The organism is Shigella sp. FC1567, from assembly GCF_001743015.1.
Classification (GTDB): domain Bacteria; phylum Pseudomonadota; class Gammaproteobacteria; order Enterobacterales; family Enterobacteriaceae; genus Escherichia; species Escherichia coli.
Window position 1 is genome coordinate 1 of sequence record NZ_MIIV01000524.1, and the last position, 46185, is coordinate 46185.

Below are 46185 nucleotides of genomic sequence, written 5' to 3' on the forward strand. Positions count from 1 at the left end.
GCCAGCAGGGTCAGGCCGCACCAGTGCGGATGCGGCGTGGCGTTATGCCAGAGCTGCGCTGTTTTCGTGAACACGCGGCGGACAGCCTCACTTCCCAGGCGCTGGCGGGCCTGAATAACGGCACTGGGGGCAACGAAGGGGCGATTGCCCGGCAGCATGATGTCCAGGCGATTCACAATCTGGTGAAGAGGTTCTTTACGCTCAAGCGCCATGCCAACAATACACCAGACCATCATTTCGAGGGGAAGACGGCGCTTGCGTAGCGTTACAGTACCTGATTCGGCAAGGCAACGAGAGATGAGTTCGGGGTCGAGGTAATCCCCCAGAGAAGTCAGTGGGTTACGCAGAGAATCGTAACGGGATACCAGATCAAGAGCCTGTCCAATGTGCATAAAAAAATCCGGAAACAAGTGAGCGTTTCCGGATTCTTACACAGCCACTGGATCGGTCAACTGATCCTTAACTGATCGGCATTACGGCACATGGCCGGGGTTTTGCTGATTAACGCTTGTAAATGAACTCAACGCCTTCTTCGTCGTCTTCGTCCCAGTCATCATCCCAGTCCTCATCATCCTCTTCAGCAATCTCTTCAAGCTGCTGGCGATGATAATCATCCCACATGAATTCGACTTTCTCTGGCTGTTTCGCTTCTTCAGCCTGCACGACCGGGTTTTCAATGATAAAGGTCATCACATCCCAGCAGAGATCTTTCACGCCCAGTCCACTCGCCGCAGAGATCAGATAATATTTATCTTCCCAGCCCAGCGCTTCAGCAATCGCTTTCGCTTTCTCTTCAGCTTCTGCCTTATCCAGCAGATCGATCTTATTGAACACTAACCAACGCGGTTTCGCCGCCAGATCCTGGCTGTATTTTTCCAGCTCGCTGATAATAATACGCGCGTTTTCAACCGGATCGGTGCCGTCAATCGGATCGATATCGATGAGGTGCAACAGGACGCGGCAACGTTCCAGGTGCTTCAGGAAGCGGATACCCAGACCTGCGCCTTCCGCAGCGCCTTCAATCAGTCCTGGAATATCGGCAACAACGAAGCTCTTTTCGTTGTCCATTCGTACCACACCCAGACTTGGCACCAGAGTGGTAAACGGATAATCCGCCACTTTCGGTTTAGCCGCCGATACCGCGCGAATAAAGGTCGATTTACCCGCGTTTGGCATCCCCAACATACCGACGTCAGCCAGCAGCATCAGCTCCAGCAGCAGCTCACGCTTATCACCCGGCGTACCGTTGGTTTTCTGCCGTGGTGTACGGTTAACGGACGATTTGAAACGGGTATTGCCCAGACCGTGCCAGCCGCCCTTAGCAACCAGCAGACGCTGACCGTGTTTAGTCATATCGCCCATGGTTTCACCAGTACCCTGGTCGATTACACGCGTACCTACCGGCACTTTAATCGTCACGTCTTTACCGCGCTTACCGGTACAATCGCGGCTTGCGCCGTTCTGACCGCGCTCTGCACGGAAAGATTTTTCAAAACGATAATCGATAAGCGTGTTCAGGTTTTCGTCGGCTTCCATCCATACGTCACCACCATCACCACCGTCGCCGCCATCCGGGCCGCCTTTCGGAATATACTTTTCGCGGCGGAAGCTCACGCAACCATTACCGCCATCACCTGCAACGACCAGAATCGATGCTTCATCAACAAACTTCATTTTATTCTCCGTAAATCATTCGCCTGCGCGGGGTTGCGATACCACCGTTGTATGCTTACGTAATCCGCCCCAAATACGATGACCAATGGCGGAATACATCGCGCCCGCAACCACGACAAACGCACCGAGATAACCTAAAAGGTTTAACATCGGTCTGGCGAAGAAATCGGGCCAGGCCAGTGATAAAAGATCTGAAAAAAACAGCGTAAACAGTGGGGTGAGCGTGATGATCGCGCTCACCTGCGCTGCCTGCCAGCGAGCCATCGCTTCCGCCAGGGCGCCATATCCTACCAATGTATTCAGTCCGCAAAAAATTAAACATGCGAGCTGCCAGTGGCTAAGCTGCGCTATCACTCCTGGCTTTGCCAGAGGGAAGAGCGCAATTGTACATAAAGTGTACAGCAAAAACAGGATCTGCGGTGAGGCCAGCCGACGCAATAAAACCTTTTGCGCCACGCCATAACTCACCCAAACTGTCGCCGCACCGACCCCAAAGATGACTCCCCAGGTGTAATCAGTGAGCTTTGTAAATATCTCGACCAGACTGGTGTTAAAAAACATCACCAGGCCGCTCAGGAGCATCAATGCCCCTACAACCTGAGTGCTGCGCATTTTCTCTTTCAGGATAAATACGCTGGCAACCATCATGCCAACTGGCGAGAGTTGCCCAATCACCTGCGAAGCGGTCGGACTCAGGTATTGCAAGGATGAGCTGAACAGGATGAAGTTCCCAAACAGCCCGGCGGTCGCCACTGCCAACAAAATCAACCAGCGTGGCTTACGAAACACGCGTAATGGCGGCAACCTCTTCTTCACCGCAAGAATGGCACCCAGGCCAATACTCGCCATCAAGAAACGGTAAAACACGATTGTCGGAGGTTCCATCACCTCCAGCACCTGCTTCATTGCGATTGGCAACGCCCCCCAGCAAATTGCTGTGGTGAGCGCCAAAAGAATGCCAATGCCTGCCTGCTGCTTCATACCGTATTCCCTGCAAAGCGCATTTGCGGATTAACGTCGCACCATGCTCATTTTTACCGGTTATCGAATGTAAAAAGCCCCGCAACGTGTTGCGGGGCTTTCATCCGTTACCGGGACGCGAAAAACTTATTCAGCTTCGATGCTGATAAATTTACGGTTTTTCGGGCCTTTAACTTCGAATTTCACTTTACCGTCTGCTTTAGCAAACAGAGTGTGGTCACGACCGCAACCTACGTTAGCGCCAGCGTGGAATTTGGTACCACGTTGACGAACGATGATGCTACCCGCCAGAACGGATTCGCCACCGAAACGCTTAACGCCCAGGCGTTTAGCTTCTGAATCGCGACCGTTACGTGTGGAGCCGCCAGCCTTTTTATGTGCCATTTGAAATCTCTCCTCAGGTCTTAGGCGCTGATGCCAGTAATTTTCACATCAGTGAACCACTGACGATGGCCCTGCTGCTTACGATAGTGTTTACGACGACGAAACTTAACGATTTTAACTTTCTCGCCACGACCGTGAGCAACAACTTCAGCTTTGATTACGCCGCCATCAACGAAAGGAACGCCGATTTTGACTTCTTCACCGTTTGCGATCATCAGCACTTCAGCGAACTCAACAGTTTCGCCAGTTGCGATGTCCAGCTTTTCCAGGCGAACGGTCTGACCTTCGCTTACTCGGTGTTGTTTACCACCACTTTGGAAAACCGCGTACATATAAAACTCCGCTTCCGCGCACACCTTTTCAATGATTCAGAGTGCGCTATAAATATTCACAATAGGGCGCGAATATTACGCAAAACGCACGTCTTTGACAAGTGCTACAGTCAATACACGAAGAAAAAAAACACAACTTGTACGGTAACGTTTATCTGTGCCATTTTTTCAGTACAATCACCCTATATTCCTAACCATAAACCCTAAGTTGCCTTTGTTCACAGTAAGGTAATCGGGGCGAAAAGCCCGGCTTTTGCGATGAATTTAGAAAAAATCAATGAGTTAACCGCGCAAGATATGGCGGGTGTTAATGCGGCAATCCTTGAGCAGCTTAATTCCGACGTCCAACTGATCAATCAGTTAGGCTATTACATCGTCAGCGGCGGCGGTAAACGTATTCGTCCGATGATTGCTGTACTGGCTGCACGAGCTGTTGGCTATGAGGGAAATGCGCATGTCACCATTGCTGCCCTGATCGAGTTTATCCACACGGCGACTCTGCTACACGACGACGTTGTGGATGAATCAGATATGCGCAGGGGTAAAGCTACCGCCAACGCTGCATTTGGCAATGCCGCCAGCGTGCTGGTAGGCGATTTTATTTATACCCGCGCGTTCCAGATGATGACCAGCCTCGGTTCACTCAAAGTGCTGGAAGTCATGTCAGAAGCTGTAAACGTCATCGCAGAAGGTGAAGTTCTGCAACTGATGAACGTTAACGATCCGGACATCACTGAAGAAAACTACATGCGCGTTATCTATAGCAAAACCGCGCGTCTGTTTGAGGCTGCCGCGCAGTGTTCCGGGATTCTGGCTGGCTGTACGCCGGAGGAGGAGAAAGGCCTGCAGGATTATGGGCGCTATCTCGGCACTGCTTTCCAGTTGATCGACGATTTACTCGATTACAATGCCGATGGCGAACAGTTAGGTAAAAACGTCGGCGACGATCTGAACGAAGGTAAACCGACGCTGCCGCTGCTGCATGCGATGCATCATGGCACACCAGAACAGGCACAGATGATCCGTACCGCCATCGAACAGGGTAACGGTCGCCATCTTCTGGAACCGGTTCTGGAAGCAATGAACGCTTGTGGATCTCTTGAATGGACGCGTCAGCGCGCCGAGGAAGAAGCAGACAAAGCCATCGCAGCGTTACAGGTGCTCCCGGACACCCCTTGGCGAGAAGCACTCATCGGCCTCGCGCACATCGCTGTTCAACGCGATCGTTAATCCCCTCCCTTCATCCCGCGCAGTGCGCGGGATGATTCCAGTAAATTCCATAAAAACACTAATTCAGCGCTATAACACCTGAAAAAAAAAGGGCGATGAATCTTTATATATTCTGAATATTCACACTCTTTACAGGAACTTTTTAGAGCAATAGGCCATCAGGAGTATAGTGATGCCCGACAGAAGAAGTGTTCTGAATGAAAGCGACTAACTTAAGGAGTGAGGAAAGATGGAAAGTAATTTCATTGACTGGCATCCCCCTGACATCATTGCAGGTTTGCGCAAGAAAGGAACGTCAATGGCGGCGGAATCTCGCAGAAATGGTTTGAGTTCCTCAACGCTGGCAAACGCATTATCGCGCCCATGGCCGAAAGGAGAGATGATTATTGCGAAAGCCCTGGGAACTGACCCCTGGGTTATCTGGCCATCACGCTACCATGATCCGCAGACCCATGAGTTTATCGACAGAACGCAGTTGATGCGTAGCTACACTAAACCGAAAAAATGAGTGGTCTGGCGGTAGCCCCGCGAACGGGGCTGCCAGCTCTCAGACGATTACTCGCCTTTCACACGCTTAATATTTGCACCTAAAGCGCGCAGTTTGTCTTCAATGCGTTCGTAGCCACGATCGATGTGATAAATACGATCAACCACCGTCGTCCCTTCCGCAATACAGCCAGCCAGCACCAGGCTTGCTGATGCACGCAGATCGGTTGCCATAACCTGTGCACCAGAAAGTTTTTCAACACCATGACAAATAACGGTATTGCTTTCGATTTCGGCATGCGCGCCCATACGGCTAAGCTCCGGCACATGCATAAAGCGGTTTTCAAAGACCGTTTCGGTGATGAATCCGGTCCCTTCTGCCACCAGGTTCAACAGCGTGAACTGGGCCTGCATATCGGTCGGGAATGCCGGATGCGGCGCGGTACGTACGTTAACAGCCTTCGGACGTTTGCCATGCATATCCAGGCTAATCCAGTCTTCGCCGACTTCGATGTCCGCTCCAGCGTCACGCAGTTTCGCCAGCACGGCGTCGAGAGTATCTGGCTGCGCGTTACGGCAGATAATTTTGCCGCGAGAAATCGCCGCCGCCACCAGGAAAGTACCGGTTTCGATACGATCCGGTAGCACGCGATAGACACCGCCGCCTAAACGTTCCACACCTTCGATGACGATACGATCGGTGCCCTGACCGCTAATTTTCGCACCCAGCGTAATCAGGAAGTTCGCGGTATCGACGATTTCCGGTTCACGCGCTGCGTTTTCAATAATCGTGGTACCTTCCGCCAGGGTTGCAGCACACATGATGGTCACCGTTGCGCCAACGCTGACTTTATCCATCACGATATGTGCGCCTTTCAGACGACCATCGACGGAAGCTTTAACGTAACCTTCTTCCAGTTTGATGGTCGCGCCTAATTGTTCGAGGCCAGAAATGTGTAGATCAACCGGACGCGCACCGATCGTACAACCGCCAGGCAGTGAAACTTGCCCCTGACCAAAGCGCGCTACCAGCGGCCCCAGTGCCCAGATAGAAGCACGCATGGTTTTAACCAGATCGTAAGGTGCGCAGAATACATTAACGTCGCGGGCATCAATATGCACAGAACCATTACGTTCTACTTTCGCACCCAGCTGACTTAGCAGCTTCATTGATGTATCGACGTCTTTCAGTTTCGGGACGTTCTGGATCTCTACCGGTTCTTCCGCCAGTAGAGCGGCAAAAAGGATAGGCAGAGCAGCATTTTTAGCGCCGGAAATTGTGACTTCGCCCTGGAGCTTCGTTGGCCCCTGAACACGAAATTTATCCATTTAGTTTGTTCTCAGTTAACAATTCATATCCGCTACCGGCGAATCGCCCATAGCTCAAAAGCCGTTCAGTTTGCGATCGCGCGCCCACTCCGCAGGGGTATACGCTTTGATCGACACAGCATGAATGCGGTTATCCGCAATATATTCCATCAGCGGGCCATAGACCGTCTGCTGTTTTTTAACCCGACTCATGCCGTCAAACAACTCACCCACGGCAATAACCTGAAAGTGGCTGCCATCGCCGGAAACGTGGACTTCCTGGAGGGAGAGAGCGTTCATCAACACGCTCTGAATTTCATTATTTTCCATGGGATCTTCAATCATCAGTTAATAAACCAGCGAAACATCTTAGAGCAAAGTTGCGCTGGCATAAATAAGCAAAAAGCCTCGCTGATAAATCAGACAAGGCTCGACTTGCAGGCAGGTTTGCCGGACAGGCGGTTAACGCCATATCCGGCCTGAAAAAATTTAACGAGGCAGAACATCAGCAGGCAAATTATACAATTTCGCCAGGGTATACACTTTGTCGTTTACCCCCTGAAGCGTCACATTGTTGCCCTGCTTTTTCGCCAGATCGATAAGCTGGAGCAGCAGTGCCAGTCCCCCCGTATCCACGCGGGACACACGGCTAAGATCGATGCAGGTAATCCCCTTCACCGCTTCCTCACGCATTTCCCAAAGCGGTAGCAAAACGTCCTGATCCAGCTCTCCGGATAACGCCAGCGTGTCACCCGTCTGCATCCAGCTCAGTGACTCGCTCATTATTTTTTCTCTTCCAGAGTGATTTTCTGTTGAGAAATCGATTTCAGTTGCGCAGTCAGGCCGTCGATACCTTTGGTACGCAGCAGCGTTCCCCACTCGTTTTGTTTGGTGGTGATCATACTGACGCCTTCAGCAATCATGTCGTAAGCCTGCCAGTTGCCCGTCTGGGAGTTTTTACGCCACTGGAAGTCCAGACGCACCGGCGGGCGGCCATTCGGATCAATAATGGTAACGCGAATCGGCACAATGGTTTTATCGCCCAGCGGCTGTTCTGGCGCAATCTGATAGGTTTGACCATGATACATCGCCAGCGCCTGACCGTAAGCCTGCTTCAGGTACTCACGGAAAGCGGCAAAGTAGGCTTCACGTTGAGCAGGGGTCGCACTCTTGTAATACTGGCCCAGCACCAGCGCACCGGCGTATTTCACCTGTACGTATGGCAGCAGTTCCTGATCAACAATGGTACGCAGATAATCCGGGTTGGCCCGAATTTGCGGTTGCTCATTCTTCAGGCGATCGAACGTTTTCTGCGCCGCCTCGTCCATCAGCTTATAAGGATTGGTCTGGTCTGCCGCGGTTGCCGCACTCAGCGGTGCAATCACCAGCAAAGCGACCATCATTAAACGTTTAAACATGCGTCGGTTCTCCTGAAATTATTTCGTTGTACCCACAGGTTCAGTGGTTTCATTATTACCTGGCGCAGCAGCTGGCGCATCGCCACTATTCTTATTGTCATCGCCTTTACTACCGTAAAGGAACTGACCAATGAGATCTTCCAGCACCATCGCAGACTTAGTGTCCTGAATTGTATCGCCATCCTTCAGGATAGCAGTCCCCAGTTCCGGGTCTTCAAAACCGACGTTTAATGCCAGATATTGTTCCCCCAGTAGGCCGGAAGTACGAATGCTCAGCGAACTGGTATCTGGAATGTGGTTATAACGTTGTTCAATTTCCAGCGTTACGCGTGGCAGATAGGTTTTCGGGTCCAGCGTAATATCCGCCACCCGGCCCACAACAACGCCACCAATACTGACCGGAGAGCGCGCTTTCAGGCCGCCAATGTTATCGAACGTCGCATAAAGCGTGTAGGTCGGTTCAGTACGTATGGACGTCACGTTCGCCGCCTTCAGGCAAACAAACAGAGCCGCCAGCAGTGCTGCTAATAAAAAGATACCCACCCAAATTTCATTTTTTTTCGTTTGCATGTACTCAATTCCCAAACATCAATGCGGTCAGCACAAAATCCAGCCCCAGAACAGCCAGAGACGAGTGGACAACGGTGCGAGTGGTTGCCCGGCTAATCCCGGCAGACGTCGGGATGGCGTCGTAGCCGTTAAACAACGAAATCCACGTCACCGTGATGGCGAACACCACGCTCTTAATCAGACAGTTGACCAGATCCATACGCCAGTCGACGGCATTTTGCATTGCCGACCAGAAGAACCCGCTATCAATGCCTTTCCAACTGACGCCGACCAGAGATCCGCCCCAGATCCCCACGGCGACGAAAATAACCGTCAACAGTGGTAATGAAATAACCCCAGCCCAGAAACGGGGAGAAATAACCCGACGCAGCGGATCCACCGCCATCATCTCCATACTGGAGAGTTGCTCTGTAGCGCGCATCAGGCCGATTTCTGCGGTTAGCGCCGAACCAGCACGCCCGGCAAACAACAACGCGGCAACCACCGGCCCCAGTTCACGCAGTAGCGATAACGCCACCAGCATACCCAGACTGGTTTCCGCACTATAAGTGGTCAGAACCAGATAACCTTGCAGCCCCAACACCATTCCGATGAACACGCCAGAAACCACAATAATCAGCATCGACAGGACGCCGACATTATAGAGCTGGCGCACCAGCAGCGGCGCATGTTTGCGAAATTCCGGTTTGCCGACCAGCGCATTGAATAACATTAACCCGGCCCGCCCGAACGTTCTCAGGGTTTTAATCCCTTTATGTCCGAGCGACGCCAGCGCATTTAACAGCATGAGTGGCTTAACTCCCTGGTAAAAGATCAGCGTGATAATCGCCGGCAGGATAGCGGAACGGAACAGGCCCGTCAGCTATCCCGTCCAGAAACTGACGTACGCGCGGATCAGGATTCGCCTGCAACGCCTGGGCACTGCCATGAGCGACAATTTTTTTGTCCGCCAGGATCCAGGCGTGATCCGCAATACTTAACACTTCCGGCACATCGTGAGAAACCACCACACAAGTCACGCCCAGCGCGCTGTTCAGCTCAGAAATCAGCTTCACCAGTACGCCCATGGTGATGGGATCTTGCCCAACAAAAGGTTCATCAAACATGATGAGATCCGGCTCCAGCGCAATCGCACGCGCCAGCGCTGCACGCCGCGCCATCCCACCGGAAAGTTCAGAAGGCATTAGTTTAGCCGCTCCACGCAGCCCCACGGCCTCCAGCTTCATCATCACCGTACTATGCAACAATGGCGCGGGAAGTTGGGTATGTTCGCGCAGTGGATAGGCGACGTTGTCAAATACGTTCATATCAGTGAACAACGCCCCGGACTGAAATAACATGCTCATCCGTTTGCGCACTGTATACAGGCGCGAACGAGACATCGCCGGAATATTCTCACCATCGAAAAGGATCTCACCATGATCTGGTGCGATTTGCCCGCCAATCAGACGGAGTAGCGTCGTTTTACCGATGCCCGATGGCCCCATGATCGCCGTGATCTTCCCTCGCGGCACGGTCAGGGAAATATTATCGAAGATGCAGCGATTGCCACGCGTAAAACTGACATCGCGCATATCGACTAAATTCGCCACAGACTGCTCCATAATTCACCCTTCGTCTTGCGTTGATTTTCTAAGCATGGCGCTCAATTTAACCTTGAACCCAACATATTTACAGAATATTACCCGCCGTGGTTAGCGAAAGCTGGCATTTGTTTTACTTTTTAGCCGCATAAAGTCAAAATTAAGAATCCGTTACGGCTTTCTGAAAATCTTCAGCGGACCGGCGAGTATACCTGAAGAAAGGACGTTAGATGCTTTTAGCTACGGCACTGTTAATTGTTGGTTTACTTTTGGTCGTTTACAGTGCCGACCGCCTGGTTTTTGCCGCGTCTATTCTTTGCCGAACCTTTGGCATCCCGCCGCTGATCATCGGCATGACGGTGGTCAGTATTGGTACATCGTTACCAGAAATCATCGTCTCGCTTGCCGCGTCTCTGCACGAACAACGCGATTTAGCCGTTGGTACAGCCCTCGGCTCAAACATTATCAATATTTTGCTGATCCTCGGTCTGGCTGCGCTGGTTCGTCCTTTTACCGTCCATTCCGATGTTCTGCGTCGTGAATTACCCTTAATGTTGTTGGTCAGCGTAGTGGCCGGTTCCGTACTCTATGACGGACAACTTAGTCGCAGCGATGGTATCTTTCTCCTCTTTCTGGCTGTGCTATGGCTGCTGTTCATTGTTAAACTTGCACGTCAGGCTGAACGTCAGGGGACTGACAGCCTGACCAGAGAGCAGCTTGCAGAGCTGCCGCGTGACGGCGGATTGCCCGTCGCGTTTTTATGGCTCGGCATTGCGCTTATCATCATGCCAGTGGCCACGCGGATGGTGGTTGATAACGCCACGGTGCTGGCGAATTACTTTGCCATCAGCGAGTTGACGATGGGTCTGACGGCAATTGCTATCGGAACCAGCCTGCCGGAACTGGCAACCGCAATAGCGGGGGTTCGCAAAGGTGAAAACGACATTGCTGTCGGAAATATCATTGGCGCAAACATTTTTAATATTGTCATCGTGTTGGGTTTACCCGCGCTGATAACACCAGGAGAGATTGATCCATTGGCGTACAGTCGTGACTACAGCGTGATGTTGCTGGTGAGCATTATTTTTGCGTTGCTGTGCTGGCGGCGCTCCCCGCAACCGGGCCGTGGTGTAGGGGTATTATTAACTGGCGGATTTATCGTATGGCTGGCGATGTTGTACTGGTTATCGCCAATACTCGTTGAATAACTGGAAACGCATTATGTCGCACGTAGAGTTACAACCGGGTTTTGACTTTCAGCAAGCAGGTAAAGAAGTCCTGGCGATTGAACGTGAATGCCTGGCGGAGCTTGATCAATACATCAATCAGAATTTCACGCTTGCCTGTGAAAAGATGTTCTGGTGTAAAGGGAAAGTTGTCGTCATGGGGATGGGGAAATCGGGGCACATCGGGCGCAAAATGGCCGCAACGTTTGCCAGCACCGGTACACCTTCATTTTTCGTCCATCCTGGTGAAGCCGCGCATGGTGATTTAGGCATGGTCACCCCACAGGATGTGGTGATTGCTATCTCTAACTCAGGTGAATCCAGCGAAATCACGGCCTTAATTCCAGTGCTTAAGCGTCTTCACGTACCGTTAATCTGCATCACCGGTCGCCCGGAGAGCAGCATGGCGCGCGCCGCAGATGTGCATCTGTGTGTTAAAGTAGCGAAAGAAGCCTGTCCGTTAGGGCTGGCACCGACCAGCAGCACCACCGCCACGCTGGTTATGGGCGATGCCCTCGCTGTCGCGCTGTTAAAAGCACGCGGCTTTACTGCTGAAGATTTTGCGCTCTCACACCCAGGCGGCGCACTGGGTCGTAAACTTCTGCTGCGCGTAAACGATATTATGCATACGGGCGATGAGATCCCGCATGTTAAGAAAACGGCCAGTCTGCGTGACGCATTGCTGGAAGTTACCCGCAAAAATCTTGGTATGACTGTCATTTGCGATGACAATATGATGATTGAAGGCATCTTTACCGACGGTGATTTACGCCGTGTCTTCGATATGGGAGTGGATGTTCGTCAGTTAAGTATTGCCGATGTGATGACGCCGGGGGGAATACGCGTGCGCCCTGGCATTCTGGCCGTTGAGGCACTGAACTTAATGCAGTCCCGCCATATCACCTCCGTGATGGTTGCCGATGGCGACCATTTACTCGGTGTGTTACATATGCATGATTTACTGCGTGCAGGCGTAGTGTAAAGATTCAAGGATAAACAACAATGAGCAAAGCAGGTGCGTCGCTTGCGACCTGTTACGGCCCTGTCAGCGCCGACGTTATAGCAAAAGCAGAGAACATTCGTCTGCTGATCCTCGACGTTGATGGCGTACTGTCAGATGGCCTGATTTATATGGGCAATAACGGCGAAGAGCTGAAAGCGTTCAATGTTCGTGACGGTTATGGCATTCGTTGTGCGCTCACCTCTGATATTGAAGTCGCTATCATTACCGGGCGAAAGGCTAAACTGGTAGAAGATCGTTGTGCCACATTGGGGATCACTCACTTGTATCAGGGGCAGTCAAACAAACTGATCGCCTTTAGCGAACTGCTGGAAAAACTGGCGATTGCCCCGGAAAATGTGGCTTATGTCGGCGATGATCTCATCGACTGGCCGGTAATGGAAAAAGTGGGTTTAAGCGTCGCCGTGGCCGATGCTCATCCACTGTTGATCCCGCGCGCCGATTATGTGACGCGCATTGCTGGCGGTCGTGGCGCAGTGCGAGAAGTTTGCGACTTATTACTCCTGGCGCAGGGCAAACTGGATGAAGCCAAAGGGCAATCGATATGAGTAAAGCCAGACGTTGGGTTACCATTGTGCTATCACTGGCGGTTCTGGTGATGATCGGCATTAATATGGCCGAAAAAGACGATACCGCCCAGGTGGTCGTCAACAACAATGATCCCACCTATAAAAGCGAGCATACGGACACGCTCGTCTATAACCCAGAAGGGGCACTAAGCTATCGATTGATTGCTCAACACGTTGAATATTATTCCGATCAGGCCGTTTCGTGGTTTACGCAGCCGGTACTTACCACGTTTGATAAGGATAAAATCCCGACATGGTCCGTAAAAGCAGATAAAGCCAAGCTGACCAATGACCGGATGCTCTATTTATATGGACACGTTGAAGTCAACGCACTTGTGCCGGACTCTCAACTTCGCAGAATCACGACGGATAACGCGCAGATCAATCTGGTGACGCAGGATGTTACCTCTGAAGACCTCGTCACGTTATACGGAACAACATTTAACTCCAGCGGTCTGAAAATGCGCGGCAACTTACGCAGCAAGAACGCCGAGCTGATTGAAAAGGTTAGAACATCCTATGAAATTCAAAACAAACAAACTCAGCCTTAATCTTGTGCTTGCCAGCTCACTTCTGGCCGCCAGCATTCCGGCATTTGCCGTAACCGGAGACACTGATCAGCCGATCCACATTGAATCGGACCAGCAATCTCTTGATATGCAAGGCAACGTGGTTACCTTTACCGGTAATGTCATCGTCACCCAGGGCACCATCAAAATTAATGCCGACAAAGTGGTCGTTACCCGTCCGGGCGGCGAACAAGGTAAAGAAGTGATTGACGGCTACGGTAAACCGGCAACGTTCTACCAGATGCAGGACAACGGTAAACCCGTTGAAGGTCATGCTTCCCAGATGCACTACGAACTGGCAAAAGATTTTGTCGTTCTGACGGGTAATGCTTATCTGCAGCAGGTCGATAGCAACATTAAGGGCGATAAGATCACTTACCTGGTGAAAGAGCAGAAAATGCAGGCTTTCAGCGACAAAGGCAAGCGCGTAACAACCGTTCTGGTGCCGTCGCAGCTGCAGGACAAAAACAACAAAGGCCAGACCCCGGCACAGAAGAAGGGTAATTAATTCGTTATGGCAACATTAACTGCAAAGAACCTTGCAAAAGCCTATAAAGGCCGTCGCGTGGTAGAAGACGTCAGCCTGACCGTCAACTCCGGGGAAATTGTCGGTCTGCTGGGGCCAAACGGTGCCGGTAAGACCACCACTTTCTATATGGTTGTTGGCATTGTGCCGCGCGATGCGGGCAACATCATTATTGATGATGACGATATCAGTCTGCTGCCTCTGCATGCACGCGCGCGCCGCGGTATCGGCTATCTGCCACAGGAAGCCTCCATTTTCCGTCGCCTCAGCGTTTACGATAACCTGATGGCGGTACTGCAAATTCGTGACGACTTGTCTGCTGAACAACGTGAAGACCGCGCGAACGAGCTGATGGAAGAGTTTCACATTGAGCACCTGCGTGACAGCATGGGGCAGTCACTCTCCGGGGGTGAACGTCGCCGTGTAGAAATTGCCCGCGCACTGGCTGCGAATCCGAAATTTATTCTACTCGACGAACCGTTTGCCGGGGTTGACCCGATCTCGGTTATCGACATTAAACGCATCATTGAACACCTGCGCGACAGCGGCCTGGGCGTACTGATCACTGACCACAACGTGCGTGAAACACTGGCGGTTTGTGAACGCGCTTATATCGTCAGTCAGGGGCATTTGATTGCCCACGGCACGCCTACAGAAATCTTACAAGACGAACACGTTAAGCGTGTATACCTTGGGGAAGACTTCAGACTCTGATAGGGTAGAAGTTTGCGACGTTTTAGCAGGAGAGTACGATTCTGAACATGAAGCAAGGTTTGCAACTCAGGCTTAGCCAACAACTGGCGATGACGCCACAGCTTCAACAGGCGATTCGTCTGTTGCAGTTGTCGACGCTGGAACTTCAGCAGGAGCTACAGCAGGCGCTGGAGAGTAATCCGCTGCTTGAGCAAATCGACACTCATGAAGAAATCGACACCAGCGAAACGCAAGACAGTGAAACGCTGGACACCGCCGACGCGCTCGAACAAAAAGAGATGCCGGAAGAGCTGCCGCTCGATGCCAGTTGGGACACCATTTACACCGCTGGTACACCATCCGGCACCAGCGGTGACTACATTGACGATGAGCTGCCGGTCTATCAGGGCGAAACGACGCAGACCTTGCAGGATTACCTGATGTGGCAGGTCGAGCTGACACCGTTTTCCGACACTGACCGCGCTATTGCTACCTCTATCGTCGATGCCGTTGATGACACCGGTTATCTGACTGTCCCGCTGGAAGATATTCTCGAAAGTATGGGCGATGAAGAGATCGACATCGACGAGGTTGAAGCCGTCCTTAAGCGGATCCAACGGTTTGATCCGGTCGGTGTAGCGGCAAAAGATCTGCGTGACTGCCTGCTAATCCAACTCTCCCAATTCGATAAAACCACGCCGTGGCTGGAAGAGGCCAGACTGATCATTAGCGATCATCTCGATCTGTTAGCCAATCACGACTTCCGCACTTTAATGCGCGTCACGCGTCTGAAAGAAGATGTGCTGAAAGAAGCCGTCAATCTGATCCAGTCGCTCGATCCGCGCCCCGGGCAGTCGATCCAGACTGGCGAACCTGAGTATGTCATTCCAGATGTGCTGGTGCGTAAGCATAACGGTCACTGGACGGTAGAACTCAACAGTGACAGCATTCCGCGTCTGCAAATCAACCAGCACTACGCCTCGATGTGCAATAACGCGCGCAACGATGGTGACAGCCAGTTTATCCGCAGCAATCTGCAGGATGCCAAATGGTTGATCAAGAGTCTGGAAAGCCGTAACGATACGCTACTGCGCGTGAGTCGCTGTATCGTTGAACAGCAGCAAGCCTTCTTTGAGCAAGGTGAAGAATATATGAAACCGATGGTACTGGCCGATATCGCCCAGGCTGTCGAAATGCATGAATCGACGATATCTCGCGTGACCACGCAAAAATACCTGCATAGTCCACGAGGCATTTTTGAACTGAAGTATTTCTTTTCCAGTCACGTCAATACCGAGGGCGGCGGCGAAGCTTCCTCCACGGCGATTCGTGCGCTGGTGAAGAAATTAATCGCGGCGGAAAACCCAGCGAAACCGTTGAGCGACAGCAAGTTAACCTCTTTGCTGTCGGAACAAGGTATCATGGTGGCACGCCGCACTGTTGCGAAGTACCGAGAGTCTTTATCCATTCCGCCGTCAAACCAGCGTAAACAGCTCGTTTGACCCAACCGATAAGGAAGACACTATGCAGCTCAACATTACCGGAAATAACGTCGAGATCACCGAGGCACTGCGCGAATTTGTTAGAGCCAAATTTGCCAAACTTGAGCAATATTTTGACCGAATCAACCAGGTCTATGTTGTTCTGAAAGTGGAGAAAGTCACCCACACCTCAGATGCAACACTGCATGTAAACGGTGGTGAAATTCATGCCAGCGCGGAAGGTCAGGACATGTACGCTGCCATTGATGGCTTAATTGATAAGCTGGCACGCCAGTTGACCAAACATAAAGATAAACTGAAACAACACTAATTGTCCGGGCAATTAGCATGTGCATGGCGGCCTGTTGTGCGGCACAACGGGCCATTTGTACGGTTAATGCTCCGAGCCTGTTCCACTGTTTGAGTGGGCAGGTTCTTAGGTGAAATTATGACAAATAATGATACAACTCTACAGCTTAGCAGTGTTCTTAACAGGGAATGTACGCGAAGCCGCGTTCACTGTCAGAGCAAAAAACGCGCCCTGGAAATCATCAGCGAGCTGGCGGCGAAACAACTTAGCCTGCCGCCTCAGGTGGTTTTTGAAGCTATCCTGACGCGGGAAAAAATGGGCAGTACCGGTATCGGCAATGGTATTGCCATTCCGCATGGCAAACTGGAAGAAGATACTCTGCGCGCCGTTGGCGTTTTCGTTCAGCTCGAAACGCCTATAGCTTTCGATGCCATCGACAACCAACCGGTGGACTTACTTTTTGCCCTGCTGGTGCCGGCAGACCAAACTAAAACGCACCTGCATACTCTGTCGCTGGTGGCGAAACGTCTGGCGGACAAAACCATCTGCCGCCGTTTACGCGCAGCCCAGAGCGATGAAGAGCTGTATCAAATCATTACGGATACCGAAGGTACTCCGGATGAAGCGTAGTTATTCGGTAATGTCTCTTTTAGACGTTGTGAGGAGAAACAGTACATGGTACTGATGATCGTCAGCGGACGTTCAGGTTCAGGTAAATCTGTCGCCCTGCGTGCGCTGGAAGATATGGGTTTTTACTGCGTGGATAACCTTCCCGTAGTGTTGTTACCCGATCTGGCTCGAACCCTGGCCGATCGCGAGATTTCTGCCGCCGTCAGCATTGATGTTCGTAATATGCCGGAGTCACCAGAAATATTCGAACAGGCGATGAGTAACCTGCCTGACGCTTTCTCACCGCAACTCCTGTTCCTGGATGCCGACCGTAATACCTTAATTCGTCGTTACAGTGACACGCGCCGACTGCATCCGCTTTCCAGCAAAAACCTGTCGCTGGAAAGTGCTATCGACAAAGAAAGCGATTTGCTGGAGCCTCTGCGTTCGCGAGCGGATCTGATTGTCGATACCTCAGAAATGTCCGTTCACGAGCTGGCTGAAATGCTGCGTACCCGTCTGCTGGGTAAACGTGAACGCGAACTGACCATGGTCTTTGAGTCTTTCGGCTTCAAACACGGTATCCCTATCGATGCAGATTACGTCTTTGACGTGCGCTTCTTGCCGAACCCGCACTGGGATCCGAAACTGCGTCCAATGACAGGTCTTGATAAACCTGTCGCCGCGTTCCTCGACCGCCACACAGAAGTACACAATTTTATCTACCAGACGCGAAGCTATCTTGAGCTATGGTTACCTATGCTGGAAACCAACAACCGTAGCTACTTGACGGTCGCCATTGGTTGTACCGGCGGGAAGCACCGTTCGGTGTATATTGCAGAGCAACTGGCAGACTACTTCCGCTCGCGCGGTAAAAACGTCCAGTCACGCCATCGTACGCTGGAAAAACGTAAACCATGACCGTCAAGCAAACTGTTGAAATCACAAACAAGCTGGGCATGCATGCCCGGCCTGCAATGAAGCTGTTTGAATTAATGCAGGGTTTTGACGCTGAAGTGCTGTTACGTAATGACGAAGGCACCGAGGCCGAAGCCAACAGCGTTATTGCGCTGCTGATGTTGGATTCTGCCAAAGGACGGCAGATTGAAGTTGAAGCGACCGGCCCACAGGAAGAGGAAGCACTGGCCGCCGTTATCGCCCTCTTTAACTCTGGTTTTGATGAAGATTAATCTTCATCACTTTGACATACAACTCCCTTCAAACTCCCCCCGACAATAAGAAAATCACGTACTGAAATCGTTCTCAATCAACGTCATTTGTACATTTTGTGCGCTTTTCACTTTCAGAAGAACCTTAAGAAAACCTTAAGAGGCATTGTTTAGGTTTTGTTTAAGTTAATCGACCATACTGGAGATCGTCAGAAAATATTTCCAGGAGATGGCATGATTCGCTTATCTGAACAAAGTCCCCTGGGCACCGGAAGACATCGGAAATGTTATGCGCATCCGGAAGATGCCCAACGCTGTATCAAGATTGTCTACCATCGTGGCGATGGTGGCGATAAAGAGATCCGCCGTGAGTTAAAGTACTACGCGTATCTTGGTCGCCGGTTAAAAGACTGGAGTGGAATACCGCGCTATCACGGTACCGTTGAGACGGATTGCGGAACCGGTTATGTCTACGATGTGATTGCAGATTTTGACGGCAAACCCTCCATTACGCTGACCGAATTTGCTGAACAATGCCGTTACGAAGAAGACATTGCACAACTGCGCCAGCTACTGAAACAGCTGAAGCGTTATTTGCAGGATAACCGTATCGTGACGATGTCGCTGAAGCCGCAGAATATCCTCTGCCACCACATCAGTGAGTCAGAGGTTATCCCGGTCGTCTGCGACAACATTGGTGAAAGCACATTGATTCCACTGGCGACCTGGTCGAAGTGGTGTTGTCTGCGTAAGCAAGAGCGGTTATGGAAACGATTTATCGCCCAACCGGCGCTGGCTATTGCCCTGCAGAAAGATCTGCAACCTCGTGAGAGCAAAACGCTGGCCCTCACTTCGCGCGAAGCTTAATCCAGCTGGTGTTGTTGCATAAACGGCTCACCGCCTAACTGATACATCTGCCGTAAAATCCACGCCTGACGGCTACGCACGTAGCCCGATGGCGAGGAGACTTTGAAACGAAGTGGATTAGGTAATACAGCTGCCAGTAATGCAGCTTCCGACCGGGTAAGTTTGCTCGCGGGTTTGTGGAAATAACGTTGTGCCGCAGCTTCGACGCCAAACACACCGTCGCCAAATTCGGCGATATTCAGGTAAACCGTCAGGATACGCTTTTTGCTCCAGACTGTTTCTATCCCCAGCGTTAATCCAGCTTCCAGCCCTTTTCGTACCCAGCTACGCCCATCCCATAAAAAGAGATTTTTGGCCGTCTGCTGAGAAATCGTTGAAGCACCGCGAATACGGTTTTCATTGCGCTCGTTGTGCGCCAGGGCTTTCTCAATGGAAGCGACATCAAAGCCCCGGTGCTCAGGAAATTTCTGATCTTCTGCGGCAATCACCGCCAGTCCCATCCACGGCGAGATTTGATCCATACTGACCCAGTCAGAATGTGCCACGTAACGAAAATTGCCATGCAGCCAGGCGCTGACCTGTCGCTCGACCATTACCGCTGAGAAGGGAACAGGCGCAACACTAAACAACGCGATGCCCCCGCCCCAGAAAACGGCGAGGACAACCATTAACCGCAAAAGAAAACGGCGAACGAAACTAAACACCGTTAAGCGGCTTTTACTCATTCAGCCAGAACCAGCACGCGGGAAACCAGCTTATCAATGCCGCTCGCCGCTTCTGCAATGTTCTGCGCCAGCATATATGCTGGGGTGGTGACAATCTTATTGTCTTCATCAACCACGATATCATCGACAGGACAGGGCACATGCTCCGCGCCCATCTCTTCCAGCACTTCTGCGGTATCGATATCAGTACCGATGGTCAAACGCAGCGGGAAATCGAAAATTTTCGGCAGCATCGCCGGGGCAATACACATAAAACCAAGCGGTTTTCCGGCCTGATGCATCGCTTGTGCCAGCGCCTTTAATTCACGGTCAACGGTGCATTCGCTACCAAGAGTGGCAAAATTGCTTAAATTCTTCGCCGCGCCAAACCCCCCCGGCACAATCAACGCATCCAGTTCAGCGGCATCGGCCTGGGCCAGAGGACGGATTTCACCGCGCGTTATTCGTGCCGCTTCAATCAGCACGTTGCGCGTTTCCGTCATCGCTTCGCCAGTTAAATGGTTGATAACATCAACCTGCTGCTTATCAGGTGCAAAGCAGACCGCCTGCGCACCGCTGCGTGAAATAGCTAACAACGTCAACACCGCTTCATGAATTTCAGAACCGTCATAGACGCCGCATCCGCTCAGAATTACGCCAATTTTCTTCATTGTGATCATCCTTTCGCAATTGACTGAAACACATTAATTTTTTTAATAAAAATGGTACGCATCACACATTTAACTGATTCATGTAACAAATCATTTAAGTTTTGCTATCTTAACTGCGTGCGGCCTGAAAAACAGCGCTGTGCCCTTGTAACTCATCATAATAATTTACGGCGCAGCCAAGATTTCCCTGGTGTTGGCGCAGTATTCGCGCACCCCGGTCTAGCCGGGGTCATTTTTTAGTGGCTTTTGCCACCCACGCTTTCAGCACTTCTACGTCGTGACGCCACTCTTCTTTCATCTCTTCAATCCATTCACCGACGTTATCTTCCCAGGCAGGAAGGTCAGGAGACTGAATTTGCTGACCCAGCTGTTGCAGATGGCGTAACCCCACTGACCCCGCCGCACCTTTAATTTTATGTCCTTCCTCAACAATGCCTTTTTTATCCTGCGCCGTCAGATTCGACTCCAGCACGCTGACATAGCCCGGCATCATCTTCTCAAACACCGCTAACCCGTCGGTGATCAGCTTCGGTCCTACAAGTTCGAGATACTGTTCCAGCATGGGAATATCGAGCAATGCTTCTGATTTACTGTTCTCTTCTGTCGTCACCGTACTCTCCTCATCATCCTGGGTATCCCAGAATTTCTTGATCATCGCGGTTAGCGCCGGAACCGAAAGCGGCTTACTCAGCACATCATCCATTCCAGCATTGAGGTACTCTTGTTTGTCTTTCAGCACGTTAGCGGTTAAGGCCACCAGCGGCGGTAAATCCTCGCGCGGATAACGCTTCGTCAGTTCACGAGAGATATCCAGCCCGGTCATATCTGGCAACTGAATATCCAGCAACACCAGGTCGTATTCGCCCGGTTTAAACATCTCCAGCGCCGCCTTGCCGGTCATGGCGACATCAACGCTGTTACCTAATTTTTCCAGCACAGAACGCGCAACAATCACGTTCAGTTCAATGTCTTCCACCAGCAGCACATTCAGCGCCGGTAAAGGCATATCGTCTTCATCAAACGCATCATCGACCTCTTCTGCTACCGACGGTGCGTGGATCGTCAACGTAAAGGTTGAACCTTTGCCCTGTTCGCTGGTAACCGTAATATCGCCGCCCATATTTTTCGCCAGACGACGAGAAACGGCCAGACCAATACCGGTGCCGGTGGCAGGTTTACCGCCATGACTGTCTTTCACCTGGTAATACATGGCGAAAATTTTATCCAGCTCATCCTGCGGAATGCCGATACCAGAGTCTTCCACTTCAAAATGCAGCATATCGCCTTCATCGTAGCGCACGCGCACGGTAACCTGGCCTTGCTGGGTGAATTTGACGGCGTTACTGATGAGGTTCCACAGGATCTGCCGTAAACGCGTCCCGTCGGTAATGACCTGATGCGGTAATGGCAGCGTCGGCTCCAGGTTAAAGCGCAATCCTTTTTGTTGCGCCTGCAATGCGGAGAGATTTTCCAGATCGGCAAGGAAGCTGGTGAAATCAACCGGTTGATTATCAAGCTGGACCTTGCGCCGTTCCATCTTATCCATGTCGATAATATCGTTAAAGATATTCCCCAGCGTGACGGCCGAAACATGGATGGTCTTGAGATATTTTTCCTGCTCGGCGGTGAGTTCGGTATCCAGCAGAATGCGGCTCAGACCGACGATACCGTTCAGCGGTGTACGCAATTCGTGACTGATGGTGGAGATAAACGTCGTTTTGTCGCGGCTGGCCCGTTCAAGCGCATCCTGATACCGCTTACGCTCGGTAATGTCGCGACCAAAGCCCATCAAACCGTGACGTTTACCCACGCGGTCGTAGTACGGCACTTTACGGATTTCAAAGCAGGCTTTGCGCCCGTCCGGGTAATCCAGCCACTGTTCATAGGTCAGTGACACATTATGACGGAACACTTTTTCATCGGTTTCAATGACTTTTGCGGCGGCTTCCGGTGAGTAAACATCAGCAGGTTTCAGGTGAACCAGTTGTTTTTCGCTTTTTCCGGTCAGCAGCTCCATCGCGCGGTTACAGCCGGAAAACTCTTTATCTTCGTTACGATAAAAAACCAGGTCGGGTGAAGCATCAAGGAAGGAACGTAAGAATGAGGATTGCTGCTCGAGCTGAATTTGTGTCTCTTCGCGCTCTTTGATTTCAATTTTCAGTTGGCCGAAGGTTTCCTGCAGTTCTGCTTCCGCTTTTTCACGAACGGCAATTTCCTGATTTAGCTGGGCAATATTATCTTTTAACTGAACGTTGAGGCTCAAATCGCGCTCGCGCATCTCCTCCAGTTTTTGCACCAGCCGTGACAGACGTTGTCGTGACTCCTCCAGTTGCTCGACGACCACCGATAGAAAGTAGACCGCCCACGGCGTAATCAGCAAACCAAAGAAGATAGAACGAATAACATCAATGCTTTCGACCTGACCATGCAGCACCATGGTTACCGCCATTTGTACCACAATGGCAAGAACGACGAGGGCCAGCGCCAGCAACATTGAGAAGCGCACCAGACCTAACTTCATCATCAGGTCAACATAATACTGCGCCAGCAGACGAATTTGCTTCATTAGGGAATTCCTTCACGACAACCTGCCCCAATAATACCCAATTCTGACAGTTACGTTATAAATTGTGTGAGAAATGCGGAATTCCCCTCAACGACCTACTCCGTTGGAGGTAGCCACGGACGTCCCAGCGCCGATCCCTGTACGCCATGTTCATTCAGATAGCGATCCAGCTCGACCATTCCCGTCCATCGATTTTCGCACCACAGCGGAGCAAGCAGCGTCGGGCGACGGGCGCTGGCGGAAATGCGGTGGTAGATCACTTCCGGTGGCGTATGGCGAATCATTTCTCCGGCAGTGAGCGTGTAATCCTCCAGTTCAATACCGTTCAAACGCCCCGCTTCCCAGGCTTTCGCCATAATGCTGCCTTTCACAATATGCAGCGGATGCAGCTTTATGCCGTCCACGCCGGTTTCAACCACTCGCTCCAGCGTTTGCAAACATTCAGCCTGCCCTTCACCAGGCAGGCCGACAATTAAGTGGGAACACACCTTCAGCCCGCGCTGACGTGCCAGCTGGGTTGTACGCTGATAACAGGCAAAATCATGGCCGCGGTTGATGCGATGCAGTGTTTTGTCGTGGGCGGTTTGTAGCCCCAGCTCCAGCCACACTTCGTAACCCTGGTCCTTATATTCGCAAAGCAGATCCAGCACCGCATCCGGCACGCAGTCCGGGCGGGTACCAACACACAAACCGACAATATTGGCCTGGCTCACCGCCTGCTGATACATAGAACGCAGCACCTGAACTTCCGCAAAGGTGCTAGTATACGCCTGAAAGTAGGCCAGATAGCGTTTAGCGCGGTTAACTAAATTCGCCTGGTGCGCCAGTTGCTCGGCAATGGAACGATGCTGCTGCGCTTCATCGGCAAACGAGGCAACATTACAGAATGTGCAGCCACCACGCCCGATGGTACCGTCACGGTTAGGGCAGCTAAAACCGCCGTGCAGCGTCAGCTTATGCACCTTTTGCCCATAACGACGGGTGAGATCACCACCAAACATATTGACTAATTTCTGTAACTGCATAATCTGATAGACCGCGCCTTGAAAAGAGGCCAAAGCCTGCCATTTTTAGCTCAATTCGGCGATGACCTGGATCAATCGTCCCGGCCTGCTTTTATCAACTGCATAATCAATCAAAATTACCGAAATTTCATGCATAATCACATAAATCACTTTTGCTTATCTTGTGTCAGATTTTTTTATCTCCTTATGGATTTTAGGCAAAAACAGTAGCATGAAACGTCATTACCAATTAAGGCAGTATAAAATGCTGGTTTTCTCGTCAGTTCAAGGTAGGATAAGGGTTAACACGCCTTTATGACAGTCAGGAATTGACTGTTTCTCTAACGACTTCCCTTTTAGCCTTAAAGATAAAATTCATTTTAATTTCAGTTACTTAATAAAGAATTTTGCGCTAAAGCACATTTCTGTACCAATAAGCTTGCCATTTGACCTGTATCAGCTTTCCCGATAAGTTGGAAATCCGCTGGAAGCTTTCTGGATGAGCAGCCTGCTCATCATATTTATGCAGTAATTGAGATCCCCTCTTCACCGTATTAACCGATGCGAAAAGGACAACAAGGGGGCGAATACGAGGCGCGCGTATGACACGCAACCCCCGTCGCCACGCTCTTTCTGTGCCCGTGCGCAGCGGTTCGGAAGTGGGGTTCCCGCAGAGCCTGGGGGAGGTTCACGATATGTTGTACGATAAATCCCTTGAGAGGGATAACTGTGGTTTCGGCCTGATCGCCCACATAGAAGGCGAACCTAGCCACAAGGTAGTGCGTACTGCAATACACGCACTGGCCCGCATGCAGCACCGTGGCGCGATTCTCGCCGATGGTAAAACCGGTGACGGTTGCGGCTTGCTGTTACAAAAACCGGATCGCTTTTTTCGCATCGTTGCGCAGGAGCGCGGCTGGCGTTTAGCAAAAAACTACGCTGTCGGGATGCTCTTCCTGAATAAAGATCCTGAACTCGCGGCTGCCGCACGCCGCATCGTTGAAGAAGAGCTGCAACGCGAAACCTTGTCGATTGTGGGCTGGCGTGATGTCCCCACTAACGAAGGCGTGCTGGGTGAAATCGCCCTCTCCTCTCTGCCCCGCATTGAGCAAATTTTCGTTAACGCTCCGGCAGGCTGGCGTCCGCGGGATATGGAGCGCCGTCTGTTTATCGCCCGCCGCCGCATTGAAAAGCGTCTCGAAGCCGACAAAGACTTCTACGTCTGTAGCCTGTCGAATCTGGTGAACATCTATAAAGGTCTGTGTATGCCGGCGGATCTGCCGCGCTTTTATCTGGATCTTGCGGACCTGCGTCTGGAATCGGCCATCTGCCTGTTCCACCAGCGCTTCTCCACTAACACCGTACCGCGCTGGCCGCTGGCGCAGCCGTTCCGCTACCTGGCGCATAACGGTGAAATCAACACCATCACCGGTAACCGCCAATGGGCGCGTGCGCGTACCTATAAATTCCAGACGCCGCTTATCCCTGATCTGCACGACGCCGCACCGTTCGTCAACGAAACCGGCTCTGACTCCAGTTCGATGGATAACATGCTGGAACTGCTGCTGGCAGGCGGGATGGATATCATCCGCGCATGCGTCTGTTAGTGCCACCCGCCTGGCAGAACAACCCGGATATGGACCCGGAACTGCGTGCCTTCTTTGACTTTAACTCCATGCATATGGAGCCGTGGGATGGCCCGGCGGGCATCGTGATGTCCGACGGTCGTTTTGCCGCCTGTAACCTCGACCGTAACGGTCTGCGTCCGGCGCGCTACGTCATCACCAAAGATAAGCTCATCACCTGCGCCTCTGAAGTCGGTATCTGGGATTACCAGCCTGACGAAGTGGTCGAAAAAGGCCGCGTCGGGCCAGGCGAACTGATGGTTATCGACACCCGCAGTGGGCGTATTCTGCACTCGGCAGAAACCGATGACGATCTGAAAAGCCGCCATCCATATAAAGAGTGGATGGAGAAAAACGTCCGCCGACTGGTACCGTTTGAAGATCTGCCCGATGAAGAAGTGGGTAGCCGCGAATTGGACGACGACACGCTTGCCAGCTACCAGAAACAGTTTAACTACAGTGCGGAAGAGCTGGACTCCGTAATTCGCGTACTGGGCGAAAACGGTCAGGAAGCGGTCGGTTCGATGGGCGATGATACCCCATTCGCCGTGCTCTCCAGTCAGCCGCGCATTATTTACGACTACTTCCGCCAGCAGTTTGCCCAGGTGACTAACCCGCCAATCGACCCGCTGCGTGAAGCGCATGTTATGTCGCTCGCCACCAGTATCGGTCGTGAAATGAACGTCTTTTGCGAAGCAGAGGGCCAGGCGCACCGTTTAAGCTTTAAATCGCCGATTCTGCTCTACTCCGATTTCAAACAGCTCACGACGATGAAAGAGGAGCACTACCGCGCAGATACGCTGGATATCACCTTTGACGTCACTAAAACCACGCTCGAAGCGACAGTCAAAGAGCTGTGCGACAAAGCCGAAAAAATGGTACGTAGCGGCACCGTGCTGCTGGTGCTCTCCGACCGGAATATCGCTAAAGATCGCCTGCCGGTTCCAGCCCCGATGGCGGTTGGCGCGATCCAGACCCGTCTGGTCGATCAAAGCCTGCGTTGCGATGCCAACATCATCGTCGAAACCGCCAGCGCCCGCGATCCGCACCACTTCGCCGTGTTGCTGGGCTTCGGCGCGACGGCTATTTATCCATACCTTGCCTATGAAACGCTGGGCCGCCTGGTAGACACCCATGCGATTGCCAAAGATTATCGTACCGTGATGCTCAACTACCGTAACGGCATCAACAAAGGCTTGTACAAAATCATGTCCAAAATGGGCATCTCCACCATCGCCTCTTACCGCTGCTCGAAACTGTTTGAAGCGGTCGGTCTGCACGATGATGTAGTGGGCCTGTGCTTCCAGGGGGCGGTCAGCCGCATTGGTGGGGCGAGCTTTGAAGACTTCCAGCAGGATCTGCTGAACCTGTCGAAACGTGCCTGGCTGGCGCGTAAGCCCATCAGCCAGGGCGGCCTGCTGAAATACGTCCACGGCGGCGAATACCACGCTTACAACCCGGACGTGGTGCGCACGCTGCAACAGGCGGTACAAAGCGGCGAGTACAGCGACTATCAGGAATACGCGAAGCTGGTTAATGAGCGTCCGGCAACCACGCTGCGCGATCTGCTGGCAATTACGCCGGGTGAAAACGCGGTCAACATTGCTGATGTTGAACCGGCAAGCGAACTGTTTAAACGCTTTGATACCGCCGCGATGTCTATCGGCGCGTTAAGCCCGGAAGCCCACGAGGCGCTGGCGGAAGCGATGAATAGCATCGGCGGTAACTCGAACTCCGGTGAAGGCGGCGAAGACCCGGCGCGCTATGGCACTAACAAAGTGTCGCGCATCAAGCAGGTGGCTTCTGGTCGCTTCGGCGTTACTCCGGCGTATCTGGTCAATGCCGACGTCATTCAGATTAAAGTCGCCCAGGGCGCGAAGCCGGGCGAAGGCGGTCAGTTGCCGGGCGACAAAGTCACTCCTTACATCGCCAAACTGCGCTATTCGGTGCCCGGAGTGACGCTGATCTCCCCGCCGCCGCACCACGATATCTACTCTATCGAGGACTTAGCGCAGCTCATTTTCGACCTCAAGCAGGTTAACCCGAAAGCGATGATCTCCGTGAAGCTGGTTTCCGAACCGGGCGTAGGCACCATCGCGACTGGCGTGGCAAAAGCTTATGCCGATTTAATCACCATCGCAGGCTATGACGGTGGCACCGGCGCAAGCCCGCTGTCGTCAGTGAAATACGCAGGTTGCCCGTGGGAGCTGGGGCTTGTTGAAACCCAGCAGGCGCTGGTTGCCAATGGTCTGCGTCATAAGATCCGTTTGCAGGTCGATGGCGGCCTGAAAACCGGTGTTGATATCATCAAAGCGGCGATTCTCGGCGCAGAAAGCTTCGGCTTCGGCACTGGCCCAATGGTCGCGCTCGGCTGTAAATATCTGCGTATTTGCCACCTGAACAACTGCGCAACGGGTGTGGCAACTCAGGATGACAAACTGCGTAAGAATCACTATCACGGCCTGCCGTTCAAGGTGACGAATTACTTTGAGTTTATCGCCCGTGAAACCCGCGAGCTGATGGCACAGCTGGGGGTAACGCGGCTGGTGGATCTGATTGGTCGCACCGACCTGCTGAAAGAGCTGGACGGTTTCACCGCCAAACAGCAGAAACTGGCGCTGTCGAAGCTGCTGGAGACCGCCGAACCGCATCCAGGTAAGGCACTCTACTGCACCGAAAACAACCCGCCGTTTGATAACGGCCTGCTGAACGCGCAGTTGCTGCAACAGGCGAAACCGTTTGTCGATGAACGCCAGAGCAAAACCTTCTGGTTCGATATCCGCAATACCGATCGCTCCGTGGGCGCGTCGCTTTCAGGCTATATCGCCCAGACGCACGGCGATCAGGGGCTGGCAGCCGATCCTATCAAAGCGTACTTCAACGGCACCGCAGGCCAGAGTTTCGGTGTATGGAACGCGGGCGGCGTGGAACTGTACCTGACCGGGGATGCCAACGACTATGTCGGTAAAGGCATGGCGGGCGGCTTAATCGCCATTCGTCCTCCGGTTGGTTCCGCCTTCCGCAGCCATGAAGCAAGTATTATCGGCAACACCTGCCTGTATGGCGCGACCGGTGGTCGTCTGTATGCCGCAGGCCGCGCGGGTGAACGTTTCGGCGTGCGGAACTCCGGTGCTATCACCGTGGTAGAAGGCATTGGCGACAACGGCTGTGAATATATGACGGGCGGTATTGTCTGTATTCTGGGTAAAACCGGCGTTAACTTCGGTGCGGGCATGACCGGCGGCTTCGCTTACGTTCTCGATGAAAGCGGTGATTTCCGCAAACGCGTTAACCCGGAACTGGTCGAGGTCTTAAACGTTGACGATCTGGCGATCCATGAAGAGCATCTGCGCGGTCTTATCACCGAGCATGTTCAGCATACTGGCTCTCAGCGCGGTGAAGAGATTCTGGCGAACTGGTCAACCTTCGCCACTAAATTTGCGCTGGTTAAACCGAAGTCCAGTGATGTAAAAGCACTGCTGGGTCACCGTAGTCGTAGCGCAGCAGAGTTGCGCGTGCAGGCGCAGTAAGGGGTAGCAACAATGAGTCAGAATGTTTATCAATTTATCGACCTGCAGCGCGTTGATCCGCCTAAGAAACCGCTGAAGATCCGCAAAATTGAGTTTGTTGAAATTTACGAGCAGTTTTCCGAAGGCCAGGCCAAAGCGCAGGCTGACCGCTGCCTGTCGTGCGGCAACCCATACTGCGAGTGGAAATGTCCGGTACACAACTACATCCCGAACTGGCTGAAGCTCGCCAACGAGGGGCGTATTTTTGAAGCGGCGGAACTGTCGCACCAGACCAACACCCTGCCGGAAGTTTGCGGACGAGTCTGCCCGCAAGACCGTCTGTGCGAAGGTTCCTGCACTCTGAACGATGAGTTTGGCGCGGTGACCATCGGCAACATTGAGCGTTATATCAATGATAAAGCGTTCGAAATGGGCTGGCGTCCGGATATGTCCGGCGTGAAGCAAACCGGTAAAAAAGTGGCGATTATCGGCGCAGGCCCGGCAGGTCTGGCGTGTGCGGATGTCCTGACGCGTAACGGCGTAAAAGCCGTTGTCTTCGACCGTCATCCAGAAATTGGCGGGCTGCTGACCTTCGGTATTCCGGCCTTCAAGCTGGAAAAAGAGGTAATGACGCGTCGCCGTGAAATCTTCACCGGCATGGGTATTGAATTCAAACTCAATACCGAAGTGGGCCGCGACGTGCAGCTGGACGATCTGCTGAGTGATTACGATGCCGTCTTCCTTGGCGTCGGGACTTATCAGTCAATGCGCGGCGGTCTGGAAAACAAAGACGCCGATGGCGTGTACGCAGCGCTGCCGTTCCTTATCGCCAACACCAAACAGTTAATGGGCTTTGGTGAAACCCGCGACGAACCGTTCGTCAGCATGGAAGGCAAACGCGTGGTGGTCCTTGGCGGTGGCGACACTGCGATGGACTGCGTGCGTACGTCCGTGCGCCAGGGAGCGAAGCACGTTACCTGTGCCTATCGTCGTGATGAAGAGAACATGCCGGGTTCCCGCCGCGAAGTGAAAAACGCGCGGGAAGAAGGCGTAGAGTTCAAATTCAACGTCCAGCCACTGGGGATTGAAGTGAACGGTAACGGCAAAGTCAGCGGCGTAAAAATGGTACGTACCGAAATGGGCGAACCGGATGCCAAAGGCCGTCGCCGCGCGGAGATCGTTGCAGGTTCCGAACATATCGTTCCGGCAGATGCAGTGATCATGGCGTTTGGTTTCCGTCCACACAACATGGAATGGCTGGCAAAACACAGCGTCGAGCTGGATTCACAAGGCCGCATCATCGCCCCGGAAGGCAGCGACAACGCCTTCCAGACCAGCAACCCGAAAATCTTTGCTGGCGGCGATATCGTCCGTGGTTCCGATCTGGTGGTAACCGCTATTGCCGAAGGTCGTAAGGCGGCAGACGGTATTATGAACTGGCTGGAAGTTTAAGCTCTGTCCCAGCGCCGCCTCCTCAGAAAAGAGTCGGCGCTGAAATTCTCCTTTCTTTCTGGAAAGCGCCTCGCATAATCTGAAGAAAACCAATGTAATACGCTCATCTGGATTGTTACCGGTAGATGCCCGGCGTATAGCTGATTCCATTATTCAACGCAGCGCCATATAAAGGGACAGATAATGGAATCGCTCTCAGAGAGAACCTCAACAGGCTACCAGCAAATCCACGACGGTATTATTCACCTGGTCGATAGCGCCCGGACGGAAACGGTACGTAGCGTTAACGCGCTGATGACCGCGACATACTGGGAAATTGGCCGACGAATTGTCGAATTTGAACAAGGTGGCGAGGCAAGGGCTGCGTATGGTGCGCAGCTAATCAAGCGACTATCAAAGGATTTAAGTCTAAGGTATAAGCGTGGGTTCTCTGCAAAAAACTTACGCCAAATGAGGCTTTTTTACCTCTTTTTTCAACATGTTGAAATTCGCCAGACAGTGTCTGGCGAATTAACACCATTGGGAATTCCGCAGACACCATCTGCAGAATTCCCATCGGCAAAGATTTGGCAGACGCTGTCTGCCAAATTGAGAGGCTGTTTGATATTTCCACAGCTTTTGTATTGCATCTCCTATTTTCGGTTTGTATATTCATGCAAATAAACGAAGGAAAGTTGCCATGATTTACATTGAACAGCTTGAATTAATCCATAAAAGTGGTGATGTGTTGTATCCAGTAAAAATAACCAGAAAATCATCAGGAAAAACTGCCTTCCATCTTGTTCCATTCGGCTTAAATAAGACTCACGACCTTCTAGAGGTGGAAGATGCTTCAGAAGCAATTCGGCTGGTGATTGATGAACGTCATTCCATTCGCTGCAGTACACTTACAGCAACTATTACGAATAAAAAGGGCAAGCGAATTAAGCGGACAGGTATATACAGTATCAAGGGTGTTAACATAAAAGAATACAACGTCAGGTAATGGCACAGAGCGGTCCGTCAGTTCAGGTTTGGCTCTGTGCCAAAGATGGGTCAGGTCACACCTGATCTAATAAATTTAAGCCATTAAATCAGCCTTAACCTTCACCACCACCTTTTTAATCTCACCCGGCTCGCCGACAACGCATCCTGGTTTATGCGGTTCACTTGGCATAAACACGGCGAACATTCCCGGTTTTAAGATGATGGCTTGCTCGTTATCAATGGTGCTGCAAAGCTGATAATCATCCTCATGGTGGAACTCTTCACACTGGCGCGCAGTGCCTGCCATGCCAAACAGAATCCGTTCCTCACCGTTTAATAACAGCTGGATATCAATGTATTGCTCGTGCAATTCCGCTTTTTTCTCGACGGGCGATTGAGTGTTAAACGTCATGACATTCATAAAGATATTGTCGCCCTGTAATTCGTAACGACCAGGCGCTTTTTCTTGCGGTCTGGCAGCTAATGCCAGCGTTAACGCGTCCTGTAACGCAGGATGTAACCCAGCAGACGGTAATGACTGTACTTCACCCATCATCATAATTTTTCTCCCTGGGCCAACAGCGCAGCCCCAAGTAAACCTGCATCGTGGCGGTAGTGCGCCGCCAGTAAATCAACATGAAATGCCGCTGGCTCCTGCGCCAGATACGTTTCCACCAACGCCAGATACCCTTCTGCCAGACCAACGCTGCCACCGACCACCACGCACTGGCAATCAGTTGTGGCTTTAATATCAGCGATCAGCCTTGCCAGCACATGTGCGGAGCGGTGAATCAGTTGCTGCGCCTGCTCGTCGCCCTGCCCGGCGCGTGTGAAAATAGTTCTCGCATCCGCGCCCATGAGTTCACCTTGCGCTGCCGCTGCAATACCGCGACCAGAAGCAATCGCTTCCACGCAACCTGTGCGTCCACAGCCGCAGACTGGGCCGTGTGGATCGGCAAGCGTATGCCCGATGTGCCCCGCCAGACCGCTAGGGCCGGTAAGCAGTTTACCGCCGCTCACTACACCGCCGCCGACGCCAGTGGAAACGGTGATAAACACCATATCGGTTATATCGCCTTCCAGCGCCTGATACTCTGCCCATGCTGCGGCCTGCGCGTCGTTAATGGCAATGGTCGGCAAATTGGAAAGTTGTTCCAGCGTTTTGACTAACGGAAAGTGTAGCAATCCACCAAGATTATGCGGATTCAGCGCCAGCAAGCTGCCGTCGCGAATAATTCCGGTTGAAGCGATGGCAACCTGCTGCGCATGAGCTTGCAACGGGGCGACTAACGCGGCTAAGGCATCACGCAACGCCTGCGGAGTCTGGCTGGCTGGTGTCGGAAGTTCTCGGCGATCGCGGATCTGCCCGTCAGCGCCAATCAGCGCGGCGGCAAGTTTAGTACCGCCGATATCAATCGCCAACGTGGTCATAGCACCGCCTTTTTCATCGCTGTGTTGTACCACTGACAAATGTGTTCAAGACGCGTAATGGCAGAACCGACCGTCACCGCCCACGCGCCGTGGCGCATCGCATCTGCCGCCTGAGCAGGCGTGTTGTAACGCCCTTCGGCAATCACCCGACATCCGGCGTCGCTCAACGTTTTCACCAGCGCCAGATCCGGCTCTTCTGGCGTTTCAGGCGTGGTATAGCCAGAAAGCGTAGTGCCAATAATTTCGGCTCCCAGCTTTTGGCATGCCAGGCCGTCTTCCGGCGTTGAGCAGTCGGTCATCGCCAGTAAACCGTGATGGTGAATACGTGCCAGCAGCGTTTCAACAGGCACCGGACGCGGGCGGTCGGTGCCGTCAATGGCGATAATGTCCGCGCCCGCCTGCGCCAGCGCATCAACATCTTCAATATAGGCCGTGATGCGTACCGGAGAATCCTCCAGATCGCGTTTCACAATTCCAATAATCGGCACGCTCACCACCGCACGCGTGGCTTGCAGATTTGCCACACCTTCAATGCGAATGGCAACCGCGCCCGCCTGTTCTGCCGCTAATGCCATGGCAGCGACGATTTCGGGTTTATCGAGCGGGCTGTCCGGAACCGGCTGGCAGGAGACAATCAGGCCACCGTTAGCAGCGATTTTTTGATCCAGTTGTGCAAGTAACGACATACATCTTCCCTTAGCGAAAGGCCCGGTACAGAGACCGGGCAACAGGATTAACTTTTGGTTTTGACTAAATCGTTTTTGGTGCTGCCAAATGGCACGGCACCGCTAAATGGTTTGCCGTCGATAGCGTCATGAGTACGCAATGCTTCCGGGCGCAGCCAACGCTGAACGCGGGAAGGCATATCCAGACCAATCAGCAGGATCACCACAAATGTCAGACTGAACGATAGCGATGCCAGCGCAGTACCCAGATCCAGACGTTGAGCGATCAACGCGCCGATGATTGGGGCCAGTGCGCCGCCCAATGCGCCAACGTTGTAGGTAAAGCCCAGGCCCGCTGCACGCTGGTCGGTATCGAAATAACCGCCAATCAGTTTCGGTAAGATCCCGGCGATCCCTTGTCCAAGCATTTGCTGGAAGAACAGTAACAGACCGAGCACCCAGACGTTTGCGCCGCCAATCGCAAATACCGGAATAATCAACAGCTGCGAGGCCAACAGGCTACAAACGTAGGCTTTGCGGGTTCCCAGCCAGTCACCGAGGAAGCCGCTGACACAGCACCCCACCGCAGCCCCAAAGCCGCTAAAGAACAGCACATTGGCGACAGTATGCGGGTTATAAGCCAGATCGGTTTTCAGATACGTTGGCAGCAGCGCCTGAATCGGCCATGAGTAGAGGAAAGCAAACAACACGACCACCATCAGCATTACGCCCGTTGGCCAGCGTTTACCCGTACTTTGCACCATAAAGCTGATAAAGATTGCGGCGCATAACAGCCCAAGAACAGCGACGATCGCGGCATTTTGCAGGTTACCGGCGAAGCAAAACCACAGCGCAGTAGCCGCCGCCAGTGTCATTACGATATTGGCAATGCGATGTTCACCACGGTAGAGAATATCTACCATCGTGCGTACTGGTGCTTTACCTGCATGCTTCTCTTTCCAGTCTTCCGCTTCCGGGATGTTTTTACGCAGCCAGAGAGCAAAGATGATAGGCAAAATGCCGATAAAGAACAGCGCACGCCAGCCCCAGACCGGAACCACCAGGCTATAGACCTGAGCGGCAACGACGGCCCCCACAGAGAAGCCTGAAATCAGAAAACCACTGGCTTTGTTACGCAGATGTTTTGGCCAGCTTTCAATGACATAGGTGGCGCTGGAACCGTATTCACCCGCCATCCCCATGCCGATGACCAGACGCGCGATAAACATGGTGATGTAGCCTGGCGCAAAGCCGCAGGCCAGCGTCCCGGCCGAGAAGAGAACGATGCTGGTGACCATTGCCAGACGACGCCCGTAGCGGTCACCCATAGCGCCGAGCATCAGGCCGCCGAACCAGCGAGAGATAAAGGCTGCGGAGATCAGACTTGCCGCCTGCACCGTCGTCAGCCCGAATTCACCCTGTACTTCGGTGAGTACCAGGGCGATTAAAACGAAATCAAAACCGTCAAGCAGATATCCCAACCAGGCAGCGGAAAATGCGCGCCATTGTGCACGGTTGAGATGGCGATACCACGGGATATTCTGGGTTGTAGTACTCATTGTGAGTCTCCCGCGGTGGGCGATGCCCACACGCTTTGGTATAAAAATTGTAGGGTACAGATGCGTTTATTTCCCCTCACCCGGTAGGGGCGAGCGAGGGGAAACAACTCACCCGCGCTCTTGCATCAACTGCTGGGCCAGCGCCTTCAGTTCTGGCAGATATTTTTCATCTACCGGTCCAAACGGTTTGCGGCACAGCGGCACAGAAACGACATCCATATAATGGAGGACAGTTTTCAGGCCGCGGAATACGCCCGTTTTGATCAGTAAATCAATGACTTTATTGCATTCAGTTTGCAGTTTCTGCGCGGTCTGGATATCGCCTTCTTTCAGCGCCTTAACGATCCCCTGATAGCGCCAGCCCATGATGTTGTAGGTACTACCGATACCACCATCAGCGCCCGCCAGCAGACCAGAGGCGAAGATTTCGTCGTAACCGTTATAGAGCACAAGATCAGGATGTTCACGACGGATCTGCTCCATCTGATAGAGATCGCCAGAGGTCTGTTTCAGCGCACCTACGCCAGGCAATGTAACAAGTGTGTTGATCTGATCCAGGGTCAGTTTTACCCCACTCAGGGCTGGAATGTTGTACACCACCATCGGCAAACCATCCGCCGAATCAATAATTGCCCGATAGTGATCGCAGTGTTCTTCAAAGCTGAAAGGATAGTAGAACGGCGTGACGGCGGAGACGGCATCGAAGCCATAACGTTTAGCCGATGCCGCAAGTTGTTGGCTTTCGGCGGTGCTGACGCAACCGACGTGGGCGATGAGTTTAATCTTACCTTTCGCCTCTTCGGCGACGATTTCCAGTACCTGTTCACGCTCGGAAAGGCTTTGTACAAAGGCCTCGCCGGTCGAACCACCCACGTATAAACCGTCGATGCCCTGCTGAATATTGAACTGAACCAGGCGACGCAGACTCGCTTTATCCAGTGCTTGTTGTTGGTCAAAAGGAGTCAGGAGTGCAGCCATTACGCCACGTAAATTCGTTGCCATAAATACCTCTGAAGTGATGCTTGTCTGATAAACGATATACCTTTATACCTGTTATACCAGATCAATTAAGCAACACCCCATACAGAAAGCTTATAATGCGATCTGCTTCACTAAAGTGGCATTATTTCTTTTTGTTGGTGGTCTGACCGAAAGCGTGCCAGGTAGCAGAGACGCTGTTGAGATGCGATTGCAACGCACGATCGGCTTCGTCAGGATCATGACGGCGGATCGCATCAACGATCGCAATATGCTGTTGATAACTAACGTTGTTATGTTCGTGCAGTGCCTGATCGGTAACCGTTGGGCGTGCGGCAATAAGCCAGTCGAGCAGGGCAACGTGGATCGCCATGAAGATTGGGTTACCGGGGATCTCCGCCAGCACGCGGTGGAAATCAACGTCTGAACGAATGAATGCCGCGTTGTTATCCAGCGACTGACTGTTGATTTCCAGTGCTTTTGCCAGCAAATCGATTTGCTCATCGGTGGCATGTTCAGCCGCATAGCGCACCAGACTGGATTCAAAGAACAGACGTAATTGTTCGAAATGGGCAATCCCACCGGGATGAGAAAGGAAATCTTTCGCCATGCCGGAAAGCTCACCGATGATAGTGTCCGCAGAAGGACGCGAGACGCGAGCGCGTTCGCCGTTGTTTATTTGCACCAGACCTTTGCGTTTTAACGCTGCCAGCGCTTCACGCACCGAAGGACGCCCGACGTTAAAGAACGCCATCAGTTCGCGTTCAGACGGTAATTGTTCACCTTCGCCAAATTCACGACGGCGGATCATCTGTTCCAGCTCTTCTTCCACCATTTCGGAGAGTTTTTTACGCGCCAGCGGGCGGCTACGCAAGTTGCGACCAATTGCAGGTGAAGAATCTTCGGTTTGCGAATCAAATGCGTTCATAAGGCCCATTCTGTAAGGTCAGTGTGATTAACATCATCAGTGACATCCTATCACAGGATTGAAAGTAGGGGAAAATGGCAGGTTTTTCTCTTTGTGCCTCATCATTACCATAATTAACGGAATAATTAACTATTGCGAAAAATTAATGTAACGCAGATAAAAACATCCCGTTTGAATTATTTATAAGACTATTCACGAGCATTATGAATATTATGAATGCGTTCTTGCAAAATAATCATAAGCGCATATTTTTTAATGAAAAATTATCTCACCTACAATTAAAAACACGACATCCGCACCATAAATAGACTTGCAAAAAATATAACATCATTGTTTTCAATCTGCCGTTTATGGGATTGACCGTTTTCTTTTGACACGGAGTTCAACAATGTTCGGCATAATTATATCTGTCATCGTATTAATTACGATGGGCTATTTGATCCTGAAAAACTACAAACCTCAGGTGGTGCTGGCTGCCGCAGGTATCTTCCTGATGATGTGCGGTGTCTGGTTAGGGTTCGGTGGTGTACTCGAGCCCGCCAAAAGCAGCGGCTACTTGATCGTCGATATTTATAATGAAATCCTGCGCATGCTGTCCAACCGCATTGCCGGATTGGGGCTATCGATTATGGCGGTGGGCGGTATGCCCGCTACATGGAGCGCATAGGGGCCAGTCGCGCGATGGTGAGCTTGTTAAGCCGCCCGTTAAAACTCATTCGCTCACCGTATATTATTCTGTCGGCAACTTACGTCATCGGTCAAATCATGGCGCAGTTTATTACCAGCGCCTCCGGTCTGGGTATGTTGCTGATGGTCACCTTATTTCCGACACTGGTGAGTCTGGGAGTAAGTCGTCTCTCTGCGGTGGCGGTTATCGCAACCACAATGTCCATTGAGTGGGGAATTCTGGAAACGAACTCCATTTTTGCAGCCCAGGTCGCGGGAATGAAAATTGCCACTTACTTCTTCCACTACCAGCTTCCGGTCGCCTCTTGCGTCATTATCTCGGTGGCGATCTCCCACTTTTTCGTGCAACGCGCTTTTGACAAAAAAGATAAAAATATCAATCACGAACAAGCAGAGCAAAAAGCTCTCGATAATGTCCCGCCGCTCTATTACGCCATTTTACCTGTGATGCCGTTAATCCTGATGCTCGGCTCGCTGTTCCTCGCCCACGTCGGGCTGATGCAGTCAGAACTGCATCTGGTGGTGGTGATGTTACTGAGTTTGACGGTGACGATGTTTGTTGAGTTCTTCCGCAAGCATAACTTGCGCGAAACAATGGACGATGTGCAGGCGTTTTTTGACGGCATGGGTACGCAGTTTGCCAACGTGGTAACGCTGGTGGTCGCGGGTGAAATATTTGCGAAAGGCTTAACGACGATTGGCACTGTCGATGCGGTTATCAGGGGTGCGGAGCATTCTGGTCTGGGCGGTATTGGCGTGATGATTATTATGGCGCTGGTCATTGCCATTTGTGCCATTGTGATGGGCTCTGGCAATGCGCCGTTTATGTCATTTGCCAGTCTTATTCCGAATATCGCAGCTGGACTACATGTACCAGCGGTTGTAATGATTATGCCGATGCATTTTGCCACGACGCTAGCGCGCGCGGTTTCGCCGATTACTGCGGTGGTGGTCGTTACGTCAGGAATTGCAGGCGTTTCGCCTTTTGCGGTGGTGAAGCGAACAGCGATCCCCATGGCAGTCGGTTTCGTGGTGAATATGATTGCCACAATCAAGCTATTTTATTAAGCCATTAAAAGACAAAACAGGCCACCAGGGCCTGTTTTTGTATTACTTCACAACGCGTAATGCCGGTCGACCACCGCGTGGTGGCTGCGGAGGTTCATCGTCAGGATGAGTGTCATCATCGTGATCTGGCTTGTCGCCATCAATAACCGACATAACGGTTTCGTTGTCTGCCGATGCCTCTTCATCATTCATGATGCTGGTATCTTCATCGTAGGCAGCTTCAGGCTCAAACATTGTGCCTGCGCCATTTTCACGGGCGTAGATAGCCAGCACGGCAGCCAGCGGCACAGAAACCTGACGCGGAATGCCGCCAAAGCGCGCGTTAAAGCGCACCTCATCATTCGCCAGTTCCAGATTGCCGACAGCACGCGGCGCAATGTTGAGTACGATTTGCCCGTCACGCGCATATTCCATAGGAACCTGCACGCCAGGGAGCGTCACATCCACCACCAGGTGCGGCGTGAGCTGGTTATCCAGCAACCACTCATAGAATGCACGCAGCAGATAGGGACGACGTGGTGTTAGCTGTGACAAATCCATACAGATTAACTCCGGCCCAGACGCATTTCACGTTCTGCTTCAGTTAAAGAAGCAAGGAAAGAGTCACGCTCAAAGACGCGGGTCATATAGCCTTTCAGCTCTTTCGCACCCGGGCCGCTGAACTCGATGCCCAGTTGCGGCAGACGCCACAGCAGCGGAGCAAGATAGCAATCGACCAGGCTGAACTCATCGCTCAGGAAGTACGGCTTCTGACCGAAGACCGGCGCAATCGCCAGCAGTTCTTCGCGCAGTTGCTTACGTGCGGCATCTGCTTCAGAAGCTGAACCGTTGATGATGGTGTTCATCAGCGTGTACCAGTCTTTTTCGATGCGATGCATGTACAGACGGCTTTCACCGCGAGCTACCGGGTAAACAGGCATCAGTGGCGGATGCGGGAAACGCTCATCCAGATATTCCATAATGATGCGAGATTCCCACAGGGTCAGCTCACGATCCACCAGGGTCGGAACGCTCTGATTCGGGTTGAGGTCAATCAGATCCTGAGGCGGATTGTCCTTTTCCACGTGTTCGATCTCGAAACTTACACCTTTCTCAGCCAGCACAATGCGGACCTGATGGCTATAGATGTCAGTAGGACCGGAAAACAGCGTCATTACCGAACGTTTGTTGGCAGCGACAGCCATGAAAACCTCCAGGTATAGTCAGAATTTTTACTGCTACCAGCCACCAGGTGGCCAGTCAGAAGTTGTGTTACCCAGTAAGGAACGACTCTCTTTGTTCGAAAATCAAACAAAAAATGAGCAATACCCGACATTTGGGCAGAAAATTGGATGATAGTTTACCAGATTTTGCGACCTTTGTGGTGAGTCGATGCCGGAAATGGGGAAAAAGAGATGCGCTTTAGTCTGAAATAGTTGACTTAGTCCCTTATTGGCGATGTGGTTTTTGTTTTACCTGTCTGTCAGGTGGCAGCAAAAAGCAACTTTCCAGTTTTTACGCTGATTCAGATTTTAGCTATAAAAAAACCCGCCGAAGCGGGTTTTTTCGAAAATTGTTTTCTGCCGGAGCAGAAGCCAATTAACGTTTGGAGAACTGCGGACGACGACGTGCTTTACGCAGACCGACTTTCTTACGTTCAACCTGACGAGCGTCACGAGTAACGAAGCCAGCTTTACGCAGTTCAGAACGCAGGGACTCGTCGTATTCCATCAGAGCGCGGGTGATACCGTGACGGATCGCACCAGCCTGACCAGAGATACCACCACCTTTAACGGTGATGTACAGGTCCAGTTTCTCAACCATGTCGACCAGTTCCAGCGGCTGACGAACTACCATGCGGGCAGTTTCACGACCGAAGTACTGTTCCAGAGAACGTTGGTTGATTACGATTTTACCGTTGCCCGGTTTGATGAAAACGCGAGCTGCGGAACTTTTGCGGCGACCAGTGCCGTAGTATTGATTTTCAGCCATTGCCTATAATCCCGATTAGATGTCAAGAACTTGCGGTTGCTGTGCCGCGTGGTTGTGCTCGTTACCCGCGTAAACTTTCAGTTTACGGAACATAGCACGACCCAGCGGGCCTTTTGGCAACATGCCTTTAACCGCGATTTCAATCACACGCTCAGGACGGCGAGCAATCATCTCTTCAAAGGTCGCTTGTTTGATACCACCGATGTGGCCGGTGTGGTGATAGTACACTTTGTCAGTACACTTGTTGCCGGTTACAGCAACTTTGTCAGCGTTCAGAACGATGATGTAATCACCGGTATCTACGTGCGGAGTGTATTCCGCTTTGTGCTTACCGCGCAGGCGACGAGCCAGTTCAGTAGCCAGACGGCCCAGAGTTTTACCGGTCGCGTCAACAACATACCAGTCGCGTTTTACGGTTTCTGGTTTAGCTGTAAAAGTTTTCATTAAAAGCTTACCCAATAAATAGTTACACGTTGGTGAACACCCAAACGTCTTCAATTGTTGAGGTTCACACGACAAAGTCCGGCAAACCTACCCCTTCGAATAGCCTATGCCAGCACACAAAAAGTTTTGGGAAAAAACTTTCTTGTAACGTGGGGTCGCAGGATTATAGAGAAGTCGGGGTCAAAGATCGACCCCTTTTTGTGATTTGTGACAGGTTTTAACCCGCCAAATGCTCGCGCTTCAGATACTCTTCGCTTTGCATCTCTTGCAGACGTGACAGGCAACGCTGGAACTCAAACTTCAGCCGATCGCCCTGATAAATTTCATACAGCGGCACTTCTGCACTCACCACTAATTTGACATGGCGCTCGTAAAACTCATCCACCAGCGCAATAAAGCGCCGCGCTTCGCTCTCCATCAACCGCGTCATAACTGGTACATCAAACAACATGACCGTATGAAAGAGGCGTGAGAGCGCAATATAGTCATGCTGGCTGCGGGCATCGACACACAAGGTGGTAAAAGAGACAGCAAGCGTCTGATTCTCAGCGCCCATTGTCGCCAGCGGTCGATGGTTGATTTCTAACGTCGGTGAATTTTCGCGTTTCGCTCCCGCCAGCGCCAACCATAGTTTATCCATTTGTGCCCGGGTTTCATCGTGGAGTGGCGAAAGCCACAGATGCGCCTGAGTGAGTGTACGCAGTCGATAATCAACACCAGCGTCCACGTTCATTACATCACAATGCTGTTTAATGGCATCGATTGCAGGCAGAAAACGCGCACGTTGCAAGCCATTTCGATAAAGTTCGTCCGGCGGAATATTTGACGTTGCTACCAGGGTAATACCGCGGGCGAACAGGGCTTTCATCAGACCGCCAAGTAGCATGGCGTCGGTAATATCAGAAACAAAAAATTCGTCAAAACAGAGCACGTCAGTTTCGGCTTTAAAGCGATCGGCAATAATTTCCAGCGGATCGGTCTGCCCCTGTAAGGCAGTTAGCTCTTCGTGCACCCGCAGCATAAAACGGTGAAAGTGCAGGCGCTGTTTCCGCTCTCCCGGCAGGCTTTGATAGAAAAGGTCCATCAGCCAGGTTTTCCCGCGTCCTACACCGCCCCACATATATAAGCCACGCACTGGCGTATGCTTTGTGTCTTCGCGTTTACCCCACAGCTTACCGACCCGCGCCATTAGCCCACTCGTCCTGGGGGCTGGTGGCCTGCTATTGATGAGTTCTTGATAAATAATTTCCAGGCGGCTGACGGCCTCTTTTTGAACGTCGTCGGGTTGATGGCTGCCTTCATTGAGCGCCTTCAGGTATTGCGATGTTGGGGTAACGCTTTGCATGATCTTATTATTATTCCTTGAATAATCGGTGCGCCGTTGTTCACGGTTGACGAAAAAAAGGCCGTTCTACACTACGCGATATGCAGTCGGGATTCCACTTCTGTGGAATTAACGGTTATAGTGGCATAATCAGCCGTAGGCATGGAGCCTGAAGCCAACACCCTACGGAAACAAAAGACAACGGGAGATGTTCATGACCTGGGAATATGCGCTAATTGGGTTAGTCGTCGGCATCATTATTGGTGCTGTGGCCATGCGTTTTGGTAATCGTAAACTACGCCAGCAACAGGCGTTGCAGTACGAACTGGAAAAGAATAAAGCTGAACTGGACGAGTATCGCGAAGAGCTGGTTAGCCACTTTGCCCGCAGCGCGGAATTACTGGATACCATGGCGCACGACTATCGCCAGCTGTATCAGCACATGGCGAAAAGCTCCAGCAGCCTGCTGCCGGAACTGTCTGCTGAAGCAAACCCGTTCCGTAATCGTCTGGCAGAGTCTGAAGCCAGCAACGATCAGGCACCGGTGCAGATGCCTCGCGACTATTCTGAAGGTGCATCCGGCCTGCTGCGTACTGGCGCGAAGCGCGACTAATTTATTTTTCGGGCGCAGCCATTGCGCCCTCCTCTTCTCTCCCTCCCCGACTATCATTTAATCTGGTGTCTCATTGTTAGCCGTCTGAAAATTCAATAACATCAAACTGTTTTGAATCTCTTTTCTTATCATTCAGGTACGAGAGCAGGAATAATGAAAAAACAAACCCAGCTGTTGAGTGCATTAGCGTTAAGTGTCGGGTTAACTCTCTCGGCGTCATTTCAGGCCGTCGCGTCGATTCCAGGCCAGGTTGCCGATCAGGCCCCTCTCCCCAGTCTGGCTCCAATGCTGGAAAAAGTGCTTCCGGCAGTGGTGAGCGTACGGGTGGAAGGAACGGCCAGTCAGGGACAGAAAATCCCGGAAGAATTCAAAAAGTTTTTTGGTGATGATTTACCGGATCAACCTGCACAACCCTTCGAAGGTTTAGGTTCCGGTGTCATCATCAACGCCAGTAAAGGCTATGTGCTGACCAACAACCATGTGATTAATCAGGCACAGAAAATCAGTATTCAGCTCAATGATGGGCGCGAGTTTGATGCAAAACTGATTGGTAGCGATGACCAGAGCGATATCGCCCTGTTACAAATTCAAAACCCGAGCAAATTAACGCAAATCGCTATTGCCGACTCCGATAAATTGCGCGTCGGTGATTTTGCCGTAGCGGTCGGTAACCCATTTGGCCTTGGGCAAACCGCCACCTCTGGCATTGTTTCCGCATTAGGCCGCAGCGGGTTGAATCTTGAAGGTCTGGAAAACTTTATCCAGACAGATGCTTCCATTAACCGCGGTAACTCCGGCGGTGCACTATTAAACCTTAACGGTGAGTTAATTGGCATCAACACTGCAATCCTTGCGCCTGGCGGCGGGAGCGTCGGGATTGGATTTGCCATCCCCAGTAATATGGCGCGAACACTGGCGCAGCAGCTTATCGACTTTGGTGAAATCAAACGCGGTTTGTTAGGCATCAAAGGCACCGAGATGAGTGCCGATATCGCCAAAGCCTTCAACCTTGACGTGCAGCGTGGCGCGTTTGTCAGCGAAGTGTTGCCAGGTTCTGGCTCGGCAAAAGCGGGCGTCAAAGCGGGCGATATTATTACCAGCCTCAACGGCAAACCGCTGAATAGCTTTGCTGAGTTGCGCTCTCGTATCGCGACTACAGAGCCGGGCACGAAAGTGAAGCTTGGCCTGCTGCGTAACGGCAAACCACTGGAAGTAGAAGTGACGCTTGATACCAGCACCTCTTCGTCGGCCAGCGCTGAAATGATCACGCCAGCGCTGGAAGGTGCAACGTTGAGCGATGGTCAGCTAAAAGATTGCGGCAAAGGTATTAAGATCGATGAAGTTGTCAAAGGAAGCCCAGCTGCTCAGGCAGGCTTGCAAAAAGACGATGTGATCATTGGCGTCAACCGCGATCGGGTGAACTCGATTGCTGAAATGCGTAAAGTGCTGGCGGCAAAACCGGCCATCATCGCCCTGCAAATTGTACGCGGCAATGAAAGCATCTATCTGCTGATGCGTTAATGTCGTAAACCGGGCATCAGGCTTACGTGTGATGTCCGGTTAACTCGTGGTATGCTGCTGCCGTTCCCTTTTTTAATGACGCCTCCATCATGTTTGTGAAGCTCTTACGTTCCGTTGCGATTGGATTAATTGTCGGCGCTATTCTGCTGGTTGCCATGCCTTCGCTGCGCAGCCTTAACCCGCTTTCCACTCCGCAATTTGACAGTACCGATGAGACGCCTGCCAGCTATAATCTGGCGGTTCGCCGCGCCGCGCCAGCGGTGGTTAACGTTTACAACCGTGGTGTGAACACCAACTCTCACAACCAGCTTGAGATCCGCACCCTGGGATCCGGTGTAATCATGGATCAACGCGGTTATATCATCACCAATAAACACGTCATCAACGACGCCGATCAGATCATCGTCGCCTTACAGGATGGACGTGTATTTGAAGCATTGCTGGTGGGATCTGACTCTCTAACCGATCTGGCGGTACTTAAAATTAATGCCACTGGCGGTTTACCTACCATTCCAATTAATGCACGTCGCGTACCGCACATTGGCGACGTAGTACTGGCGATCGGTAACCCGTACAACCTCGGGCAGACCATTACCCAAGGGATTATTAGTGCCACGGGGCGAATCGGTCTGAACCCTACCGGGCGGCAAAACTTCCTACAAACCGATGCTTCCATTAACCACGGTAACTCTGGCGGCGCGCTGGTGAACTCGCTGGGAGAACTGATGGGCATTAACACGCTGTCGTTTGATAAGAGTAACGATGGCGAAACGCCGGAAGGTATCGGCTTTGCGATTCCTTTCCAGTTAGCAACCAAAATTATGGATAAGCTGATCCGCGATGGGCGCGTGATCCGCGGCTACATTGGCATTGGTGGACGTGAGATCGCACCACTGCACGCGCAGAGCGGTGGTATAGATCAACTGCAAGGGATCGTGGTTAATGAAGTGTCACCTGACGGCCCGGCGGCGAATGCGGGTATTCAGGTCAACGATCTGATTATTTCGGTGGATAACAAACCGGCCATCTCTGCTCTGGAGACGATGGATCAGGTGGCAGAAATTCGCCCTGGTTCGGTGATCCCGGTTGTAGTGATGCGTGATGATAAGCAGTTAACGCTGCAGGTCACCATTCAGGAATATCCGGCAACCAATTAAGTCGAGTGCTCAAAACAAAAAACCGGAGTCTGTGCTCTAATGCCAGTCAGTTAAGCAACTGACTGGCTCTTTTTCGGGGGCTGTGGGGTATTTCCAGGGCCTCTCCTTTACCACTCTCGGGAAGGCCCTTCCCCTTCTCGTCGGTAATTTCACAAGTTGTCCCATACTTGCAAGATCGCGCATCAGCTCCGGTATACGTCCCGGTGAAGCGCCCTGCAATGTCATCAGCATTCTCATCACCATTCCGCATGATTCTGAGAAACTCAGTTGATTCGGCCAGTAACCTTTCAGATGTTCCGCCATTTTAATCATCTGATATCTCACCAGATTATAAGC

General features: G+C 52.0%; 46 protein-coding genes and 4 pseudogenes. 22 read left to right on the top strand and 28 right to left on the bottom strand.

The features are described from left to right. From BHE85_RS23965 to rplU, 5 genes are all read right to left on the bottom strand, one after another. A partial coding sequence (locus BHE85_RS23965; RefSeq protein ID WP_073714201.1) for a transposase domain-containing protein occupies positions 1-410 on the bottom strand: 410 nt, incomplete at its 3' end. 91 nt (positions 411-501) lie between these two features. Next, a complete protein-coding gene (cgtA, locus tag BHE85_RS23970; RefSeq protein ID WP_000673561.1) occupies positions 502-1674 on the bottom strand; it encodes an Obg family GTPase CgtA in 1173 nt (390 codons plus the stop codon). A gap of 15 nt (positions 1675-1689) precedes the next feature. Continuing rightward, the gene (locus BHE85_RS23975; protein WP_000813037.1) at positions 1690-2655 is read right to left on the bottom strand and encodes a DMT family transporter; all 966 of its coding nucleotides are present in this window, start codon (positions 2653-2655) and stop codon (positions 1690-1692) included. Between the two features lie 126 nt (positions 2656-2781). Next, positions 2782-3039, bottom strand: coding sequence for a 50S ribosomal protein L27 (gene rpmA, locus BHE85_RS23980; RefSeq protein WP_000940595.1), 258 nt, complete (start codon positions 3037-3039; stop codon positions 2782-2784). Positions 3040-3059: 20 nt separating this feature from the next. Further along, positions 3060-3371 carry a 50S ribosomal protein L21 gene (gene rplU, locus BHE85_RS23985; protein WP_000271401.1) on the bottom strand — a complete coding sequence of 104 codons (312 nt, stop codon included), beginning with the start codon at positions 3369-3371 and terminating at the stop codon, positions 3060-3062. 258 nt (positions 3372-3629) lie between these two features. Here rplU and ispB point away from each other — a divergent pair, with 258 nt between their 5' ends. Then, a complete protein-coding gene (gene ispB, locus BHE85_RS23990) occupies positions 3630-4601 on the top strand; it encodes an octaprenyl diphosphate synthase (RefSeq protein ID WP_001047336.1) in 972 nt (323 codons plus the stop codon). 229 nt (positions 4602-4830) lie between these two features. Then, positions 4831-5109, top strand: coding sequence for a DNA-binding transcriptional regulator SfsB (gene sfsB, locus BHE85_RS23995; RefSeq protein ID WP_000445420.1), 279 nt, complete (start codon positions 4831-4833; stop codon positions 5107-5109). 47 nt (positions 5110-5156) lie between these two features. On the opposite strand, the gene murA is transcribed toward sfsB, so the two are convergent. From murA to mlaF, 7 genes are all read right to left on the bottom strand, one after another. Continuing rightward, entirely contained in the window at positions 5157-6416 is a 1260-nt protein-coding gene (gene murA, locus BHE85_RS24000) for a UDP-N-acetylglucosamine 1-carboxyvinyltransferase (RefSeq protein WP_000357260.1), read from the bottom strand. Between the two features lie 54 nt (positions 6417-6470). Further along, positions 6471-6725 carry a BolA family iron metabolism protein IbaG gene (ibaG, locus tag BHE85_RS24005; protein WP_000429656.1) on the bottom strand — a complete coding sequence of 85 codons (255 nt, stop codon included), beginning with the start codon at positions 6723-6725 and terminating at the stop codon, positions 6471-6473. Between the two features lie 159 nt (positions 6726-6884). Further along, positions 6885-7178: a lipid asymmetry maintenance protein MlaB gene (mlaB, locus tag BHE85_RS24010; RefSeq protein ID WP_004986686.1), complete on the bottom strand. Its 294-nt coding sequence runs from the start codon at positions 7176-7178 to the stop codon at positions 6885-6887. Further along, the gene (gene mlaC, locus BHE85_RS24015) at positions 7178-7813 is read right to left on the bottom strand and encodes a phospholipid-binding protein MlaC (protein WP_000476487.1); all 636 of its coding nucleotides are present in this window, start codon (positions 7811-7813) and stop codon (positions 7178-7180) included. The genes mlaB and mlaC overlap by 1 nt, the downstream gene beginning before the upstream one ends. An 18-nt stretch (positions 7814-7831) precedes the next feature. After that, positions 7832-8383, bottom strand: coding sequence for an outer membrane lipid asymmetry maintenance protein MlaD (mlaD, locus tag BHE85_RS24020; protein WP_001296448.1), 552 nt, complete (start codon positions 8381-8383; stop codon positions 7832-7834). 4 nt (positions 8384-8387) lie between these two features. Continuing rightward, positions 8388-9170 carry a lipid asymmetry maintenance ABC transporter permease subunit MlaE gene (gene mlaE, locus BHE85_RS24025; protein ID WP_000925795.1) on the bottom strand — a complete coding sequence of 261 codons (783 nt, stop codon included), beginning with the start codon at positions 9168-9170 and terminating at the stop codon, positions 8388-8390. A 7-nt stretch (positions 9171-9177) separates the two neighbouring features. Then, entirely contained in the window at positions 9178-9987 is an 810-nt protein-coding gene (gene mlaF / locus BHE85_RS24030; protein ID WP_000438245.1) for a phospholipid ABC transporter ATP-binding protein MlaF, read from the bottom strand. A gap of 209 nt (positions 9988-10196) precedes the next feature. Between mlaF and BHE85_RS24035 the strand changes: the two genes are divergently transcribed. The 12 genes from BHE85_RS24035 to yrbL all read left to right on the top strand — a co-directional run bounded on the left by BHE85_RS24035 (position 10197) and on the right by yrbL (position 19006). After that, a complete protein-coding gene (locus BHE85_RS24035) occupies positions 10197-11174 on the top strand; it encodes a calcium/sodium antiporter (protein ID WP_000922872.1) in 978 nt (325 codons plus the stop codon). Between the two features lie 13 nt (positions 11175-11187). Next, positions 11188-12174 carry an arabinose-5-phosphate isomerase KdsD gene (gene kdsD, locus BHE85_RS24040; protein WP_001295557.1) on the top strand — a complete coding sequence of 329 codons (987 nt, stop codon included), beginning with the start codon at positions 11188-11190 and terminating at the stop codon, positions 12172-12174. Positions 12175-12194: 20 nt separating this feature from the next. Continuing rightward, complete coding sequence (gene kdsC, locus BHE85_RS24045) at positions 12195-12761, top strand: 3-deoxy-manno-octulosonate-8-phosphatase KdsC (protein ID WP_000030008.1); 567 nt, start codon at positions 12195-12197, stop codon at positions 12759-12761. Continuing rightward, entirely contained in the window at positions 12758-13333 is a 576-nt protein-coding gene (gene lptC / locus BHE85_RS24050) for an LPS export ABC transporter periplasmic protein LptC (RefSeq protein ID WP_000030545.1), read from the top strand. The genes kdsC and lptC overlap by 4 nt, the downstream gene beginning before the upstream one ends. Further along, positions 13302-13859, top strand: coding sequence for a lipopolysaccharide ABC transporter substrate-binding protein LptA (lptA, locus tag BHE85_RS24055; RefSeq protein WP_000669785.1), 558 nt, complete (start codon positions 13302-13304; stop codon positions 13857-13859). The genes lptC and lptA overlap by 32 nt, the downstream gene beginning before the upstream one ends. A 6-nt stretch (positions 13860-13865) precedes the next feature. After that, positions 13866-14591, top strand: coding sequence for an LPS export ABC transporter ATP-binding protein (gene lptB, locus BHE85_RS24060; RefSeq protein ID WP_000224099.1), 726 nt, complete (start codon positions 13866-13868; stop codon positions 14589-14591). 47 nt (positions 14592-14638) lie between these two features. After that, entirely contained in the window at positions 14639-16072 is a 1434-nt protein-coding gene (gene rpoN, locus BHE85_RS24065) for an RNA polymerase factor sigma-54 (protein ID WP_000809061.1), read from the top strand. A 22-nt stretch (positions 16073-16094) separates the two neighbouring features. Continuing rightward, entirely contained in the window at positions 16095-16382 is a 288-nt protein-coding gene (hpf, locus tag BHE85_RS24070) for a ribosome hibernation promoting factor (protein WP_001176597.1), read from the top strand. Positions 16383-16499: 117 nt separating this feature from the next. Further along, on the top strand, positions 16500-16991 hold the full coding sequence (gene ptsN, locus BHE85_RS24075; RefSeq protein WP_000183676.1) for a PTS IIA-like nitrogen regulatory protein PtsN: 492 nt from the start codon (positions 16500-16502) through the stop codon (positions 16989-16991). A gap of 45 nt (positions 16992-17036) precedes the next feature. After that, complete coding sequence (gene rapZ, locus BHE85_RS24080; protein ID WP_000243741.1) at positions 17037-17891, top strand: RNase adapter RapZ; 855 nt, start codon at positions 17037-17039, stop codon at positions 17889-17891. Further along, on the top strand, positions 17888-18160 hold the full coding sequence (npr, locus tag BHE85_RS24085; protein ID WP_000216791.1) for a PTS phosphocarrier protein NPr: 273 nt from the start codon (positions 17888-17890) through the stop codon (positions 18158-18160). Before rapZ ends, npr begins: the two co-directional genes overlap by 4 nt. 213 nt (positions 18161-18373) lie before the next feature. Further along, on the top strand, positions 18374-19006 hold the full coding sequence (yrbL, locus tag BHE85_RS24090; protein ID WP_000620419.1) for a PhoP regulatory network protein YrbL: 633 nt from the start codon (positions 18374-18376) through the stop codon (positions 19004-19006). Here the strand turns inward: yrbL and mtgA are convergent. The 4 genes from mtgA to BHE85_RS24110 form a co-directional block, all read right to left on the bottom strand. Next, positions 19003-19731: a monofunctional biosynthetic peptidoglycan transglycosylase gene (gene mtgA / locus BHE85_RS24095; RefSeq protein WP_000047082.1), complete on the bottom strand. Its 729-nt coding sequence runs from the start codon at positions 19729-19731 to the stop codon at positions 19003-19005. The genes yrbL and mtgA overlap by 4 nt on opposite strands. Beyond that, positions 19728-20381, bottom strand: coding sequence for an isoprenoid biosynthesis glyoxalase ElbB (elbB, locus tag BHE85_RS24100; RefSeq protein ID WP_001299134.1), 654 nt, complete (start codon positions 20379-20381; stop codon positions 19728-19730). Before elbB ends, mtgA begins: the two co-directional genes overlap by 4 nt. Positions 20382-20610: 229 nt before the next feature. Then, on the bottom strand, positions 20611-22947 hold the full coding sequence (gene arcB / locus BHE85_RS24105; protein ID WP_000809774.1) for an aerobic respiration two-component sensor histidine kinase ArcB: 2337 nt from the start codon (positions 22945-22947) through the stop codon (positions 20611-20613). A 95-nt stretch (positions 22948-23042) separates the two neighbouring features. Further along, on the bottom strand, positions 23043-23972 hold the full coding sequence (locus tag BHE85_RS24110) for a TIGR01212 family radical SAM protein (protein WP_001299745.1): 930 nt from the start codon (positions 23970-23972) through the stop codon (positions 23043-23045). Between the two features lie 674 nt (positions 23973-24646). Here BHE85_RS24110 and gltB point away from each other — a divergent pair. The 4 genes and pseudogenes from gltB (at position 24647) to BHE85_RS24130 (ending at position 31522) form a co-directional block, all read left to right on the top strand. Then, positions 24647-29106 (top strand): annotated as a pseudogene (gene gltB / locus BHE85_RS24115) (glutamate synthase large subunit). A 12-nt stretch (positions 29107-29118) separates the two neighbouring features. Continuing rightward, the gene (gene gltD / locus BHE85_RS24120; protein WP_000081702.1) at positions 29119-30537 is read left to right on the top strand and encodes a glutamate synthase subunit GltD; all 1419 of its coding nucleotides are present in this window, start codon (positions 29119-29121) and stop codon (positions 30535-30537) included. A gap of 183 nt (positions 30538-30720) precedes the next feature. Continuing rightward, positions 30721-31125: pseudogene (locus BHE85_RS24125) on the top strand (DUF1016 N-terminal domain-containing protein); the annotation flags it as partial. Positions 31126-31216: 91 nt separating this feature from the next. Beyond that, complete coding sequence (locus BHE85_RS24130) at positions 31217-31522, top strand: transposase (protein WP_000639208.1); 306 nt, start codon at positions 31217-31219, stop codon at positions 31520-31522. 75 nt (positions 31523-31597) lie between these two features. On the opposite strand, the gene nanQ is transcribed toward BHE85_RS24130, so the two are convergent. The 6 genes from nanQ to nanR form a co-directional block, all read right to left on the bottom strand. After that, positions 31598-32062 carry an N-acetylneuraminate anomerase gene (gene nanQ / locus BHE85_RS24135; RefSeq protein WP_000979883.1) on the bottom strand — a complete coding sequence of 155 codons (465 nt, stop codon included), beginning with the start codon at positions 32060-32062 and terminating at the stop codon, positions 31598-31600. Then, positions 32059-32934 (bottom strand): N-acetylmannosamine kinase, encoded by an 876-nt coding sequence (gene nanK, locus BHE85_RS24140; RefSeq protein WP_039064278.1) that lies wholly within the window; start codon positions 32932-32934, stop codon positions 32059-32061. The genes nanQ and nanK overlap by 4 nt, the downstream gene beginning before the upstream one ends. Then, positions 32931-33620 (bottom strand): N-acetylmannosamine-6-phosphate 2-epimerase, encoded by a 690-nt coding sequence (locus tag BHE85_RS24145; protein WP_000054239.1) that lies wholly within the window; start codon positions 33618-33620, stop codon positions 32931-32933. The genes nanK and BHE85_RS24145 overlap by 4 nt, the downstream gene beginning before the upstream one ends. Before the next feature lie 47 nt (positions 33621-33667). Continuing rightward, complete coding sequence (nanT, locus tag BHE85_RS24150) at positions 33668-35158, bottom strand: sialic acid transporter NanT (RefSeq protein ID WP_039064276.1); 1491 nt, start codon at positions 35156-35158, stop codon at positions 33668-33670. 108 nt (positions 35159-35266) lie between these two features. Further along, on the bottom strand, positions 35267-36160 hold the full coding sequence (nanA, locus tag BHE85_RS24155) for an N-acetylneuraminate lyase (protein WP_000224714.1): 894 nt from the start codon (positions 36158-36160) through the stop codon (positions 35267-35269). Between the two features lie 121 nt (positions 36161-36281). Beyond that, positions 36282-37073 (bottom strand): transcriptional regulator NanR, encoded by a 792-nt coding sequence (gene nanR, locus BHE85_RS24160; protein WP_000523845.1) that lies wholly within the window; start codon positions 37071-37073, stop codon positions 36282-36284. A gap of 379 nt (positions 37074-37452) precedes the next feature. On the opposite strand from nanR, the pseudogene dcuC reads away from it, so the two are divergent. Next, positions 37453-38819: pseudogene (dcuC, locus tag BHE85_RS24165) on the top strand (anaerobic C4-dicarboxylate transporter DcuC). A gap of 42 nt (positions 38820-38861) precedes the next feature. Here dcuC and sspB read toward each other — a convergent pair. The 5 genes from sspB to zapE form a co-directional block, all read right to left on the bottom strand. Then, positions 38862-39359, bottom strand: a complete 498-nt coding sequence (gene sspB / locus BHE85_RS24170) for a ClpXP protease specificity-enhancing factor (RefSeq protein WP_000366129.1) — start codon at positions 39357-39359, stop codon at positions 38862-38864. Between the two features lie 5 nt (positions 39360-39364). Beyond that, positions 39365-40003, bottom strand: coding sequence for a stringent starvation protein SspA (gene sspA, locus BHE85_RS24175; protein WP_000257293.1), 639 nt, complete (start codon positions 40001-40003; stop codon positions 39365-39367). Between the two features lie 394 nt (positions 40004-40397). Next, positions 40398-40790 (bottom strand): 30S ribosomal protein S9, encoded by a 393-nt coding sequence (rpsI, locus tag BHE85_RS24180; protein WP_000829818.1) that lies wholly within the window; start codon positions 40788-40790, stop codon positions 40398-40400. Between the two features lie 15 nt (positions 40791-40805). After that, entirely contained in the window at positions 40806-41234 is a 429-nt protein-coding gene (gene rplM / locus BHE85_RS24185) for a 50S ribosomal protein L13 (protein ID WP_004986574.1), read from the bottom strand. Between the two features lie 217 nt (positions 41235-41451). Then, positions 41452-42579 (bottom strand): cell division protein ZapE, encoded by a 1128-nt coding sequence (zapE, locus tag BHE85_RS24190; RefSeq protein ID WP_001192305.1) that lies wholly within the window; start codon positions 42577-42579, stop codon positions 41452-41454. Between the two features lie 193 nt (positions 42580-42772). Between zapE and zapG the strand changes: the two genes are divergently transcribed. From zapG to degS, 3 genes are all read left to right on the top strand, one after another. Then, entirely contained in the window at positions 42773-43171 is a 399-nt protein-coding gene (gene zapG, locus BHE85_RS24195) for a Z-ring associated protein ZapG (RefSeq protein ID WP_001295270.1), read from the top strand. Positions 43172-43324: 153 nt separating this feature from the next. Next, a complete protein-coding gene (degQ, locus tag BHE85_RS24200; protein WP_004986596.1) occupies positions 43325-44692 on the top strand; it encodes a serine endoprotease DegQ in 1368 nt (455 codons plus the stop codon). A gap of 89 nt (positions 44693-44781) precedes the next feature. Continuing rightward, entirely contained in the window at positions 44782-45849 is a 1068-nt protein-coding gene (gene degS / locus BHE85_RS24205; protein WP_000497730.1) for an outer membrane-stress sensor serine endopeptidase DegS, read from the top strand. 50 nt (positions 45850-45899) lie between these two features. Here the strand turns inward: degS and BHE85_RS24210 are convergent. Continuing rightward, positions 45900-46185: pseudogene (locus BHE85_RS24210) on the bottom strand (IS4 family transposase); the annotation flags it as partial.

What these genes read in the sequence shown, in the direction of transcription:
- cgtA (WP_000673561.1), bottom strand. Translation starts at nt 1,674, where the DNA reads ATGAAGTTTGTTGATGAAGCATCGATTCTGGTCGTTGCAGGTGATGGC.
- BHE85_RS23975 (WP_000813037.1), bottom strand. Translation starts at nt 2,655, where the DNA reads ATGAAGCAGCAGGCAGGCATTGGCATTCTTTTGGCGCTCACCACAGCA.
- rpmA (WP_000940595.1), bottom strand. Translation starts at nt 3,039, where the DNA reads ATGGCACATAAAAAGGCTGGCGGCTCCACACGTAACGGTCGCGATTCA.
- rplU (WP_000271401.1), bottom strand. Translation starts at nt 3,371, where the DNA reads ATGTACGCGGTTTTCCAAAGTGGTGGTAAACAACACCGAGTAAGCGAA.
- ispB (WP_001047336.1), top strand. Translation starts at nt 3,630, where the DNA reads ATGAATTTAGAAAAAATCAATGAGTTAACCGCGCAAGATATGGCGGGT.
- sfsB (WP_000445420.1), top strand. Translation starts at nt 4,831, where the DNA reads ATGGAAAGTAATTTCATTGACTGGCATCCCCCTGACATCATTGCAGGT.
- murA (WP_000357260.1), bottom strand. Translation starts at nt 6,416, where the DNA reads ATGGATAAATTTCGTGTTCAGGGGCCAACGAAGCTCCAGGGCGAAGTC.
- ibaG (WP_000429656.1), bottom strand. Translation starts at nt 6,725, where the DNA reads ATGGAAAATAATGAAATTCAGAGCGTGTTGATGAACGCTCTCTCCCTC.
- mlaB (WP_004986686.1), bottom strand. Translation starts at nt 7,178, where the DNA reads ATGAGCGAGTCACTGAGCTGGATGCAGACGGGTGACACGCTGGCGTTA.
- mlaC (WP_000476487.1), bottom strand. Translation starts at nt 7,813, where the DNA reads ATGTTTAAACGTTTAATGATGGTCGCTTTGCTGGTGATTGCACCGCTG.
- mlaD (WP_001296448.1), bottom strand. Translation starts at nt 8,383, where the DNA reads ATGCAAACGAAAAAAAATGAAATTTGGGTGGGTATCTTTTTATTAGCA.
- mlaE (WP_000925795.1), bottom strand. Translation starts at nt 9,170, where the DNA reads ATGCTGTTAAATGCGCTGGCGTCGCTCGGACATAAAGGGATTAAAACC.
- mlaF (WP_000438245.1), bottom strand. Translation starts at nt 9,987, where the DNA reads ATGGAGCAGTCTGTGGCGAATTTAGTCGATATGCGCGATGTCAGTTTT.
- BHE85_RS24035 (WP_000922872.1), top strand. Translation starts at nt 10,197, where the DNA reads ATGCTTTTAGCTACGGCACTGTTAATTGTTGGTTTACTTTTGGTCGTT.
- kdsD (WP_001295557.1), top strand. Translation starts at nt 11,188, where the DNA reads ATGTCGCACGTAGAGTTACAACCGGGTTTTGACTTTCAGCAAGCAGGT.
- kdsC (WP_000030008.1), top strand. Translation starts at nt 12,195, where the DNA reads ATGAGCAAAGCAGGTGCGTCGCTTGCGACCTGTTACGGCCCTGTCAGC.
- lptC (WP_000030545.1), top strand. Translation starts at nt 12,758, where the DNA reads ATGAGTAAAGCCAGACGTTGGGTTACCATTGTGCTATCACTGGCGGTT.
- lptA (WP_000669785.1), top strand. Translation starts at nt 13,302, where the DNA reads ATGAAATTCAAAACAAACAAACTCAGCCTTAATCTTGTGCTTGCCAGC.
- lptB (WP_000224099.1), top strand. Translation starts at nt 13,866, where the DNA reads ATGGCAACATTAACTGCAAAGAACCTTGCAAAAGCCTATAAAGGCCGT.
- rpoN (WP_000809061.1), top strand. Translation starts at nt 14,639, where the DNA reads ATGAAGCAAGGTTTGCAACTCAGGCTTAGCCAACAACTGGCGATGACG.
- hpf (WP_001176597.1), top strand. Translation starts at nt 16,095, where the DNA reads ATGCAGCTCAACATTACCGGAAATAACGTCGAGATCACCGAGGCACTG.
- ptsN (WP_000183676.1), top strand. Translation starts at nt 16,500, where the DNA reads ATGACAAATAATGATACAACTCTACAGCTTAGCAGTGTTCTTAACAGG.
- rapZ (WP_000243741.1), top strand. Translation starts at nt 17,037, where the DNA reads ATGGTACTGATGATCGTCAGCGGACGTTCAGGTTCAGGTAAATCTGTC.
- npr (WP_000216791.1), top strand. Translation starts at nt 17,888, where the DNA reads ATGACCGTCAAGCAAACTGTTGAAATCACAAACAAGCTGGGCATGCAT.
- yrbL (WP_000620419.1), top strand. Translation starts at nt 18,374, where the DNA reads ATGATTCGCTTATCTGAACAAAGTCCCCTGGGCACCGGAAGACATCGG.
- mtgA (WP_000047082.1), bottom strand. Translation starts at nt 19,731, where the DNA reads ATGAGTAAAAGCCGCTTAACGGTGTTTAGTTTCGTTCGCCGTTTTCTT.
- elbB (WP_001299134.1), bottom strand. Translation starts at nt 20,381, where the DNA reads ATGAAGAAAATTGGCGTAATTCTGAGCGGATGCGGCGTCTATGACGGT.
- arcB (WP_000809774.1), bottom strand. Translation starts at nt 22,947, where the DNA reads ATGAAGCAAATTCGTCTGCTGGCGCAGTATTATGTTGACCTGATGATG.
- BHE85_RS24110 (WP_001299745.1), bottom strand. Translation starts at nt 23,972, where the DNA reads ATGCAGTTACAGAAATTAGTCAATATGTTTGGTGGTGATCTCACCCGT.
- gltD (WP_000081702.1), top strand. Translation starts at nt 29,119, where the DNA reads ATGAGTCAGAATGTTTATCAATTTATCGACCTGCAGCGCGTTGATCCG.
- BHE85_RS24130 (WP_000639208.1), top strand. Translation starts at nt 31,217, where the DNA reads ATGATTTACATTGAACAGCTTGAATTAATCCATAAAAGTGGTGATGTG.
- nanQ (WP_000979883.1), bottom strand. Translation starts at nt 32,062, where the DNA reads ATGATGATGGGTGAAGTACAGTCATTACCGTCTGCTGGGTTACATCCT.
- nanK (WP_039064278.1), bottom strand. Translation starts at nt 32,934, where the DNA reads ATGACCACGTTGGCGATTGATATCGGCGGTACTAAACTTGCCGCCGCG.
- BHE85_RS24145 (WP_000054239.1), bottom strand. Translation starts at nt 33,620, where the DNA reads ATGTCGTTACTTGCACAACTGGATCAAAAAATCGCTGCTAACGGTGGC.
- nanT (WP_039064276.1), bottom strand. Translation starts at nt 35,158, where the DNA reads ATGAGTACTACAACCCAGAATATCCCGTGGTATCGCCATCTCAACCGT.
- nanA (WP_000224714.1), bottom strand. Translation starts at nt 36,160, where the DNA reads ATGGCAACGAATTTACGTGGCGTAATGGCTGCACTCCTGACTCCTTTT.
- nanR (WP_000523845.1), bottom strand. Translation starts at nt 37,073, where the DNA reads ATGGGCCTTATGAACGCATTTGATTCGCAAACCGAAGATTCTTCACCT.
- sspB (WP_000366129.1), bottom strand. Translation starts at nt 39,359, where the DNA reads ATGGATTTGTCACAGCTAACACCACGTCGTCCCTATCTGCTGCGTGCA.
- sspA (WP_000257293.1), bottom strand. Translation starts at nt 40,003, where the DNA reads ATGGCTGTCGCTGCCAACAAACGTTCGGTAATGACGCTGTTTTCCGGT.
- rpsI (WP_000829818.1), bottom strand. Translation starts at nt 40,790, where the DNA reads ATGGCTGAAAATCAATACTACGGCACTGGTCGCCGCAAAAGTTCCGCA.
- rplM (WP_004986574.1), bottom strand. Translation starts at nt 41,234, where the DNA reads ATGAAAACTTTTACAGCTAAACCAGAAACCGTAAAACGCGACTGGTAT.
- zapE (WP_001192305.1), bottom strand. Translation starts at nt 42,579, where the DNA reads ATGCAAAGCGTTACCCCAACATCGCAATACCTGAAGGCGCTCAATGAA.
- zapG (WP_001295270.1), top strand. Translation starts at nt 42,773, where the DNA reads ATGACCTGGGAATATGCGCTAATTGGGTTAGTCGTCGGCATCATTATT.
- degQ (WP_004986596.1), top strand. Translation starts at nt 43,325, where the DNA reads ATGAAAAAACAAACCCAGCTGTTGAGTGCATTAGCGTTAAGTGTCGGG.
- degS (WP_000497730.1), top strand. Translation starts at nt 44,782, where the DNA reads ATGTTTGTGAAGCTCTTACGTTCCGTTGCGATTGGATTAATTGTCGGC.